Origin of the sequence: Dactylosporangium aurantiacum, from assembly GCF_000716715.1 — a bacterium.
GTDB lineage: Bacteria > Actinomycetota > Actinomycetes > Mycobacteriales > Micromonosporaceae > Dactylosporangium > Dactylosporangium aurantiacum.
In genome coordinates this window covers 54,870-110,700 of sequence record NZ_JNYJ01000005.1, presented here as the reverse complement: position 1 = coordinate 110,700, position 55,831 = coordinate 54,870, and the positions used below count along the sequence as shown (strand labels likewise).

Annotated in this window: 59 protein-coding genes (2 of these 59 only partly in view); 13 read left to right on the top strand and 46 right to left on the bottom strand. The window is 72.9% G+C overall.

The window, feature by feature from the left end; genetic code table 11:
* Positions 1 to 1,188 carry the 5' portion of an aspartate--tRNA(Asn) ligase gene (gene aspS / locus OP18_RS06650; RefSeq protein WP_033357850.1) on the bottom strand. 51 nt of this gene lie to the left of the window's left edge, so only the first 1,188 of its 1,239 coding nucleotides appear in the window; its start codon is at positions 1,186 to 1,188; its stop codon lies beyond the left edge, outside the window.
* A 217-nt stretch (positions 1,189 to 1,405) separates the two neighbouring features.
* Between aspS and OP18_RS06645 the strand changes: the two genes are divergently transcribed.
* Positions 1,406 to 2,437, top strand: coding sequence for a YihY/virulence factor BrkB family protein (locus tag OP18_RS06645; RefSeq protein WP_052386312.1), 1,032 nt, complete (start codon positions 1,406 to 1,408; stop codon positions 2,435 to 2,437).
* A 509-nt stretch (positions 2,438 to 2,946) separates the two neighbouring features.
* Here the strand turns inward: OP18_RS06645 and OP18_RS06640 are convergent.
* Together OP18_RS06640 and OP18_RS06635 are read right to left on the bottom strand one after the other, a co-directional pair.
* Positions 2,947 to 3,654, bottom strand: a complete 708-nt coding sequence (locus OP18_RS06640; RefSeq protein ID WP_033357849.1) for a DUF2786 domain-containing protein — start codon at positions 3,652 to 3,654, stop codon at positions 2,947 to 2,949.
* A 134-nt stretch (positions 3,655 to 3,788) separates the two neighbouring features.
* Entirely contained in the window at positions 3,789 to 5,369 is a 1,581-nt protein-coding gene (locus OP18_RS06635; protein ID WP_211273462.1) for a Rieske 2Fe-2S domain-containing protein, read from the bottom strand.
* 133 nt (positions 5,370 to 5,502) lie between these two features.
* Here OP18_RS06635 and OP18_RS06630 point away from each other — a divergent pair, with 133 nt between their 5' ends.
* Positions 5,503 to 5,721, top strand: a complete 219-nt coding sequence (locus OP18_RS06630) for a DUF2631 domain-containing protein (protein WP_052386311.1) — start codon at positions 5,503 to 5,505, stop codon at positions 5,719 to 5,721.
* Between the two features lie 71 nt (positions 5,722 to 5,792).
* Here the strand turns inward: OP18_RS06630 and OP18_RS06625 are convergent, their stop codons facing one another.
* The 8 genes from OP18_RS06625 to OP18_RS06590 form a co-directional block, all read right to left on the bottom strand.
* Complete coding sequence (locus OP18_RS06625) at positions 5,793 to 6,815, bottom strand: DivIVA domain-containing protein (RefSeq protein WP_033357846.1); 1,023 nt, start codon at positions 6,813 to 6,815, stop codon at positions 5,793 to 5,795.
* Positions 6,812 to 8,002: a dual-specificity RNA methyltransferase RlmN gene (gene rlmN, locus OP18_RS06620; protein WP_052386310.1), complete on the bottom strand. Its 1,191-nt coding sequence runs from the start codon at positions 8,000 to 8,002 to the stop codon at positions 6,812 to 6,814. Before rlmN ends, OP18_RS06625 begins: the two co-directional genes overlap by 4 nt.
* A gap of 59 nt (positions 8,003 to 8,061) precedes the next feature.
* Positions 8,062 to 9,036 (bottom strand): phosphatidate cytidylyltransferase, encoded by a 975-nt coding sequence (locus OP18_RS06615; RefSeq protein ID WP_052386309.1) that lies wholly within the window; start codon positions 9,034 to 9,036, stop codon positions 8,062 to 8,064.
* 62 nt (positions 9,037 to 9,098) lie between these two features.
* A complete protein-coding gene (gene frr, locus OP18_RS06610) occupies positions 9,099 to 9,656 on the bottom strand; it encodes a ribosome recycling factor (protein ID WP_033357845.1) in 558 nt (185 codons plus the stop codon).
* Positions 9,653 to 10,444, bottom strand: a complete 792-nt coding sequence (gene pyrH, locus OP18_RS06605; protein WP_052386308.1) for a UMP kinase — start codon at positions 10,442 to 10,444, stop codon at positions 9,653 to 9,655. The genes frr and pyrH overlap by 4 nt, the downstream gene beginning before the upstream one ends.
* 100 nt (positions 10,445 to 10,544) lie before the next feature.
* Positions 10,545 to 11,372 (bottom strand): translation elongation factor Ts, encoded by an 828-nt coding sequence (tsf, locus tag OP18_RS06600; RefSeq protein ID WP_033357844.1) that lies wholly within the window; start codon positions 11,370 to 11,372, stop codon positions 10,545 to 10,547.
* A 27-nt stretch (positions 11,373 to 11,399) separates the two neighbouring features.
* Positions 11,400 to 12,224, bottom strand: coding sequence for a 30S ribosomal protein S2 (rpsB, locus tag OP18_RS06595; protein WP_033357843.1), 825 nt, complete (start codon positions 12,222 to 12,224; stop codon positions 11,400 to 11,402).
* A 541-nt stretch (positions 12,225 to 12,765) separates the two neighbouring features.
* Positions 12,766 to 13,758, bottom strand: a complete 993-nt coding sequence (locus OP18_RS06590) for a hypothetical protein (protein WP_033357842.1) — start codon at positions 13,756 to 13,758, stop codon at positions 12,766 to 12,768.
* 88 nt (positions 13,759 to 13,846) lie between these two features.
* On the opposite strand from OP18_RS06590, the gene OP18_RS06585 reads away from it, so the two are divergent.
* Complete coding sequence (locus OP18_RS06585; RefSeq protein ID WP_081970443.1) at positions 13,847 to 15,025, top strand: pyridoxal phosphate-dependent aminotransferase; 1,179 nt, start codon at positions 13,847 to 13,849, stop codon at positions 15,023 to 15,025.
* Positions 15,026 to 15,197: 172 nt separating this feature from the next.
* On the opposite strand, the gene dprA is transcribed toward OP18_RS06585, so the two are convergent.
* The 4 genes from dprA to OP18_RS62460 form a co-directional block, all read right to left on the bottom strand.
* Positions 15,198 to 16,400 (bottom strand): DNA-processing protein DprA, encoded by a 1,203-nt coding sequence (gene dprA / locus OP18_RS06580; RefSeq protein WP_033357840.1) that lies wholly within the window; start codon positions 16,398 to 16,400, stop codon positions 15,198 to 15,200.
* Entirely contained in the window at positions 16,397 to 17,911 is a 1,515-nt protein-coding gene (locus OP18_RS06575; RefSeq protein WP_033357839.1) for a YifB family Mg chelatase-like AAA ATPase, read from the bottom strand. The genes dprA and OP18_RS06575 overlap by 4 nt, the downstream gene beginning before the upstream one ends.
* A complete protein-coding gene (locus OP18_RS06570; protein ID WP_033357838.1) occupies positions 17,911 to 18,270 on the bottom strand; it encodes a YraN family protein in 360 nt (119 codons plus the stop codon). The genes OP18_RS06575 and OP18_RS06570 overlap by 1 nt, the downstream gene beginning before the upstream one ends.
* An 86-nt stretch (positions 18,271 to 18,356) precedes the next feature.
* Positions 18,357 to 19,265: a bifunctional helix-turn-helix transcriptional regulator/GNAT family N-acetyltransferase gene (locus tag OP18_RS62460; protein ID WP_156089326.1), complete on the bottom strand. Its 909-nt coding sequence runs from the start codon at positions 19,263 to 19,265 to the stop codon at positions 18,357 to 18,359.
* Positions 19,266 to 19,372: 107 nt separating this feature from the next.
* On the opposite strand from OP18_RS62460, the gene OP18_RS06560 reads away from it, so the two are divergent.
* The 4 genes from OP18_RS06560 to OP18_RS06545 are packed head-to-tail and all read left to right on the top strand — an operon-like array spanning position 19,373 to position 22,143.
* Positions 19,373 to 19,645, top strand: a complete 273-nt coding sequence (locus OP18_RS06560; protein ID WP_033357837.1) for an ACT domain-containing protein — start codon at positions 19,373 to 19,375, stop codon at positions 19,643 to 19,645.
* A gap of 3 nt (positions 19,646 to 19,648) precedes the next feature.
* Positions 19,649 to 19,996, top strand: coding sequence for a hypothetical protein (locus OP18_RS06555; RefSeq protein ID WP_033357836.1), 348 nt, complete (start codon positions 19,649 to 19,651; stop codon positions 19,994 to 19,996).
* Positions 19,997 to 20,043: 47 nt separating this feature from the next.
* Entirely contained in the window at positions 20,044 to 20,931 is an 888-nt protein-coding gene (locus tag OP18_RS06550; RefSeq protein ID WP_052386306.1) for a tyrosine recombinase XerC, read from the top strand.
* Positions 20,932 to 20,982: 51 nt separating this feature from the next.
* On the top strand, positions 20,983 to 22,143 hold the full coding sequence (locus OP18_RS06545; RefSeq protein WP_052386305.1) for an aminotransferase class V-fold PLP-dependent enzyme: 1,161 nt from the start codon (positions 20,983 to 20,985) through the stop codon (positions 22,141 to 22,143).
* Between the two features lie 658 nt (positions 22,144 to 22,801).
* Here the strand turns inward: OP18_RS06545 and OP18_RS54835 are convergent.
* Entirely contained in the window at positions 22,802 to 23,281 is a 480-nt protein-coding gene (locus tag OP18_RS54835) for a murein hydrolase activator EnvC family protein (RefSeq protein WP_313900952.1), read from the bottom strand.
* Between the two features lie 129 nt (positions 23,282 to 23,410).
* Between OP18_RS54835 and OP18_RS56840 the strand changes: the two genes are divergently transcribed.
* Positions 23,411 to 24,010: a hypothetical protein gene (locus OP18_RS56840; protein WP_033357833.1), complete on the top strand. Its 600-nt coding sequence runs from the start codon at positions 23,411 to 23,413 to the stop codon at positions 24,008 to 24,010.
* A gap of 81 nt (positions 24,011 to 24,091) precedes the next feature.
* Positions 24,092 to 24,268, top strand: coding sequence for a hypothetical protein (locus tag OP18_RS56835; RefSeq protein ID WP_156089325.1), 177 nt, complete (start codon positions 24,092 to 24,094; stop codon positions 24,266 to 24,268).
* 31 nt (positions 24,269 to 24,299) lie between these two features.
* Here the strand turns inward: OP18_RS56835 and OP18_RS06530 are convergent, their stop codons facing one another.
* The 19 genes from OP18_RS06530 to ftsY all read right to left on the bottom strand — a co-directional run bounded on the left by OP18_RS06530 (position 24,300) and on the right by ftsY (position 41,095).
* On the bottom strand, positions 24,300 to 24,620 hold the full coding sequence (locus OP18_RS06530; protein WP_033357832.1) for a DUF2469 domain-containing protein: 321 nt from the start codon (positions 24,618 to 24,620) through the stop codon (positions 24,300 to 24,302).
* Positions 24,617 to 25,363, bottom strand: coding sequence for a ribonuclease HII (locus OP18_RS06525; protein WP_033357831.1), 747 nt, complete (start codon positions 25,361 to 25,363; stop codon positions 24,617 to 24,619). Before OP18_RS06525 ends, OP18_RS06530 begins: the two co-directional genes overlap by 4 nt.
* The gene (locus tag OP18_RS06520) at positions 25,363 to 25,821 is read right to left on the bottom strand and encodes an NUDIX hydrolase (RefSeq protein ID WP_033357830.1); all 459 of its coding nucleotides are present in this window, start codon (positions 25,819 to 25,821) and stop codon (positions 25,363 to 25,365) included. The genes OP18_RS06525 and OP18_RS06520 overlap by 1 nt, the downstream gene beginning before the upstream one ends.
* Positions 25,822 to 25,840: 19 nt before the next feature.
* On the bottom strand, positions 25,841 to 26,485 hold the full coding sequence (gene lepB / locus OP18_RS06515) for a signal peptidase I (RefSeq protein WP_033357829.1): 645 nt from the start codon (positions 26,483 to 26,485) through the stop codon (positions 25,841 to 25,843).
* Between the two features lie 21 nt (positions 26,486 to 26,506).
* Positions 26,507 to 27,319 (bottom strand): signal peptidase I, encoded by an 813-nt coding sequence (lepB, locus tag OP18_RS60345; RefSeq protein ID WP_081970439.1) that lies wholly within the window; start codon positions 27,317 to 27,319, stop codon positions 26,507 to 26,509.
* Between the two features lie 906 nt (positions 27,320 to 28,225).
* Complete coding sequence (rplS, locus tag OP18_RS06505; protein WP_033357828.1) at positions 28,226 to 28,582, bottom strand: 50S ribosomal protein L19; 357 nt, start codon at positions 28,580 to 28,582, stop codon at positions 28,226 to 28,228.
* Between the two features lie 96 nt (positions 28,583 to 28,678).
* Entirely contained in the window at positions 28,679 to 29,395 is a 717-nt protein-coding gene (gene trmD / locus OP18_RS06500) for a tRNA (guanosine(37)-N1)-methyltransferase TrmD (RefSeq protein WP_052386304.1), read from the bottom strand.
* The gene (gene rimM, locus OP18_RS06495; RefSeq protein ID WP_033357827.1) at positions 29,392 to 29,943 is read right to left on the bottom strand and encodes a ribosome maturation factor RimM; all 552 of its coding nucleotides are present in this window, start codon (positions 29,941 to 29,943) and stop codon (positions 29,392 to 29,394) included. Before rimM ends, trmD begins: the two co-directional genes overlap by 4 nt.
* A 3-nt stretch (positions 29,944 to 29,946) precedes the next feature.
* Positions 29,947 to 30,204: an RNA-binding protein gene (locus OP18_RS06490; RefSeq protein ID WP_033357826.1), complete on the bottom strand. Its 258-nt coding sequence runs from the start codon at positions 30,202 to 30,204 to the stop codon at positions 29,947 to 29,949.
* Complete coding sequence (gene rpsP / locus OP18_RS06485; protein WP_033357825.1) at positions 30,179 to 30,643, bottom strand: 30S ribosomal protein S16; 465 nt, start codon at positions 30,641 to 30,643, stop codon at positions 30,179 to 30,181. The genes OP18_RS06490 and rpsP overlap by 26 nt, the downstream gene beginning before the upstream one ends.
* Before the next feature lie 180 nt (positions 30,644 to 30,823).
* A complete protein-coding gene (locus OP18_RS06480; protein WP_033357824.1) occupies positions 30,824 to 31,474 on the bottom strand; it encodes a ribonuclease FAU-1 family protein in 651 nt (216 codons plus the stop codon).
* 2 nt (positions 31,475 to 31,476) lie between these two features.
* Positions 31,477 to 32,127: a ribonuclease FAU-1 family protein gene (locus OP18_RS06475; protein WP_033357823.1), complete on the bottom strand. Its 651-nt coding sequence runs from the start codon at positions 32,125 to 32,127 to the stop codon at positions 31,477 to 31,479.
* A 7-nt stretch (positions 32,128 to 32,134) separates the two neighbouring features.
* On the bottom strand, positions 32,135 to 33,229 hold the full coding sequence (locus OP18_RS06470; protein WP_033357822.1) for an amidohydrolase family protein: 1,095 nt from the start codon (positions 33,227 to 33,229) through the stop codon (positions 32,135 to 32,137).
* Entirely contained in the window at positions 33,213 to 34,751 is a 1,539-nt protein-coding gene (ffh, locus tag OP18_RS06465; protein ID WP_033357821.1) for a signal recognition particle protein, read from the bottom strand. Before ffh ends, OP18_RS06470 begins: the two co-directional genes overlap by 17 nt.
* Before the next feature lie 58 nt (positions 34,752 to 34,809).
* Entirely contained in the window at positions 34,810 to 37,065 is a 2,256-nt protein-coding gene (locus OP18_RS06460; protein ID WP_033357820.1) for a [protein-PII] uridylyltransferase, read from the bottom strand.
* A 33-nt stretch (positions 37,066 to 37,098) separates the two neighbouring features.
* Positions 37,099 to 37,437, bottom strand: a complete 339-nt coding sequence (locus OP18_RS06455) for a P-II family nitrogen regulator (protein WP_033358035.1) — start codon at positions 37,435 to 37,437, stop codon at positions 37,099 to 37,101.
* Between the two features lie 27 nt (positions 37,438 to 37,464).
* Positions 37,465 to 38,856, bottom strand: coding sequence for an ammonium transporter (locus OP18_RS06450; protein ID WP_033357819.1), 1,392 nt, complete (start codon positions 38,854 to 38,856; stop codon positions 37,465 to 37,467).
* 174 nt (positions 38,857 to 39,030) lie between these two features.
* On the bottom strand, positions 39,031 to 39,819 hold the full coding sequence (locus OP18_RS06445) for a phosphotransferase enzyme family protein (protein WP_033357818.1): 789 nt from the start codon (positions 39,817 to 39,819) through the stop codon (positions 39,031 to 39,033).
* A 79-nt stretch (positions 39,820 to 39,898) separates the two neighbouring features.
* On the bottom strand, positions 39,899 to 41,095 hold the full coding sequence (gene ftsY / locus OP18_RS06440; RefSeq protein ID WP_033357817.1) for a signal recognition particle-docking protein FtsY: 1,197 nt from the start codon (positions 41,093 to 41,095) through the stop codon (positions 39,899 to 39,901).
* A 106-nt stretch (positions 41,096 to 41,201) separates the two neighbouring features.
* On the opposite strand from ftsY, the gene OP18_RS06435 reads away from it, so the two are divergent.
* Positions 41,202 to 42,866 (top strand): alkaline phosphatase D family protein, encoded by a 1,665-nt coding sequence (locus OP18_RS06435; protein WP_052386303.1) that lies wholly within the window; start codon positions 41,202 to 41,204, stop codon positions 42,864 to 42,866.
* 6 nt (positions 42,867 to 42,872) lie between these two features.
* Here OP18_RS06435 and OP18_RS06430 read toward each other — a convergent pair whose 3' ends face one another.
* Both OP18_RS06430 and OP18_RS06425 read right to left on the bottom strand, forming a co-directional pair.
* Positions 42,873 to 43,295 carry an NUDIX hydrolase gene (locus OP18_RS06430; RefSeq protein WP_033357816.1) on the bottom strand — a complete coding sequence of 141 codons (423 nt, stop codon included), beginning with the start codon at positions 43,293 to 43,295 and terminating at the stop codon, positions 42,873 to 42,875.
* A 29-nt stretch (positions 43,296 to 43,324) separates the two neighbouring features.
* On the bottom strand, positions 43,325 to 44,716 hold the full coding sequence (locus tag OP18_RS06425; RefSeq protein ID WP_033357815.1) for an aldehyde dehydrogenase family protein: 1,392 nt from the start codon (positions 44,714 to 44,716) through the stop codon (positions 43,325 to 43,327).
* Between the two features lie 183 nt (positions 44,717 to 44,899).
* On the opposite strand from OP18_RS06425, the gene OP18_RS06420 reads away from it, so the two are divergent.
* Entirely contained in the window at positions 44,900 to 45,382 is a 483-nt protein-coding gene (locus OP18_RS06420) for a glutathione peroxidase (RefSeq protein WP_033357814.1), read from the top strand.
* Here the strand turns inward: OP18_RS06420 and OP18_RS06415 are convergent.
* The 3 genes from OP18_RS06415 to OP18_RS06405 all read right to left on the bottom strand — a co-directional run bounded on the left by OP18_RS06415 (position 45,371) and on the right by OP18_RS06405 (position 50,057).
* Positions 45,371 to 45,973 (bottom strand): HAD-IA family hydrolase, encoded by a 603-nt coding sequence (locus OP18_RS06415; RefSeq protein WP_033357813.1) that lies wholly within the window; start codon positions 45,971 to 45,973, stop codon positions 45,371 to 45,373. The genes OP18_RS06420 and OP18_RS06415 overlap by 12 nt on opposite strands.
* Positions 45,970 to 49,542: a chromosome segregation protein SMC gene (gene smc, locus OP18_RS06410; protein ID WP_033357812.1), complete on the bottom strand. Its 3,573-nt coding sequence runs from the start codon at positions 49,540 to 49,542 to the stop codon at positions 45,970 to 45,972. The genes OP18_RS06415 and smc overlap by 4 nt, the downstream gene beginning before the upstream one ends.
* A gap of 320 nt (positions 49,543 to 49,862) precedes the next feature.
* Positions 49,863 to 50,057, bottom strand: coding sequence for a hypothetical protein (locus OP18_RS06405; protein ID WP_033357811.1), 195 nt, complete (start codon positions 50,055 to 50,057; stop codon positions 49,863 to 49,865).
* Between the two features lie 293 nt (positions 50,058 to 50,350).
* Here OP18_RS06405 and OP18_RS06400 point away from each other — a divergent pair, with 293 nt between their 5' ends.
* Together OP18_RS06400 and OP18_RS52090 are read left to right on the top strand one after the other, a co-directional pair.
* On the top strand, positions 50,351 to 51,007 hold the full coding sequence (locus OP18_RS06400) for a CAP domain-containing protein (RefSeq protein ID WP_081970435.1): 657 nt from the start codon (positions 50,351 to 50,353) through the stop codon (positions 51,005 to 51,007).
* Positions 51,008 to 51,033: 26 nt separating this feature from the next.
* Complete coding sequence (locus OP18_RS52090) at positions 51,034 to 51,813, top strand: spherulation-specific family 4 protein (protein ID WP_052386301.1); 780 nt, start codon at positions 51,034 to 51,036, stop codon at positions 51,811 to 51,813.
* Here the strand turns inward: OP18_RS52090 and mutM are convergent.
* The 6 genes in view from mutM to OP18_RS06360 are tightly spaced (at most 50 nt apart) and all read right to left on the bottom strand, a layout consistent with a single transcriptional unit that may run on beyond the window.
* Positions 51,737 to 52,603 (bottom strand): bifunctional DNA-formamidopyrimidine glycosylase/DNA-(apurinic or apyrimidinic site) lyase, encoded by an 867-nt coding sequence (gene mutM / locus OP18_RS06385; RefSeq protein ID WP_033357810.1) that lies wholly within the window; start codon positions 52,601 to 52,603, stop codon positions 51,737 to 51,739. The genes OP18_RS52090 and mutM overlap by 77 nt on opposite strands.
* 16 nt (positions 52,604 to 52,619) lie before the next feature.
* A complete protein-coding gene (locus OP18_RS61760) occupies positions 52,620 to 53,840 on the bottom strand; it encodes a mannosyltransferase family protein (protein WP_033357809.1) in 1,221 nt (406 codons plus the stop codon).
* On the bottom strand, positions 53,824 to 54,498 hold the full coding sequence (gene rnc, locus OP18_RS06375; RefSeq protein ID WP_081970474.1) for a ribonuclease III: 675 nt from the start codon (positions 54,496 to 54,498) through the stop codon (positions 53,824 to 53,826). The genes OP18_RS61760 and rnc overlap by 17 nt, the downstream gene beginning before the upstream one ends.
* Before the next feature lie 50 nt (positions 54,499 to 54,548).
* Positions 54,549 to 55,580, bottom strand: a complete 1,032-nt coding sequence (locus OP18_RS06370) for a phosphate acyltransferase (RefSeq protein WP_052386299.1) — start codon at positions 55,578 to 55,580, stop codon at positions 54,549 to 54,551.
* Positions 55,581 to 55,593: 13 nt separating this feature from the next.
* Positions 55,594 to 55,767: a 50S ribosomal protein L32 gene (gene rpmF / locus OP18_RS06365; RefSeq protein ID WP_033357807.1), complete on the bottom strand. Its 174-nt coding sequence runs from the start codon at positions 55,765 to 55,767 to the stop codon at positions 55,594 to 55,596.
* Positions 55,768 to 55,772: 5 nt separating this feature from the next.
* Positions 55,773 to 55,831 carry the 3' end of a YceD family protein gene (locus OP18_RS06360; RefSeq protein WP_033357806.1) on the bottom strand. It continues 505 nt past the right edge of the window, so the window shows 59 of its 564 coding nt (coding positions 506-564); its start codon lies beyond the right edge, outside the window; its stop codon occupies positions 55,773 to 55,775.

Genomic DNA, 55,831 nt, shown 5'->3' with positions numbered 1-55,831 from the left:
GTTCGCCGCGCCGGTCACCCGGGCCACGAACCGCTCCAGCCCGATCGCGAACCCGCCGTGCGGGGGCATGCCGTGCCGGAACGCCTCCAGGTACGTCCGCAGCGGCCCGGCGTCCATGCCCCGCTCGGCGAGCGCGGCCAGGTAGTCGGCGTACCGGTGCAGGCGCTGCCCGCCGGTGACCAGCTCCACGCCCCGGAACAGCAGGTCGAACGAGTTCGACCAGCGCGGCTCGTCCGGCTGCGGGTGCGTGTAGAAGGGGCGCTTGCGCATCGGGTACCCCTCGACGTACACGAAGTCCGAGCCGTGCTCCCGCGCCGCCCACTCCCCCAGCGCGCGCTCGTGCTCCGGGGCCAGGTCGGGCTCGTCCTCGGGCGCGCCGGCCAGCCGCAGCGCGTCGCGGAAGTGCAGCACCGGTACGTCCACCGGCAGGTCGACCCGGTAGCCGAACGGCCGCACCGCCGCCACCATCGCCCGCACCACCTCGGTGAGCACGGCCATGACGTCGCGGTGGTCCCGCACGAAGCCGAGCTCCGCGTCCAGCGACGTGTAGGTCGCCAGGTGCCGCGACGTGTCGTGCGGCTCGGCGCGGAAGACGGGGCCGACCTCGTACACCCGCTCGAACACCCCGACCATCGTCTGCTTGTAGAACTGCGGCGACTGCGCGAGATACGCCGGACCGCCGAAGTAGTCCAGCCGGAACACGTTGGCGCCGCTCTCCGTCGCCGTGCCCACGATCTTGGGGGTGAACACCTCGGTGAACCCCTGCCGGTCCAGCGCCGCCCGGAACGCGCCGACCGCGGCCGCCGACGCCGCGAACACCTGCCGGCGCGCCGGGTGCCGCAGCGTCACCGCCGCGTGGTCGAGCAGTGCCGGCAGCGACGCCTTGAGCTCGGGCCGGAACAGCTCCACCGGCGGCGGCTCGGCCGGCCCGAGCAGCGTGAACACCGGGTCGACCAGCTCCGCCCCGCCGGGCGCGGCGGCGTTGGCGACCACCCGCCCGGTGACCTCGACGACCTGCTCCTCACCCGGCGGCTCCGGCTCCCGGCACACCACCTGCAGCAGCCCGGCGCGGTCGCGCACGACCACGAACGCGACGCTGGAAAGGATCCGCCGCCGATGGACCCAGCCGGCGACCGTGACGGTCTCGCCGACGTGGTGCGGCAGCTGGTCGGAAAGAATGCGATGCATGGCACCTCCTGAGGGACTCCGCTCCCCGGAGGTGTGGGCGATGGGGCCGGTCGCGGTGCCACCACACCTTCGCCACGACACGCCGCCGTGACCTCGACGCATCGGCTCCGCGGCCGCGCCGCCGTGCGCTTGTCAGGCGCCGGCACGTCCGCATCGTCACCGTGCCCCTCGATGGTAGGCAAGTTTTCCGTTTCGCCGCGACGGGAATTCAACCGCTGTGAGCAGCACCCGGCAGGTCCCCGAGACGCGCCTCATGGCCCGCGACGACCTCTCCGCCGACGACGCCTGGCACGCGCTGCGCCGGCACGGCGGCTGGTGCCTGCTGCGCGACGCCTTCCTGCGCTTCCGGTACGGCGACGGCTTCAGCCACTCGCGCGCCCTCGGCCTGCAGCTGTGCCTGGCGATCGTGCCGTTCCTCATCGCCCTCACCGGTCTGGTCAGCAAGCTCGGTGTCGCCGAGGGCGGTGAGGTGGTCGCCGACACCGTCCTCGCCCTCACCCCCGGCGCCAGTGACCAGCTCGTCCACGACCTGCTCGCCGACACCGAACGCACCGAGGACATCGGCGAGTTCGCCCTCACCGCCGGTCTGCTCACCGGGCTCCTCGCCCTCACCACCGCGATGGCCCAGATCGAACGCGGCGCCAACCGCATCTACGGCGTCGAACGCGACCGTCCCGCCCACATCAAGTACGGCCGCGCCGTCCTGCTCGCCGCCGGCGCCGGCCTGCCCGCCCTCACCGGCTTCCTCATGCTCGTCGCCGGCGGCGACCTGGGCCGCTCGGTCCGCGCCCACTACCCACCGTGGGGCGGCGTCTTCGACACCGTCTGGCAGGTCCTGCGCTGGCCCGTCAGCCTCGCCCTGGTCATCACCGCGGTCGGCGCGATCTTCCACTACGCCCCCCGCCGCCGCCAGCCGGCCTTCTCCTGGCTCCTCTTCGGCGCCGCCCTGTCCACCCTCCTGTGGTGGCTGATCAGCGCCCTGCTCGCCGTGTACGTCAGCAGCAGCGACGCCTTCGGTGCCACGTACGGCGCCCTGACCGGCATCATGGCCCTGCTGCTGTGGGCCAACCTGACGGGCGTCGCCCTGTTCTTCGGCATCGCCTTCGGCGCCCAGCTGGAGGCCCTGCGCGTCGGCGTCCCCGAACCGGTCGTCGCCGACCAGTGGGTCCCCGTCGACGAACAGCTCGACCGCGAACCGGACACCGACCCCCAGGCCTTCGCCCACGAGCAGCTCAACTCCCCCCGCTGACGCCCGCCGCCCCCGACCGGGCACACCGACAGGAGCCAGCGGGTCCGCGCAAGGGCCGGCGGGTCTGCGCAAGGAGCCAGCGGGTCCGCGCAAGGGTCACGCGGGATCCCCAGCCCTGCACATGGCAGGGTGACACCGGGCCGGCACGTTCCCAGCCGGCGCCGGCGGCCCAGCCTGACAACGGCCGCCCGGGATCCCCAGCCCTGCACATGGCAGGGTGACGCCGGGCCGGCACGTTCCCAGCCGGCGCTGGCGGCCCGGCCTGACGACGGCTGCCCAGCGCAGACGGCCCAGCCCGACAACGGCCGCCCAGCGCACGACGGCCCAGCGCGCGACGGCCCGGCACGTGACACCCGGCGGTGACGGCCCGGCGCGCCACACCCAGGCACGCGACGCCCAGCGCTTGACGCCCGGGGTGTAGCGGCACACCACGTGACGGCCCGACACGTGACACGCCCCCGGCTTCGGCGGCGGGCCGGCGGGTCAGCCGGACAGCGCCGGCCCGCGGGTCAGCCGGGTAACGGCTGGCGGGCGGCCGTCGGCACCCGGGGGCTGCCGAGGTCGGCGCGCTGCCCCGCCGCGTTGCCCGCGTCGAAGCCACCGCCGGTCAGGCGTCGCGGGCGGGCGGTGCGCAGGTCCGGATACTGCTCGTCGACCGCCACGTCGACGGCCCGGCCGCGGTCGGCCAGGACCAGGGCCATGCCGGGCTGGTCGGGGGTGGCGGCGCGGCTGCGGCGGTCGGCCTCGGCGAAGCGGTGGGCGACCGCCGAGCTGAAGCCGATCAGCCACGACCGGCGCCAGGCGGCGACCTGCTCGCCCGGCGGGACGGGCTCGGTGAGCACCCCGCGGGCGGCCTGGACGAGCAGCGACGCGAAGAGCAGCTCGACGCCGGCCACGTCGGACTCGAAGCCGAACAGGTGCATGGAGATGCGCAGGCCGTCGCGCGTACGGTGCTGCAGCCGCACCGACCGGCACCGCAGCGACGTGGCGACGACGTGCAGGAGGTGGGCCTTCTCGCGCAGATACGGCGGCTGGAGCTCGACCAGCCGGTTGCCGACGGCCTGCGGGCGCTCACCCTCGGTGGCCGCGAGCAGGGCCTGGTCGATGCCGTACTTGCCGATGAGCTCCGCGGCCTTGGCGGTGAGCGCCTCGGCCTCCTCACGGGTGCACGCCGGGTCCTCCGCCTTGGCGAGCAGCTTCCGCACCTTCTCCAACACGAACGAAGGCTACCGCCCAGCTACGACACTTTCGCGCGCCCCGACCGGAGCACGCGGAACCGCCGCGCGCGAACGCGCGGAACCGCCGCGCGCGAACGCGCGGAACCGCCGCGCGCGAACGCGCGGAACCGCCGCTAGGAAGCCGGAGCCGCGGCCGGCGGTGCGGCCGGCGCCGCCTCTCCCGCGCCCGCGGGGCGGGAGCGCAGCTCGTGGCCCACGCTGGTGAGGCAGCGGCCGCTGGGCAGGTCGAACTTCCAGCCGTGCAGCTGGCAGGTCAGCGTGTTGCCCTCGATGACACCGAAGCGGGTCAGGTCGGCCTTGAGGTGCGGGCAGCGGCGCTGGGTGATCCAGTCGCCCAGCTTGATGTCCTCGGCGTCGGGCTTCTGCTCGGCGAACCAGCCCTCGGCGTACTGCAGCCGCTCCTCCGACAGGCACTTGAAGAACGAGTAGACGAACTCGTTGTACTGCCCGATGCGGGTGGCGGTGAAGCGGCACGACAGGAACAGCGAGTTGACCCAGTCGACCTCCTCGATGAACAGGAGGTGCTCGATGAGCGCACGCTCGGTGCGGAAGCGGTAGCGGACCTTCTCGTCGGCGTACGGGCGGACCTGCTTGCCGGGGAAGTCCACGACGATCGACTCGACGGAGGTGCCGTCGTAGCCGACGAGGTCGAAGCGGACCGGGCCGCCGACGCCCTTCGCCAGGTACACCGACTCGTCCAGCAGCGGCTCGATGCGCGCCTTCATCTCCTTGAGGACATCGACCTCGGGGTGGCGCCAGGACGCCTTGGCCGCCTCGATCACGGGGCGCTTGCGCTCCCGCATCTCCTCCAGGTGCTCGCGCTTGTGCGCGAAGAACTCCTCGACGTCGACCGGGTGGGTCGTCTCGGCCGAGTCCGTGGTGAGGGTCATCACCGAACCGGGCAGCAGGACGGTGGAGTTGGTGCCGCCGTACTTGGCGTACTCCTGCTGGAACACCCACTGGTCGGGGAAGATGTTGCCCTCGTCGCCGAAGATGTCGTTGAACTGCCACAGGTCGTCGTCGAGGAAGCACGGCGGGCCGGCGATGGGCACCACGTGCGAGGCCTTGAGGTCGTCGATGTACCGGAACGTCCGGTCGAACTGGCGGTCCCGCTTCTGCTTGCCGAACGCCGTCTTCGCCGCCTGCGGCAGGTCGTAGACCATCGGGTACCAGATGGCGCCGGAGAACTGCAGCAGGTGCGCGTGCACGTGACCGAGCGCGGCGTACGTGGTGAGGTCCGTCGGGCGGGCGTCGTTCTGGTTGAGGATGCGCACGCCGTCGTACTCGACCCACAGCGAGGAGTCACCGATCGGGCCGTCGGTCGGTGAGGTCAGCGCCTGGATCATGATCTTCAGGCCGCCGTCGAGCTCGTGGACGTGGTCGCTCTTGGTCTCCAGGAACCTGGTGAAGCCGAGCGCCTCCAGCTCGTCGCGCATCTCCGAGGTGGGGAACTCCGGCAGCAGCACGGTCGCCTTCTTGGACACGAAGCGCTTGAGGTGCTCGGCGTCGAAGTGGTCCCGGTGCAGGTGCGACACGTAGAGGTAGTCGCAGTCGCCGAGGGTCTCCCAGTCGAGCAGGGAGTTGTCGGGGAACGGGAACCACGACGCGAAGTACGCCGGGTTGACCCACGGGTCGCACAGGATGCTGCCGGCGTCGGTGTCGATGCGCAGGCTGGCGTGTCCGGTCCCGGTGATCCGCACCGCGTTCCTCCCTTGAAGCCACAAAGAGCGTGCCGCACCGACGCTACCCGACCGACCCGCAACCGTCGGTCCGGGTGCCGCATGCCAGACTTTGTCGCGAAGCACACCTGCAGCGAAAGGACGCGCCGTGGCCGAGCACGAGCCCGTGACCTCTCCCGACCAGCTCAAGCCGGGGCACCCGCGGGCGGCCCGCATCGGTGCCGCCGTCACCGCGCTGCTCATCCTGAGCATGATCGTCGGCAACCACCAGGGCCGGGTCGAGGACATCTGGCTGATCGCGAGCGCCGGTGTCCTGGTGCTGGTGCTGGTCGCCGACTGGGTGCTGCGCCGCAACGGCCTGCGGTAGCAGCAGGCGCGGTCGTACACACGCGAAAGGCGCACCGGACAGCTCCGGTGCGCCTTTTCGTCGGCTCCGCGTCAGCGGCGCCGGATCACGATGTCGCGGACCTCTTTGAGGGCGGCGTCGACCTCCGCCTCGAAGTAGCCGCCGGGCACGAGGTTGAAGTGGGACGGGTCGAGGTCACCGTCGGTGAGCGGGCCGCCACGGCCGGACAGTGACGCCATGACGCCCTCGAACAGCCGGTCGACCTGCGCGCGGTCGTAGCCGCTGCCGAAGCGGCGCAGCTGGAACGTGCGACGGAGCTGGTCGATGCGGGCGACCTCGGTCGACTGGTGCTGCACCGGCGGCGGAGGCGGCGGGCCACCGTACGAGTCGCCGTACGGGTCCCGGTCAGGGCCGCCGCCGTACGGGTCGCGGTCGGGCGCACCACCGTACGTGGCCGGCTCGGGCCGGTCGCGGTCCATGCGGATCTCGGCGGTCATGTCGGCGCGCGGCTGGCGCGGCGCCTCGTAGCCCCGGTCGTCGTCGAACGCGCCACCGTAGGTGGGCTCGTCATACCGGCCGTAGTTCTGGTCGCGGGGCGGCGGGCCGGCGGGGGCGGGCGCGGGCCGCGGCGGCAGGGGCGGCGGCGCCATCGGCGGCGGACCCATCGGCGGCGGACCCATCCGCTCGGGCTGCATCCGCTCCATCGGCGGCGGACCCATGCGCTCCGGCTGCATCCGCTCCATCGGCGGCGGACCCATCCGCTCGGGCTGCATGCGCTCCATGGGCGGCGGGCCCATGCGCTCGGGCATCCGCTCCGGCGCCATGCGCACCTCGCCGCTGCGGGAGTCCAGCGCCCGGCCGAAGCCACCGCCGCCGCGCTCCTCCAGCTCGGCCAGCTGGCGCTCCACCCGGTCGAGGTGCAGGTCGACCTGCCATTCGTCGTAGCCGCCGAAGCGCACGCGGAAGACCACGTCGTGGACCTCCTGTGCGCTCACCGGCGCGCCCATCGGGTCACCGGAGAGGGTGGCCTCGACCCGGTCGAGGAACGAGTCGACCTCGTCGACCTTGTATCCTCGCCGCAGCGCACGGCGCCGGAACCGCTGACCCTGACTCACTGTGTCTCCTCGTTCGCTCGCCGTGCTAGCAAGCCTGTTTCACGCTCTCCCACCTTGCCACCGTTCGAGGCGGCAAGCTGCCCGCAGGCCCCGTCGATCTCTCGGCCACGGGTGTCACGCACCGTGGTCGCGACACCGGCGGCCCGCAGGCGCCGGACGAACTCTCGCTCCACCGGCTTAGGACTAGCGTCCCACTTACTGCCGGGTGTCGGATTGAGCGGGATGAGATTGACATGCGCGAGACGGCCGGACAAGAGCCGACCGAGCAAATCGGCCCGCCACGGGTGGTCGTTCACATCCCGGATCATTGCGTACTCAATGGACACGCGCCGACCAGTGCGAGCCGCATACTCCCACGCGGCATCAAGCACTTCGGCGACCTTCCAGCGTTGGTTGACCGGCACGAGCGTGTCGCGCAGATCATCATCGGGTGCGTGCAACGACAGCGCAAGCGTCACCGACAGCCCCTCCTGCGTCAACCGCCGCATGGCCGGCACCAGTCCGACGGTGGACACCGTGATGTGCCGCTGGGACAGCCCGAGCCCTTCGGGCGCGGGATCGGTGAGCCGGCGGACCGCGGCGACGACCCGGTTGTAGTTGGCCAGGGGCTCGCCCATGCCCATGAACACGACCCGCGACAGCCGGTCGGGGCTGCCGGGCAGGACCCCGCGGGCGGCCAGCCCGGCGAACCAGACGACCTGGTCGACGATCTCCGCCGTGGACAGGTTGCGGGTCAGGCCGGCCTGGCCGGTGGCGCAGAACGGACACGCCATCCCGCAGCCCGCCTGGCTCGACACGCACACCGTCACCCGGTCTGGATATCCCATGAGGACGCTCTCGACGAGGGCGCCGTCGTGAAGGCGCCACAACGTCTTGCGGGTGGCTCCGTCGTCGGTGGCCATCTCCCGCACCGGATGCAACAGCTTCGGCAGGAGCGCGGTGGTGATCGCGTCGCGACTGCGCGCGGGAAGATCCGTCATGCCGTCGGGGTCGCGGATGAGACGGCCGAAGTAGTGCGCCGACACCTGCCCGGCCCGGAACGCCTGCTCGCCCAGCTCGGCGACGGCGGCACGACGCCCGGCGAGATCGAGGTCGGCCAGGTGCCGTGGTGGCATGGTCGCACGGCGGCCGTCACTGGTCGTGCCGGTCGCGGTGGATGACAGGTTCAAAACGGGGAGCTGTGTCATGACGTCTTCAAGTGTCCCATGCCGAGTCGCGTGATCTTCAGTACCGCTGGCCAAGGGCACTAGGACGGGGGTACCAGGAACGCCAGGACGGCATATGCGGTCGGCAGGGCGAGCAGGACCGAGTCGAGCCGGTCCATGAGCCCGCCGTGACCGGGCAGCAGGTTGCTCATGTCCTTGACGCCCAGGTCCCGCTTGATCAGCGACTCGCCCAGGTCGCCGAGCACCGAGGCGATCGACACGGCGATGCCGAAGATCGCGCCGTGCCACCAGACGGCGCCGGACAGCAGCAGCGGCAGCGCCACCGCGCTCCCGGCGCCCGTCCACACGATCGACCCGGCGAAGCCCTCCCACGACTTGGCCGGGCTGACCGACGGCGCCATCGGGTGCTTGCCAAGAAAGACACCTGTCGCATATCCGCCTGTGTCGGACAGCACGACGGCGAGGATCGTCACCAGGACGCGGACCGCGCCGTCGGACACGCCCTTGCCAGGGTGCGCGAGCAGGGCCGCGAACGCGCCGAGGAACGGCACGTACACCGCGATCAGCGCACCGGCGGTGACGTCGCGCTGATAGTCGCGGGCGCCGCCGGCGAAGCGCCACACGAGCATCACCAGCAGCGTCGCGAGCAGGCCGAGGGGCAGGACGTCGGCGCCGCCGAACCAGGCCAGCACCACCATGCACGGCCCGCCGGCGAGCAGCGGGACCAGCGGCGGGCGGGCCTTGTGCACGCCGACGGCCCGGGCCATCTCCCAGATGCCGACGATGACGGCGGCCACGACCAGGGCGAGGAACGCCGGGATCCACACGAAGAGCGACGCGAGCACCGCACCGCCGAGGGCGACACCGACACCGATGGCGGCCGGCAGGTTGCGCCCGGCGCCCTTGCGCTTGGGCTGGGCGGCCGGCGGCTGCGCGGCGGACCGCCCGGTCTCCGTCGCCGGCTGCGGCCCGGTTGCCGATGGCTGCGGCTCTTGTACCGGCGGCTGCGCGGCTCCGGCCGGGTGCGGCTCGTCCGGCTGCTGTTCTTTTGGCATAGACGCCTCGGGCGCGGCATCAGCGTGCCGCGCCCTGGTCGAAGGGTTACCGGGGGCCGTCATCAGACCTCGAGGAGCTCTGATTCCTTGTGCTTGAGCAGCTCGTCGATCTGGGCGACGAACCTGTGCGTCAGGTCGTCGAGCTCCTTCTCGCCGCGGCGCCCGTCGTCCTCACCCGCCTCGCCGTCCTTGACGATGCGGTCGAGCTCCTCCTTGGCCTTGCGGCGCACGTTGCGCACGGCGACGCGCGCGTCCTCGGCCTTCTGCCTGGCGATCTTGATCATCTCGCGGCGGCGTTCCTCGGTCATCTGCGGCAGGTTGATCCGGATCTGGGTACCCTCGTTGTTCGGGTTGACCCCCAGGTCCGAGTCGCGGATGGCCCGCTCCATGGCGCCGATCACGCTCGCGTCGTACGGCTTGATGATCGCCATACGCGGCTCCGGGATGGCGATCGACGACATCTGCGGCAGCGGGGTGGGCGTGCCGTAGTAGTCGACCATCACCTTGCCGAACATCGCGGGGGTGGCTCGGCCGGTCCGGATGACCGCGAACTCCTCCTTGGCGTGCTCGATCGCGCGCTCCATCTTCTCTTCGGCCTCGAAGAGTGCTTCTTCGATCACGTGGTCTTTCCTCCTCGATCCGGGATGGGCTCGGCGGTGATGAGCGTGCCGATCCTCTCACCACTCAACGCGCGAGCCACGCTGTCCTCCCCCTCGGCGCCGAAGACGAGCATCGGCAGCGCGTTTTCCTGGCAGAGGCTGAACGCGGTCTGGTCGACGACCCGCAGGCCCTGCAGCAGGGCCTCGGCGAAGGTCAGGCTGTCGAGCTTGCGCGCCGTCGGGTCGGTGCGCGGGTCGGCCGTGTACACGCCGTCGACACCGTTCTTGCTCATCAGGACCGTGTGGGCGTGGATCTCCAGCGCGCGCTGCACGGCGACGGTGTCGGTCGAGAAGTACGGCATGCCGGCCCCGGCGCCGAAGATCACGACCCGCCCCTTCTCCATGTGACGGATCGCCCGGCGCGGGATGTACGGCTCGGCGACCTGCGCCATGCTGATCGCGCTCTGCACCCGCGTGTCGATGCCTTCCTTCTCCAGGAAGTCCTGCAGCGCGAGGCAGTTCATGACGGTGCCGAGCATGCCCATGTAGTCGGCGCGGGAGCGGTCCATGCCCGCGCGGGACAGTTCCGCGCCGCGGAAGAAGTTGCCGCCGCCGACGACCACGGCGACCTGGACGCCGCGGCGGACCACGGTCGCGATCTGGGTGGCCATGTGCCGCACCACGGTCGGGTCGACACCGACCGCGCCGCCGCCGAACACCTCACCGGAGAGCTTGAGCACGACGCGCCGTACCCCGATCGGGGCCGGCGTCAGTGCCTGCCTTGCCGCTTCCACAGCGGTGTGCGTCATCTGGGCAACCTCTCCGTGTCCGTTCTGCCGCTGAAAGGGGATATGACGAGGGGGTCCCGGCCTCCAGTGTGGATTCCGTGACCCCCTCCGCGCCCTGCTATCAGGCCTGGCCGACCTCGAAGTGGACGAACCGCGTCACCTCGATGCCGGCTTCGGCCAGCACCTGCTTGACGGTCTTCTTGTTGTCGCTGACCGACGGCTGCTCGACGAGGACGAAGTCCTTGAAGAAGCCGTTGACCCGGCCCTCGATGATCTTCGGCAGGGCGCCCTCCGGCTTGCCCTCCTCGCGAGCGGTCTGCTCGGCGATGCGGCGCTCCGACTCGACCACGTCCGCCGGGACGGCGTCACGGGTCAGGTACTTCGGCCGCATGGCCGCGATCTGCATCGCGACGCCACGGGCGTCGGCGACGGCGGCCTCGTCGTCCTTGCCGCTGAACTCGACCGCGACGCCGACCTGCGGCGGCAGGTCCGGGCTCTTGCGGTGCATGTAGATCGCCACCGGCGAGCCCAGCACCGCGAGGCGGTTGACGACGAGCTTCTCGCCGATGCGCGCCGACTCGGTCTGGATCAGCTCGGCCACCGTGCTGTCACCGAGCTTCGAGCCCAGCAGGGCCTCGACGTCGGCCGGCTTCGTCTCGTCGATGTGCTTGGCCAGCTTCTGGCCCAGCTCGACGAACGCCTCGTTCTTGGCGACGAAGTCGGTCTCGCAGTTGATCTCGACCAGACCCGAGCCGTAGTGCGCGACGAGGCCGTTGGCGGTGGTGCGGCCGGCACGCTTGCCGACGTCCTTCGCGCCCTTGATACGCAGCAGCTCAACGGCCTTGTCGAAGTCGCCCTCGGCCTCCTCGAGCGCCTTCTTGCAGTCCATCATGCCGGAGCCGGTCAGATCGCGGAGTCGCTTGACGTCCGCGGCGGTGAAGTTGGACATGACTCTCTCTCGCTTGAGTTCGCGCTGTCAGGCCTGGGTGGGTTCGGCGGCGGGAGCGGCGTCGTCGGGCTTGGCACCCTCGAGCAGCTCACGCTCCCACTCGGCGAGCGGCTCGTCGCCGGCCACGACGCCCGGCTCGGGCTTCTGGTCGGCGCGGGTGGCACGGCCCGACCGGGCGATGAGACCGTCCGCGACCGCGTCGGCGACCACGCGGGTCAGCAGCGCGGCGGAGCGGATGGCGTCGTCGTTGCCCGGGATCGGGAAGTCGACCTCGTCGGGGTCGCAGTTGGTGTCGAGCACCGCGATGACCGGGATGCCCAGCTTGCGGGCCTCGTCAACCGCGATGTGCTCCTTCTTGGTGTCGATCACCCAGATCGCCGAAGGGAGCTTCTGCATGTCGCGCAGACCACCGAGCGTGCGGCTCAGCTTGGTCTGCTCGCGCGACAGCTGCAGCGTCTCCTTCTTGGTGTAGCCCTGCGCGGTGCCGGTGAGGTCGAGGGACTCGAGCTCCTTCATCCGCTGCAGCCGCTTGTAGACGGTCTGGAAGTTGGTCAGCATGCCACCCAGCCAGCGGTGGTTGACATACGGCTGACCGACACGCGTCGCCTGCTCGGCGATCGCCTCCTGCGCCTGCTTCTTGGTGCCCACGAACAGCACCGAGCCGCCCTCGGCGACGGTGTTGCGGATGAAGTCGTAGGCCTTGTCGATGTAGTCCAGCGTCTGGCGCAGGTCGATGATGTAGATGCCGTTGCGCTCGGTGAAGATGAAGCGCTTCATCTTCGGGTTCCAACGGCGGGTCTGGTGCCCGAAGTGCACGCCGCTTTCCAGCAGCTGGCGCATGGTCACAGCCATGTTCGCGGGATCCTTTCGATCCTGGTTGACACGGCGGCCCGGTCGGTCCGCCGTCCTGGCGCCCGGTCGTCGGCCGTCTCACCCGAGTCAGCACGGGGCTGTGGATCGGGACCAGGGCGGCCGCCGCCCTGTTTCTCTCGCCCGGCGCGAGAAAGCGGCGGGCTGCGGGAGGGCGCGCGAGGTCGACCGTGCGTGCACGGTCGCCGTTCGGAAGTGTACGCGCAGCGGCGGCCGACTCACGAATCCGCCCCCGGATGCCGCTTTTCGGGGCAGGCCCGGCCGCCCTTTGCGGTGGTTTCCAGGACAAAGCGCTCACGGAGCGGGTGGCCCTCGCATCACGGAGCGTCGATCCGTGCGCGTGCCGCGGTCCCGCACGGAGCACGTGCCGCGGTGCCGTGCGGATGGCGTGCCACGATGCCGTGCGGACGGACCGCTCGCCGACCGGCCCGGGCCGATCCGACGGCCGGTCCGGAACGGCCAGGGTGGGCGCCGCGTGGACGTGCCGGCGCTCCCCCGGCCGGTCAGGCCGACCCTCGGACGGTCAGGTGGACAGCGCCGCCGCGACGAACAGCACGACGGCGATCGGCAGGTACGCCAGCGGCGTGCGCGCCCAGGCCCGCGCGCCGGCCGCGGCACCCGCCGCGCCGCCGATCAGGCCGTACAGGCCGAGGGCGAACATCGGCAGGCCCAGGATCATGAAGATGCTCGCGAGGGTGCCCGCCGCCTCGATCTTGTCGGCGGTCACCGCGGTCAGGAACAGCCGCAGCACCGGCAGCTCGAACACGACCGTGAGCACCACCAGCGCGACGGCCAGGCCCGGGCGCTTCGAGCGGTACACGGCGCCACCCGGCTCGGCGGCCGCCGCCGGTGGCGGCACCGCGGCGGTCAGGGCGGTCGGCGCGGCGAACGCGTTCTGGTGACCCGGCTGACCCGCCTGCCCCAACGACCCCGCCTGCGCCAGCGGGCTCGCCGCGCCCAGCGGGCTCGCCGCGCCCAGCGGGCTCGCCGCGCCCAGCGGGCTCGACTGCTGACCGAAGCTCGCCGGCGGCGTCGGCACCGTCACCGCGGCGGGCGCCACCGGCGGGGCGGCGGCAGCGCCCGGCGCCCCACCCGACACGGGCCGCTGCAGCGCGCTGCGGTCGATCGCCTCGGAACGCCGGGACCGGGACACCGACTCGACGTCGCCGATCTCCGGCCCGGCGCCGGGCGCGGCCTGCAGCGAGCCGCTGAACACGCCGCTCGGGCTGTCGCCGTACGACAACGGGTCGCCGCCGTAGCCGCGGGACGCGCCGCGCGGCTCGGGGACCCGGTAGCCGTCGTCGTACTCGCGGTCGTCGGCGTACCGCGTCGGCGTGTACCCGCGGTCGTCCCCGTAGCCCCGCTCGTCGCGACGGTCGTCCAGGCGGTCGTCGAGGCGGTCGTCCCGCCGGTCGTCACGGCGGTCGTCACGGCCGCGATCGTCATATCCACGGTCGTCCGGGTACCAGCGGGGTTCCGCATCCGGGTCCGGGGCGTAGTTCCGGCGTCCATCCACGGTCCGTCACGGTAGGCGCTCCGGATGATCCTCGCCACTCCACGATCCTGGGAGAACCTGACAGTGACCCGCGTCGCATACTCGGTGGGTGACTGACGCCACCCGTGATCAACTCGTCGCCCGGATGCGCCCCTTCGGCACGACCATCTTCGCGGAGATGTCGGCACTCGCGGTGCGGACCGGCTCGGTCAACCTCGGCCAGGGCTTCCCGGACACCGACGGCCCCGCCGCCATGCTCGACGCGGCCGCCGCGGCGATCCACGGCGGACGCAACCAGTACCCGCCGGGCCCCGGCGTCCCCGAGCTGCGCGCCGCGGTCTCCGCGCACCAGAAGGCCTTCTGGGGTCTGGACTACGACCCCGACGGCGAGATCATCGTCACGGCCGGCGCCACCGAGGCGATCGCGGCCAGCATCCTCGCCCTGTGCGAGGCCGGCGACGAGGTCGTGTGCTTCGAGCCCTACTACGACTCCTACGCCGCCTCGATCGCCCTCGCCGGCGCCGTGCGCCGCCCGGTGACCCTGCGTGCGCACGCCGGCGGCTACGGCTTCGACCCGGCCGAGCTGCGCGCCGCCTTCGGCCCGCGGACCCGGCTGGTGCTGCTCAACTCTCCGCACAACCCGACCGGCAAGGTCTTCACCCCCGACGAGCTGGCCCAGATCGCCGCCCTCTGCGAGGAGTTCGACGCGGTCGCCGTCACCGACGAGGTCTACGAGCACCTCGTCTTCACCGACGCCGACGCCCCGCACATGCCGATCGCGTCGCTGCCGGGCATGCGGGCCCGCACGCTGCAGATCTCCTCGGCCGGCAAGACCTTCTCCTGCACCGGCTGGAAGATCGGCTGGATCTGCGGCCCCCGCGACCTGGTCTCCGCCGCGCTGCGGGTCAAGCAGTTCCTCACCTTCGTCAACGCGGGCCCGCTCCAGCCCGCGGTGGCCGTCGCCCTGGACTCCCCGCCGTCCTACTACGAAGCCTTCCGAGACGACCTGCAGCGCAAGCGCGACCGGCTGTGCGAGGGCCTGACCGCGGCCGGCTTCGCGGTCCTGCGCTCGGAGGGCACCTACTTCGTCACCGCCGACATCACCCCGCTCGGCGGCACCGACGGCGTCGACTTCTGCCTGGCCCTGCCGGAGCGCTGCGGCGTGGTCGCGGTGCCCACCCAGGTCTTCTACGACGACGCGACCGCCGGCCGGCACATCGTGCGGTTCGCCTTCTGCAAGCGCGACGAGGTCATCGAGGAAGCGATCACCCGCCTCGCCCGCCTCTGACCCACCGCCGACACCCGTCACGGCCGGCGCCCCTCACCGCCGCCGACACCCGTCACGGCCGGCGCCCCTCACCGCCGCCGACACCCGTCACGGCCGGCGCCCCTCACCGCCGCCGGCGCCCATCACGGCCGGCGCCCCTCACCGCCGCCGGCGCCCGTGACGGCCGGCGCCGTCACGGCCGGGTCCGCGGGGCGAGGCGGTAGCCGCCGTCGGCGCTGACGACGAACCCGTGCTGCTCCAGCACCGGCAGGCTGCGCCGGGCATCGCGCCCCGCCACCCCGGCGACTGCGGCGATCTCCTCCGCCGTGCGGACCGCCCGCGGCGCCACCGCGTCGAGGACCCTGGCCTGGGTCGCGTCGAGGACGTCCTCGGGCCGCTCCTCGCCGTGGATGGGCTCGGCGAGCTCACCGACGTGGCCGACCTCCTCCACGATCTCCTCGACCCGGGTGACCAGCACCGTGCCGGGGGTGCGCAGCTCGACGTGGCAGCCGACCGACATCGCCGAGGTCACCGGGCCGGGCACGACCATGGCGGAGCGCTCCAGCCGGCGGGCGTAGCTCAGCGTGTTGCGGGCGCCGCTGCGGGAACCGGCCTCGACCATCACGGTGCCCCGGGTCGCCGCCGCGATGACCCTGTTGCGGGTCAGGAACCTGGTCCTGTGCGGCCGCGTCCCCGGCGGCCACTCGGTGATGAGCAGCCCCTCCTCGGCGATCCGCTCGAACACCGCCGAGTTGGACACCGGATAGACCTGGTCGATGCCGCAGGCCAGGACGGCGCAGGTCACGCCCCCGGCGGCGAGGGCGCCCCGGTGCGCGGTGACGTCGACGCCGAGCGCGCCGCCGGACACGACCGTCCACCCGCGCTCCGCCAGCCCGAACGCGAACTCCGAGGCGACGAACTGCCCGTAGCCCGTCACGGCGCGCGCCCCGACCACCGACACGGACCGCTCCAGGACCTCGTCGAGGCGGACCGGGCCGCGCAGCCACAGGCACAGCGGCGGGTCGGTGTCGCGGCGCAGCGCGTCGCCGTCCCGGCTGACCCGGGTGAGGTCGTCGAGCGCGGCGGGCCACTCGTCGTCGGCGGCCGTGACGATCCGGGCGCCGAGCTCGCCCGCCCGTTGCGTCATCGCGGCGGCGAGGGTGTCGGCGACGTGCGCGGTCCAGGCGTCGGCCGAGCCGGTCCGCGGGCCCAGGCCGGCCGCGTCGAGCCGGGCCTGGACGGCGCCGGCGAGCGGCTCGCCGACCCCGACGCCGTGCAACGCCATGGTCAGCGCCTCCGGCGCGCTTTCGCGGCGCACCAGCAGGCCGAGCTCCCGGCTGCCGGGCTCGACCAGGTGGGCCAGCGCCAGCCGCGCGGCCCGGTCGGTGGTGCTCATCGCCCTCTCCTTGATCGCATCTCGAGTGCCTCGTAGACGTCGTCGAGGCCCGGTCGGTCGCGGCCGTCGAGGTCGGCGACGGTCCACGCGACCCTGGTCATGCGGTCCAGCCCGCGCGCGGACAGCTGGCCGCGGTCCATCGCGGTGGACAGCGGCCGCAGCACGGTGCGGGGCAGCCGGAACCGCCCGGCGCGCAGGACGGCGGCCGGGACCTCCCCGTTGGACCGGGCGTGCGGCGCCCACCGGGCCGCCGCCGCCTGCCTGGCCCGCCCGACCCGCACCGCCACCGTCGCCGACGGCTCGGCCGGCTCGGCGTCGAACAGCGCCGCCGACCGCACCGCCACGACGTCGACCTGCAGGTCCACCCGGTCCAGCAGCGGCCCGGAGAGCCGGGACCGGTACCGGATGCGCACCCCCGGCGGGCACTGGCACATCGCGTCGCCGCCGGGCCTGGCGCAGGGGCACGGGTTCGCGGCGAGGACGAGCTGGGCGTTGGCCGGGTAGACCGTCTCGCCGTGGACGCGGCGCAGCCGCACCTCGCCGTGCTCCAGCGGCTCGCGCAGCGCGTTGAGCGCGCTGGCGGCGAACTCGGCGCACTCGTCGAGGAACAGCACGCCGCGGTGGGCCAGGCTGATCGCGCCGGGCTTGGCGATGCCGGAGCCACCGCCGACCAGGGCGGCGATCGAGGCGGTGTGGTGCGGCGCCTGCAGCGGCGCCCGGCGGATCAGGCCGGCGCCCGGCGGCAGCTCACCGGCGACCGAGTGCAGCGCCGTCACCTCGATCGCCTCCTCCTCGGTCAGCTCGGGCAGGATGCCGGGCAGCCGCTGGGCGAGCATCGTCTTGCCGGCGCCGGGCGGGCCGAACATCGCCAGGTGGTGCCGGCCCGCCGCGGCGAGCTCGACGGCCCGGCGGCCGCGCTCCTGGCCGAGGACGTCGGCGAGGTCGGCCGGGGCGGCCTGCGCCGGTGGGGTCCCGGGCGGCGGGTCGAGCAGCGCCTCGGTGCCGTGCACGAACCCGATGATCCGGCCGAGGCAGTCGGCGGCGCGGACCCGGATGTCGGGCACCAGCCGGGCCTCCTCGACGTTGCCGGGCGGGACGACGACGAGACCGGCGCCGGCCCGGCTCGCCGCGAGCACGGCCGGCAGGACGCCGCGGACGGGCCGCAGGGTGCCGTCCAGGCCGAGCTCGCCGAGGACGACGGCGTCGACCAGCAGCCCGGTCGGCAGGTTGGCACCCGCGGCGAGGACGGCGAGGGCCATGGCGGTGTCGAAGCCGGAGCCGTGCTTGCGCACGTGTGCCGGCAGCAGGTTGACGGTGATGCGCTGCTGGGGCCAGACGGCCCCGGAGTTGTGCACGGCGGCCCGGATGCGGTCGCGGGCCTCGGTGAGCGCGGCGTCGGGCAGGCCGGACACGACGAGGCTCGGCAGGCCGGGCGCGACGTCGGCCTCGACGACGATCACCTGCCCGACGACGCCCTGCAGGGCGACCGAGCGGATCTGCGCGTAGCCCATCAGAACGCCCCACGCAGGTGCTCGACGCCGACGGTGCCGCCGCCGAGCAGGATGCTCACCACGTCGAAGCGGACCTGCGGGTGCCGCCCGCCGGCGTGCTCGGCCAGCCACCGGGCGGCCAGCCGGCGCAGCCGGACGGCCTTGCGCGCATCGACCGCCTCCGCCGGCGCCCCGAACCTGCCGCCGCGGCGGGTCTTGACCTCGACGAACACCAGCAGCGGCCCGTCGCGGGCGACCACGTCGAGCTCGCCGGACGGGCAGCGCCAGTTGCGGTCGAGCACGACGAGGCCGCGGGCGATGAGGTGCCGCACGGCGAGGCGCTCGCCGAAGCGGCCCACGATCTGGTTCGTGTTGGTCATGCCGGGCAGCCTGCCGCGATCCGCCGGGCGGCGGGTGGCGTCGGCGGCGGATCTGTGGACAACTGGCCGCTTGTGGATAACCCGGGTCAGGCCAGTGACAACCGCCACTGCTCCTCGACCACGTCGACCCCGTACACCGACGCCGGCGTCGCGCTCTCCAGCTCGAACCCGGCCTGCTCGTAGAGGCGCCGCGCGGCGGTCAGCACGTCGTGCGTGTACAGGACCATCTCGCGGTACCCCACCCGCTTCGCGAACCGCACGCACTCCTGCACCAGGGCCCGGCCGACCCCCGCGCCCCGCGCCGACGGCTCGACGAACAGCAGCCTGAGCTTGGCCACCCCGTCGCCGGCGGCCACGCAGAAGATCGAACCGACCGGCGTGCCGTCGATCTCCGCGATCCAGCCCGCTTCGGTACGCGGGTCGTGCGCCGTCGCGTAGTCGGCCACGATCCGGGCGACGAGCGCTTCGAACGTGGCGTCGAGCCCGTACTCGGCGGCGTAGAGCGCGCCGTGGCGCTGCACGACCCAGCCGAGGTCGCCGGGCAGCGGCTGGCGCAGCACGACGGTGCGGGGCGCCGGTACACCGTCGAACACGGACCGGATCGTGGTCATCGCCGCGACCAGGCGCCGCCGGTCGACCTCCCCGACGCCGGTCAGCAGCCCGGCGATCTGCGCCTCCGAGCGGGCGTCCAGCGCCGCGAACGCCTCCCGCCCGGCCGGGGTCAGCTCGATCCGGCGGCGGCGGGCGTCCGCGGCGGAGCGGGACCGCGCGACGAGCCCGTCGGCCTCCAGCCGTCCCAGGATCCGGCTCAGGTACCCGGCGTCGATGTCCAGCACTCTGCGCAGCTCGGCCGTGTCGTGCGCCCGGTCGACGGCCAGCTCGTACAGCACCCGCACCTCGGCCAGCGAGTACGCCGAGTCGAGCAGTCCGGCCCGCAGCGCGCCGATCAGGTTCGTGTAGTAGCGGTTGAACTCCCGTACCGCTGCGATAGTCATAGTTGACAGAGTCAACGGTTCTTCTGACGAAGTCAACGACTCACCCCGAAAGCGCACCGACGTGGCGTCGTAACTGCGGGGAAACGCTGCGTCGCCAGGCTTGCCGCATGTCGTTGCGTCACGTGATCGTGCAACTCCCGGACCGGCCCGGCTCCCTCGGACAGGTCACCACGCTGCTCGGCCGGCTCGGCGTGGACATCTGGCAGATGCGGGTGCTGAGCCGCGACGGCACGGTCGCCACCGACGAGTTCACCGTCAGCGTCCCCGGCGTCGTGATCGACCGCTCGCTGCCCGGCCTGCTCGAAGAGATCCAAGGGGTGCGAGTCCTCGAAATGTGGTCCGTCGATACCGCCGCAGAGATAGCGGGCGCTATCGTGTAGGGCATGACCGCTCCCGCCGACAAGCTCGTGGAGCTGCTCGAGACGCTCCCCGCCACCACCCGCCAGGAGATCACCGCCTGGCTCCTCGACCGCGGCGCGCCGTCGCAGGCCAGCAGCGGCAGCCTGCTCGCGGCGGCCGTCGAGCTGCGCACCGGGGCCCTGACCGGCGCGCACAGCGCCCTCGGCGGCGTCCTGCCGGCGGGTGAGGAGAGCCAGCTGGTCACGTTCCGCCTGCCCGCGGAGCGGCACGCCGAGCTGCGCGCCTGGTGCTCCGAGCACGGGTTCACCATGGCGGCGGTGGTCCGTGGCCTGATCGAGCGTTTCCTCGAAGAGCAGTTGCGCCGCAAGTGACGGCGGCGGATGGCGTACGAGCGACGCATGAGCAACTGCCCGAGCCCATGCGCGCGGCGGTCGACGACTTCGCCAGGCACCTCGCCGCGGAGCGCAACCGGTCGGCGCACACCGTGCGCGCCTACGTCGGCGACGTCGTCTCCCTGCTCGCGCACGCGACCCGCGCCGGCGTCGCCGCGCCCGGCGACCTGACGCTCGCGGTGCTGCGCGGCTGGCTCGCCCGCCGCCGGGCCGCCGGCGCCGCCCGCACCAGCCTGGCCAGGCACGCCGCGGCGGCGAGGACGTTCACCGGCTGGGCGCACCGCGAAGGGCTCCTCGCCACCGACCCGGGCCAGCGCCTCGCCAGCCCGAAGGCGCACCGTGACCTGCCGACCGTGCTGCGTGCCGACCAGGCCGAGACCCTGGTGACGGCGCCGGCCGGCCGCGACGACGCCGTCGGCCTGCGCGACCGGCTGGTCCTGGAGCTGCTGTACGCGACCGGCATCCGCGTCAGCGAGCTCTGCGGCCTCGACCTCGGTGACGTCGACCGGATGCGGCGCGTCGTGCGGGTCGTCGGCAAGGGCGACAAGGAACGCGCGGTGCCCTACGGGCTGCCCGCCGAGCAGGCGCTCGCCGCGTGGCTGCGGCACGGCCGGCCGGCCCTCGCCGGACCCGCCAGCGGTGCCGCGCTGCTGCTCGGCGCCCGGGGCGGCCGGTTGCAGCCCACCGCGGCCCGCCGCCTCGTCGACGGCCACGCCCGCGCCGCCGGCCTGCCCCACACCTCCCCGCACGACCTGCGCCACTCCGCCGCGACCCACCTGCTGGAGGGCGGCGCCGACCTGCGCTCGGTGCAGGAGCTGCTGGGGCACACCTCGCTGTCCAGCACCCAGATCTACACACACGTCTCGATCGAGCGGCTGCGGTCGGCGTACGAGCAGGCCCACCCCCGCGCATGACTGCGCGCAACGCGGCCCGGCGCCGCCGACCCGGACATTAAGATCGTGGATGTGTCCGCACCGGAGCCGATTCCCGGCGCGCGCCTGCTGTTCTCCAACGACGCGGCGGTCGCGCAGTTCAACCACGGCTCGTTCGGCATGGTGCCGATCTCGGTGCAGCGCACCCAGCAGCGGCTGCGCGACGAGATGGAGGCCAACCCGCCCCGCTTCTTCAGCGTCGGGCTGGAGGAGCGCATCGCGCACGTGCGCCGGCACCTCGCCACGTTCGTCGGCGCCGACCCCGACGGCTCCGCCCTGATCGAGAACGCCACCACGGGCACCGCGACGGTCCTGGCCGGCCTCGACCTCTCCGCGGGCGACGAGATCGTCACCACCGATCACGGGTACGGCGCCGTCGACCTCGCCGTCGACGAATGCTGCCGCCGGACCGGCGCGCGGCGGCGGGTGGCCCAGGTGCCGCTCGCCCCGGACGACGACACCGCCGTCGCCGCGGTCCTGGACGCCGTCACCGGCCGGACCCGCCTGCTGATCGTCGACCACATCACCTCGCCGACCGCGCGGCTGCTGCCGGTCCGCCGGATCGTCGAGGCGGTCCGCGCCCGGGCCGGCGAGCGGGTCGCGATCCTCGTCGACGCGGCGCACGCGCCGGGCCTGCTGCACGAGCCGGCGGCCGGTGTCGGCGCCGACTTCTGGGTCGGCAACTTCCACAAGTGGGCCTACACCCCCCGCGGCACGGCGCTGCTCTCGGTGGCGCCCCGCTGGCGTTCCCGGATCAGGCCGCTGGTCGTGTCGTGGAGCCAGCCCGCCGGCTTCCCCGGCAACCTGGAGTGGGTCGGCGCCCGGGACTACACGCCCTGGCTGGCCGCGCCCGCGGGCCTGTTCGTCCTGCGGTCCCTGGGCGCGGATGCGGTACGCCGGCACAACGCCGCGCTCGCCGCGCACGGCCAGGCGCTGCTCGCGGCCGCTCTGGGTGTGACCGTGCCCGCCCACACGGGGCTGCCGATGACCGTCGTGCCGTTGCCGCCCGGCGCGGCGGACGACCCTTCCGCGGCCGCCGCCCTGCGCCGCCGGATCTCGGACGAGCTCACCACCGAGGTCGGCCTCAACGCCTGGCGCGGCAAGGGCTACCTGCGGTTGTCGGCGCAGGTGTACAACCGTGCCGAGGACTTCCAGCGCCTCGTGGACGGCCTGCCGAAGCTGCTGCGGCGCTGAGGGGAAAGTGTCGTACCCCGGGGGTAGGTTGCTGGGCATGACGGGGATTGAGCTTGCGGTGGGTGAGGACGTTTCGGCGAGCGGCACCGCGGTGAGCCGGCCGGCACCGTAGGAAGGCCGGCGCCGACGGGGCTGGGCTGAGGGCGGGCCGCCGCTCGGGGCACGATCCGGCGGTGAGGCCTCCGGGCGGTGCTCTGGCTGTCCTGGCGGTCGGCCGCCCGCACGCGGCGGCGTCGCTGGGCATGACACGGCGGTGTCACTGCGGGAGCGGGCGGGAACCGGGGCACGCGATCCCGGCACGCGATCCCGGCACGCGATCCCGGCACGCGATCCCTGCGAAGCGTCGTGAACGCGGCCACTCGGAACGCAACCCGGAGCGCGGGCTGCCACGAGCCCGGCCGCTCCCGCGGAGCGGAGTGCCGTGAGCCCTGCCGCTTCCCGGCGCAGCCCGGAGCGCCGCGTGCCATGAGCGCGGCCATCCTCACGGTGCGGAGTGCGGTGAGCCCGGCAGCGCAGAGTGCCGTGAGCCCGGCAGCGCAGAGTGCGGTGAGCCCGGCAGCGCAGAGTGCGGTGAGCCCGGCAGCGCGGAGTGCCGTGAGGGTGAGCCGCAGCGCAGCGGAGCACCTACGCGACCGGTCGACGGCACCGCCGAACAGGATCACCACGGGAGGAGGCGGACCTGGCCTCGGCGGAGCAGGGTCAGCGGGTCGAGGTACACGTCCCCGGCGCGCAGGCCCCAGTGCAGGCAGGCGGACTCGGGGCAGCCGGCGTGTCCCGCCCGCAGCGTGCCGAGCGGCGTGCCCGCCGACACCACCGTGCCGGCCGGGATGACGGCGTCCACGGGCTCGTACGTGGTGCGCAGGCCACCCGGGTGCGACACGCTCACCACCGGCCGCCCGGCGACCATGCCGGCGAAGGCGACCACGCCCGGCCCGGCGCTGCGCACCATCGTGCCGGGTGTGCCGAGCAGGTCCGCCCCGCGGTGGCCGGCCTTGTACGGGTCCGGCGGTGGCTCGAACCGCCGGGTCACGGCCACCGGCGGCGCCAGCGGCCAGCGGAAGGTCCCCGGGGCCCGCTCGAAGGCCGGCGGGCCGCGGAACACCACCGGGCCGCCGAGCGGCGCGACACGAGCCCCCACCGATCCGGCTGGAGCACCCAGGCGGACCACGCCAGGAACGACACCCAGGCGGACCACGCCAGGAACGACACCCAGGCGGATCACGCCAGGAATGACACCTGGGCGGACCACGCCACGGACGACACCCAGGTGAACCATGCCGGGAACGGCACCCACGCGAGCCACGCCAGGGACAGCAACCAGGCGAACCGTCCAGGAAACCAGGCGACCAGGCTCACCGACACAGCGAACAGCGCCAGGGACGAAGCCACTGATACCGGCGACGAAGCCACCAGCACCGGCGACGAAGCGAACATCACCCGGAACGACCCGACCCGGACCGCGGGCAACGCGATCAGCCCCGGAGACAACGCAGACAGCACCGGCGGCGCCGCGGACGGAAACAGCGATCACGCCAAGAGGGTCAGCGACAACGCCAGCAGGGACAGCGACGACAGGGACAGCGACGACAGGGACAGCGACGACAGGGACAGCGACGACAGCGTCAGCGACGACAGCGTCAGCGACGACAAGGTCAGCGACGACAGCGTCAGCGACGACAGGGACGCGGACGACGCCGACCCGATCGGGGGCGGCGCTGGCCTCCGGAGGCCCCGCAGCCGCCGCCGTGAGCAGGCGCGCGAGCGTCGACCGCTCAGCCAGCGCGGGCGCGACAGCCGGACCAGCGAACGAGAGCGCTACCAGTACAAGAGCGAACAGGCGCATCGGCATGCGGCGGAGCTTCGCTGAGCGCCGCCCTCACCGGCAACCGGCCGGCGGCCAGGCTGTGGACAGCGTGGGGCTTGTGGACGGGCGTGCGAAGATCGGCGGATGAACGGCGTGCGGGCGGTGCTGGTGACGGCCGGGATCATCCTCGTGGGGATGGTCGCGTGGTGGTTGGTGAAGCTGCTCTTCGGGCTGGCGTTCTACCTGATCTTCGGCCTGATCGTGATCGCCGGCGGCTACTACCTGTACCAGAAGGCGACACGGCCGACCCGGCGCCGGTAGGAAGGCGCCGAGCCGGCCGGGGACGCGGCTGTCAGCCGCCGAAGCCGTTGTCGGGCAGGGAGATGTCGGGCTTCTCCAGCTCTTCGACGTTGACGTCCTTGAAGGTCATCACCCGCACGTTCTTCACGAACCGGGCGGGACGGTACATGTCCCAGACCCAGGCGTCGTGCATCTCGACCTCGAAGTAGACCTCGCCGTCGGAGTTGCGCACGTGCAGGTCGACCTGGTTGGCCAGGTAGAACCGGCGCTCGGTCTCCACCACGTAGGAGAACTGGCGGACGATGTCGCGATACTCCCGGTAGAGCTGGAGCTCCATCTCGGTTTCGTACTTCTCGAGATCTTCGGCGCTCATCGCGGTCCGCCTTCCATAGCCACATTGTCGCCCACTTGCGCCGGCACCGTCGCGGCCTCGCCGGGCGCCACGCCGACGTTACCGCGCCTTGGCCTCCGCTGCCCCACCGCCGCCACGTTCGCGTAGGAGAAACGGTGCTCGGCGCACGGGCCGTGGGCCACGAGCGCCGCCTGGTGCACCGGCGTGCAATAGCCTTTGTGCTCGTCGAAGCCGTATTGCGGGTGCTCGGTGTGCAGCGCCCGCATGATCCGGTCACGGGTGACCTTCGCCACCACGCTCGCCGCGGCCACACAGGCCGCCACCTGGTCGCCCTTCCACACGGCGAGGCCGGGGGCGCCGAGGCCGTCGACGCGGAAGCCGTCGGTCAGGGCGTAGTCGGGGCGCTCGGCCAGGCCGGCGAAGGCGCGGCGCATGCCGGCGAGGTTGGACACGTGCAGGCCGCGGCGGTCGATCTCGCCCGGCGGGATGACCACCACCGACCAGGCGGTGGCGCGGGCGACGACCTCGTCGTAGATCCGCTCCCGGGCCGCGGCGGTGAGCAGCTTCGAGTCGTTGAGCTCCTCGATCTCGCCGCGCCGGCCCTGCGGCAGGATGACCGCGGCGACCACGAGCGGCCCGGCGCAGGCGCCCCGGCCGGCCTCGTCGGCGCCGCCGACCCGCTCGAAGCCACGCCGCTGTAGCGCCCGCTCCAGGGCCCACAGGCCGGCGGCGCGGTGCACGACGGTGCGCGGTGGGGCCAGCATCAGACCACCGCCCGCAGCAGGTCGGGCAGGTCCGGCGGGTAGAAGCGGTCCTCGGTGGTCTCCAGCGCCGCGGCGGACCACCAGCGGGCCTCGTCGATGCAGCCCTGCTCCACGTCGTTGAGCCGCGACAGGTCGATCTGCGTGCCGGCGGCCCGCGCGACGAAGAACGACTGCTCCTGGGAGTACCAGTGGCCGTCGAAGGGGAACGACACGGTGTCGGTGCGGACCGGGCCGACCATCTCGTCGGCGCGGAAGCGCAGGCCCGTCTCCTCGAACGCCTCGCGGACCGCGGCCTCGAGCAGGGTCTCCCCCGGCTCCAGGCCGCCGCCGACGGTGAACCAGTAGGTGTGTTCGGGGCGCGCGGGGTCCCAGCCGTGCAGCATCAGCACGCGGCCGTCCGGGTCGAGCAGGAGCACCCGCGCGGCCCGGCGGTCGATGTGTCCCCCGTCGTGGGTCATACGACGAGACTACGACGTCTCACTTCGCTGTCGGCGCCGGCACCTTGTCGAAGGTTTCGGGCACACTGAGCCATTTCGCCCTGGAGAACGGCCAGAACACCACGAACGCCCTGCCCACCACGTCGTCCTCGGAAATGGTGGCCTGCATGGGGTCCTTGTTGTGGCGCAGGAAGTTGTACCGGGAGTCGCCGGATCTCGACCGGTGGTCCCCCATCACCCACAGCCGGCCCGCCGGGACGGTGACGTCGAACTGCTCCTCGCTGGGGAGGTCCTGCAGCCCGCTCTCGTCGGCGTAGATGTAGGTCTCGTCGAGGGCCTTGCCGTTGACCGTGATGCGCTGCTTGTCGTCGCAGCAGACCACGTGGTCGCCGCCAGTGGCGATGACCCGCTTGATGAAGTCCTCCTCGGACGGGTCGTTGCGCCACGAGTCGGGGGCCTCGAAGACGATGACCTCGCCCCGGTGCGGGGACCGGAAGTCGTAGACGAGCTTGTTGACGAGCACTCGGTCGCGGATGAGGAGGGTGTTCTCCATCGACTCGGAGGGGATGTAGAACGTCTGCAGGACGAAGGCCCGGACCACGACAGCGACGATGATCGCCACGCCCAGCAGCACGGGCAACTCGCGCCAGAACGTGTTGGGGCGCTTGGTCTGCTCGTCAATCACGCCCTGAAGGGTACGTGCTCGTCACCATCGGCGACGCCTCAACCGCTCCTGACGCGCCGAACGGGTCGAAACCGTGAGAGAAACCGCGAGTGGGGCAAGTACCATATCGGGCACCAAAGGTAATTCGGGCGCCTTGGTCACTCTAGGGCCCGCCGGCCCCGCCGCACCCTTCGGCACGTTCTTGAATGTGTCGGGCACCGGCAGCCAGTCCCATCGCCCGCTCGGCCACAGGATGACGAAGGCCCGGCCGATGACGTTCTCGATCGGCACCTGGCCCTGGCACCGGGAGTCCTGCGACACGCCCCGGTGGTCGCCCATCACGAACATCTGCCCGGGCTCGACCTTGATCGGGCCGAACCGGCGCGCGGTGCACTGCTTCGGGTTGGGTGTGGCGTCCAGGGGCGAGTCCTCGTAGACGTACGCCGACTCGTCCAGCGGGTACCCGTTGACGAAGACCCGGCCCTGCACGTCGCAGCAGGACACGGTGTCGCCGGGCAGGCCGATGACCCGCTTGATGAAGTCCTTCTCGCCGGGCTGGCTGAACCCGACCAGGTCGCCGACGGTGCGGCCGAGCTCGGCGAAGAACCCGGCGTCCTTGTCGACCTGGTTCTCCGGCGCCCAGTTGGCCGGGCCCTCGAACACGACGACCTCGCCCCGCTGGGGCTCGCGGATGTCGTACAGCACCTTGTTGACCAGCACCCGGTCGCCGACGAGGAGGGTCTCCTCCATCGAGCCCGACGGGATGAAGAACGCCTGCACCAGGAACGTACGGATGAGCACCGCCAGGCAGAACGCGACGATCAGCAGCAGCGGCAGCTCCTGCCACAGCGGCATGTTCTTGCGCTTCTTGCGGACCTTGCTGCGCCAGGAGCTGGCGCTGTCGTCGTCGTAGGCGCCGCGGGTCCGGGCCGACGCGCCACGGCCGCGGTCGTAGCCGCGCTCGCCGGTGCGGCGCCCGTCGTGGTCGCCGCGCTCGTCGTAGCCCCGCGCGTCATAGCCGCGCTCGTCATAGCCGCGGGCGTCGTAGCCGCGCTCGTCATACCCCCGGGCGTTGTAGCCCTGGGCGTCGTACCCGCGGTCGTCGTAGCCCCGGTCGTCGTAGCCGCGGCGGTTGTAGCCCCGCGTGTCGTAGCCGCGCTCGTCATAGCCGCGGGCGTCGTAGCCCCGGTCGTCATAGCCCCGGTCGTCGAAGGCGCGGTCGCGCACGACCGGCGGCTCGTCGCGGTCCCAGCGGCCCCGGCCGCGCTCGCGCCCGGCGTCCCAGCCGGCGTCACGGCCACCGTACGGGTCGTCCCACGACCGGCCGGACTGCGACCAGTCGCCCCGGTCGTCCCCACGGTGCGGGCCCCGGTCGTCGCCGCGATGCGGGCCCCGGTCGTCGCCACGGTGGGCGGCGCGGGCGTCGCCGCGGCCCCAGGCGTCGAACGTCGGCTGGCTCTCCTGCCGTCCGCCGCCCGGCTGCCCCCAGTAGTCGTGGTCGGGGTAGGTGTTGCCGCCGAAACTGAGCTGCCCACGCTCCCCGCCCTCCTGGTCGAGGGGGCGGCGCCGTGGGGGTATGTCATCGCCGCGATCGTCGTAACCATCGCGGCCATAGTCGCTTGCCATCGGCGTCAGCCTAGAGGCACAAGACCAAATTGGGGAGCCCGGCACCGGTTGACCGGAAAGCGAGCTTTCAGGTGAACGACGACGAGGAGGACCCGTGCCCGGGCCCTCCTCGAAGGAAGTCGATCAGGGTGCGGCTCAGCCGACCTTGGTCTCGCGCTTCTCCTTGATCTTGGCCTTCTTGCCCCGGAGGTCGCGCAGGTAGTAGAGCTTGGCCCGGCGCACGTCACCGCGGGTCACGACCTCGATGCGGTCGACGGCGGGGCTGTTGACCGGGTAGGTGCGCTCGACACCGACGCCGAAGCTCACCTTCCGGACCGAGAAGGTCTCCCGCAGGCCGTCACCCTGGCGACGGATCACGACGCCCTGGAAGACCTGGACCCGGGACCGGTTGCCCTCGACGACCCGCGCGTGCACCTTGATGGTGTCGCCGGCGCGGAAGCTCGGGATATCGGTCCGCTGCGACATTGCGTCGAGCGCGTCCAGCGTGTTCATCGCGGCAGTTCCTCGTCACTCAAGGCACGCCCGATCCATGGCGCGCGGATGTCAGATGATCAAGAGGTGCGCAGGCGTCGGCCCGCAGCAACCCCACTACTTTGCCACATCGACACCCGGAACCTGAAATCCGGCCCCCGCGAGAAGGTCCGGGCGGCGCTCGGCGGTGCGGCGGAGCCCTTCCTCGCGCCGCCAGCGGGCGATCTTGCCGTGGTCGCCGGAGCGCAGCACGTCGGGCACGTCCAGGCCGCGCCAGGTCGGCGGTTTCGTGTACATCGGCGCCTCCAGCAGCCCGGCCGCGTGCGACTCCTCCACGAGGGAGTCGGCGTTGCCGAGCACGCCGGGCAGGAGCCGGGTGACCGCCTCCAGGACGACCAGCACGGCGACCTCGCCGCCGAAGAGCACGTAGTCGCCGAGCGAGACCTCGCTCACCCGCATCCTGGTCGCGGCGTGCTCGATCACCCGCTGGTCGATGCCCTCGTAACGCCCGCAGGCGAAGAGCAGGTGCGGGTCGTCGGCCAGGGACCGGGCCGCGGCCTGGGTGAAGGGCGCGCCCGCGGGCGAGGGCACCACCAGGTGGGTGTCGGGGCCCGCCAGCTCGTCGAGGGCCTGGCCCCACGGCTCGGGGCGCATGACCATGCCGGGACCGCCGCCGTAGGGCGTGTCGTCGACGGTGCGGTGCACGTCGTGGGTCCAGCGGCGCAGGTCGTGCACGGCCAGCTGGAGGATCCCGGCGCCGCGGGCCTTGCCGATCAGCGACAGGTCCAGCGGGGCGAGGTAGTCCGGGAAGATCGTGACGACGTCGACCCTCATAGGTCGAACAGGCCTTCCGGCGGGGTGATGACGATCCGGCCGCCGGGCACGTCGACCTCGGGGACGATCTCGCGGACGAACGGCACCAGGCCGGTGCGGCCGTCGGTGAGCCGCACGACCAGCAGGTCGTGCGCGGGCGCGTGGTCGATGCGCAGCAGCTCGCCGACCTTCTCCCCGGCCGCGTCCACGATGGCGAGGCCGACGAGGTCGTGGTCGTTGAACTCGTCGGGATCCGTCGGGGCCGGGATGGTGGCGCTGTCGACGCAGAGCAGCACGCCGCGCATGTCCTCGGCGAGGTTGCGGTCGTAGATGCCCTCGAAGACGACGAGGAGCCGGCCCTGGTGCGGGCGGACCGACTCGACGGTGACGGTCGCCGGCGGGCGCCAGGCACCGGCCGGGACCTTCTGCAGATGCCGGACCGCCGTCGAGTCGGTCACCAGGACCGACCCGACGGCGAAACGATCTGCCGGATCATCGGTGCGGACGTCAACCACGACCTCGCCGCGGATGCCGTGCGCCCGAAATATCTGACCGACGACGAGGAGCATGGATCAGTACGCGTCGACGATCTCGACGCGGACGCCGCGACCGCCGATCGACGTGATCACCTGGCGCAGCGCCTTCGCGGTGCGACCACCGCGGCCGATCACCGTGCCGAGATCCTCCGGGTTGACGCGGACCTCGAGGCGCTGACCGCGACGGGAGTCGACCATGCGGACGCGGACGTCGTCGGGGTTGTCGACGATGCCCTTGACCAGGTGCTCCAGCGCGGGGCGCAGCACGTCAGGCCTCCGTGCCGGCGCCGGCACCGGTCTGCTCCTCAGCCTGCGCGGCCGGGGCCTCGGCCGCGGCCTCCTTCTTCTTCGGCTCGGCGGCCTTCTTCGCCTTCGGCGCCTCGGCGAGACCGGCGGCGGCCTGCGCCTCGGCCTCGTAGGTGGCGCGGCGGTCGGGCGCGACGGCCCGGACCTTCAGCGGCTCGGCCGGCGCGGGCAGACCCTTGAACTTCTGCCAGTCACCGGTCTTGGAGAGGATCGCCTGCACGGCCTCGCTCGGCTGGGCGCCGACCGACAGCCAGTGCTGCACGCGCTCGGAGTTGACCTCGATGCGCGAGGGCTCCTCCTTCGGGTGGTAGAGCCCGACGAACTCGATCGCCCGACCGTCACGCTTGGTGCGTGCGTCGGCGACGACGATGCGGTACTGCGGGTTGCGGATCTTGCCCATCCGCAGGAGCCGGATCTTGACGGCCACTTGGTTGCTCGCTCCTGGATCTGTGTGGAAGCCGAGCGAACGTCCGGACACCGTGGGGATTGGCGCCTTCGGCTGCTCTGATGGAAAGGACCCGACGCCGGGTTAGAGGGCTCGACGCGAAACCTGATACCAGCCATCCATTGTGCCAGACCCACTACCGACCGCAAAAACGGATGGCGGTCATCGGGCCGGCGGCCGATCCCAGCCGGGCTCCAGCGACGGCAGCGTCCAGTGCGCGGGTGGGGTGAAGTCGGTCCACGTGCCGTCGAACGGGAACATGCCCGCCTCGATCTCCGTGACCACCCGCTCGCCCTCGGCGCGCACGGTGGCCTCGTCGGGGACCCAGTAGTGCTCCGGCAGGGCGAGGCGCTCCAGGAACTCCTCCTCGTCCTTCCAGCGCCACGAGCGGTCCGGGGCCACCACGATGTCGAGGTCCCAGTCGGTGACGTCGACGCCGCTGGTGCCGCCCTCGTCGCTCCAGCGCACCGCGGGCAGCTCGAGGTTGACGTACCAGTTGGTGAAGCGCCCCTCGTCGTCGTGGAACCACCAGACCGAGTGCGCGGGGTCGCCGGGCCGGTGCAGCTTGAGCACGCCGGGCCCGTTCCAGGTGCCCTCCTTGAGCGCGGTGCCCCGGGTCACGAACTCGGCGAACGGCATCGTGCGCATGCCGAACCCGTCGCCGGAGACCTCGTTGACGACCGGCGTGCCCCGCGCGATCCACACCAGCAGACCGCGCTCGTCGTCGGAGACGACCCTGGCCGGGCGGACCCAGCCGAGCCTGCCCCGCCGCACGTTGCGGTGCATGATGACCTGCCCGGGCGTGAACCTCACGCTCAACGGCGCTCCCTCGGTCGGTCCCAGCCCTCGACGACGGGCGGCGGGACGCTCCAGCCGGCCGGCGGGCGGAAGTCGGTCCAGGTGCCGTCGAACGGCCACGCGCCGGCCTCGATCGCCGGCACGATCCGCCGCCCCTGCTCCCAGACCGCCTCGGCGTCGTCGACCCAGTAGTGCTCGGGGAAGGCGAGGCGCTCGGTGAACTCGTCCTCGTCCTTCCAGTCCCAGCGGCGGTCCGGCCACACCCAGATGTCCAGGTCCTGGTCGGTCAGGTCGACCCCGGCCACGTCGCCGTCGTCCCAGGTGACCGACGGCTCCTCCAGGTTGACGTACCACGCCCGGAAGCGGCCGGCCGGGTCGAACAGCCACCACACCGAGTACGCGGCGCCGCGCGGGTTGAACTTCAGGATGTCGGGCCCCCGGTACACATCCTGGATGATCTTCTTCGGCGTCTCCACCCATTCGGCGAAGGTCATGTCGCGCGGACCCCGGCCGTCGACGGTGACCTCGCGGACGAGCGGGCTGCCGGTCGTCATCCACAGGCGCGTGCCGAGCTCGTCGTCGGCGACGACCCGGGCGAGCGGGGCCCAGACGAGCGTCTCGCGGGCGAAGTGCCGGTGCAGGATCACCCGTCCGGGACTCAGCGCCACCCGTCGATCATAGGACGACCCGCCCCCTGAGAACGATCCTCCGGGGCCGCAGCAGCTCGGTCAGATCGTGGCGTGGATCACCGTCGTAGACGACAAGGTCGGCGAGCCCGCCCTCGACCAGGCCGGGGAAGCCGAGCCACGCCCTGGCGCCCCACGAGCCGGCCCGCAGCACGTCCTCGGCCGGGATGCCGGCCTCCCGGTGCAGCAGCAGCATCTCCTCGGCGGCCAGTCCGTGCGCGATGCCGCCGCCGGCGTCGCTGCCCACGTAGATCGGCACGCCGGCCTCGTGCGCCTGCCGCACCACCGACGGGAAGCGGTCGCGCAGGGCGAGCATGTGCCGGGCATAGGTGGGGAACTTCGCCTCCGCCGCCGAGGCGATCCCGCCGAACGTGGCAATGTTGATCATGGTCGGCACGAGGGCGGTGCCCCGCCGCGCCATCTCGGCGATGTCGTCCTCGGACAGCCCGGTGCCGTGCTCGACCGAGTCGACGCCGGCGCGCACGAGCGCGGCCACGGACTCCTCGGCGAACGTGTGCACCGCCACCCGGGCCCCGGCGGCGTGCGCGGCGGCCACGGCGCCGGCCATCGACTCCAGGTCCCAGGCCGGGGCGAGGTCGCCGACGCCCCGGTCGATCCAGTCGCCGACAAGCTTCACCCAGCCGTTGCCGAGCCCGGCCTGCCGGGTGACCTCCTCGGCGAGCGACGCGGCGCCGACCTCGACGCCGATGTCGCGCAGGTAGCGCTTCGGCGGGGCGACGTGCCGCCCGGCCCGCGCCAGCCGGGGCACGTCCGGGTCGTCGTCGAGCATCGCGTACGGGATCGGCGAACCGGCGTCCCGGATCGCGAGCACCCCGGCGTCACGGTCGACGAGCGCCAGGCCGCGGGCCGCCTCGACCCCGGCGGAGGGGTGACCGCCGGGCGCGATGCCCAGGTGGCAGTGCGCGTCGACCAGCCCCGGCAGGACGAACCCGCCGGCGGCGACGGTCTCGGCGCCGGGCACCGGCTCGAACGTCACCCGGTCGCCGACCAGCCACAGGTCGCGGCTGGTGTCGTCGGGCAGCAGCACGCCCCGGACGTGCAGCGCGTCAGGCGTCCTTGTCACGCTTCTGCAGCTTCGAGAAGTCGAGCTTCGGCAGCTTGAAGCCGGCGGGCAGGCCGGCCGCGTTGGGGTCCATGGCCGCCGGGTCGAACCCGGGCGGCAGCTGCGGCATGCCGCCGCCGATCCGGGGCTGCCGCACGCCGCCGCCACCGCCGCCCTTGCCGCCCTTGCGCTTGTTCTTCGGCGACTTGGTGGCCTTGCGGCGCATGCCGGGCATGCCCATCATGCCGCCCATCTGCTTCATCATCTTCTGCGCGTCGGCGAAGCGGTTGAGCAGCTGGTTGACGTCGGTGACGGTGACGCCGGAGCCGTTGGCGATGCGGACCCGGCGGGACGCGTTGAGGATCTTGGGGTTGGTGCGCTCGCCCGGGGTCATCGAGCGGATGATCGCGGTGACCTTGTCGAAGTGCTTGTCGTCGATCTCGGCCAGCTGGTCCTTCATCTGGCCCATGCCGGGCATCATCGCCAGGACGTTGGCGATCGGGCCCATCCGCCGCACCGCCTGCAGCTGCTCGAGGAAGTCCTCCAGGGTGAACGTCTCGCCGCCCATGATCTTGGCGGCCATCCGCTCCTTCTGGTCGTCCTCGAAGGCCGCCTCGGCCTGCTCGATGAGGGTGAGGACGTCACCCATGCCGAGGATGCGCGAGGCCATCCGGTCGGGGTGGAAGACGTCGAAGTCCTCGAGCTTCTCACCGGTCGACGCGAACATGATCGGCTGGCCGGTGACGTGGCGCACCGACAGCGCGGCACCACCGCGGGCGTCGCCGTCGAGCTTGGACAGCACCACGCCGGTGATGCCGACGCCGTCGCGGAACGCCTGGGCGGTGCTGACCGCGTCCTGACCGATCATCGCGTCGATGACGAAGATGACCTCGTCCGGGTCGACGGCGTCGCGGATGTCGGCGGCCTGCTGCATCATCTCGGCGTCGATGCCCAGGCGGCCGGCGGTGTCGACGATGACGATGTCGCGCATCTGGCGCTTGGCGTGCTCGATCGACTCGCGGGCGACGCTGACCGGGTCGCCGACGCCGTTGCCGGGCTGCGGCGCGTAGACCTCGACGCCGGCCCGGCCGCCGAGGACCTGCAGCTGGTTGACGGCGTTGGGGCGCTGGAGGTCACAGGCGACCAGCAGCGGCTGGTGCCCCTGCCCCTTGAGCCACCGGGCGAGCTTGCCGGCCAGGGTGGTCTTACCGGAGCCCTGCAGGCCGGCGAGCATGATCACGGTCGGCGGGGTCTTGGCGAACTGCAGCCGGCGGGCCTCGCCGCCCAGGGTCGCGACCAGCTCCTCGTGCACGATCTTGATGACCTGCTGGGCCGGGTTGAGGGCCTTGGACACCTCGGCGCCGCGGGCGCGCTCCTTGAGCCGGCTGATGAAGTCCTTCACGACCGGCAGGGCGACATCGGCCTCGAGCAGCGCGAGGCGGATCTCCCGGGCGGTCGCGTCGATGTCCGCGTCGGTGAGCCTGCCCTTGCTCTTCAGCTTCGAGAAGATGCCGGAGAGCCGGTCACTGAGGGTGTCAAACACGACGAATCCGTCCTCGAGGTAGGCGCTGCTGCAAAGGGTAACCGACGCCAGGCGGTCGCTAGGTGGGCGTCGCCGCCAGCAGCACGGCGTCCTGGACCCTGGCGCGGTCGTCCTCGGACAGCTCACCGGCCAGGTAGAAGGCGTCGACCACCTCGCCGCCGAGGGTCGAGATCCGCGCGGAGCGCACGTCGGCGCCCACGTCCTCCAGCGTCCGCGCCACCCGGAAGAGCAGCCCGGGGGTGTCGGAGGCGCGCAGCTCCAGGACCGTGGCGGCGGTCGCGGCGCTGGCCGGCTGCCACACGACCCGCGGCGGCACGGCGCTGCGGTGCCTGGCGGAGCGCTCCCGGGCGGCCAGGCGCTCGGCGACGGGCAGCTCGCCGAGCACGGCGCGGCGCAGGTCACTGGCGATCGCCTCGCGGTCGATCTCGCCGCCGTAGCGGGGCTGGACCGCGCACACCATCCTGGCCAGGCCGCCGGAGCTGACCGTGTCGGCGGTGACCACGTCCAGCCGGTGCAGCGACAGGCAGCCGGCGACCGCGGCGAGCAGCCCCCGCCGGTCCTGGGCGGTCACGGACACGGCGTCGGTCTCGACGAGCACCGCCGGCAGCTTCTCCGGCTCGGGCAGCGCCGCGGCCGGCGACGGCGGCGGGGCGACCACGCCGGTGTCCAGGGCCCGGTCGACGTGCCGCACCAGCTCGGCGATCAGCCGGCCCTTCCAGTCCGACCAGGCGCCGGGGCCGGTCGCGGCGGCGTCGGCGCGGGCGAGGGCGTGCAGCACGGCGAGGGTCGAGGCGTCACCGACGGCGGCGGCGACGGTGCCGATGGTGCGCGGGTCGCTGAGGTCGCGGCGGGTCGCCGTGTCCGGCAGCAGCAGGTGCAGCCGGACGACCTTCTCGACCAGGGCGACGTCGGCGGCGGGCAGGCCGAGCCGGGACGCGATGTCGGCGGCGATCGGCGCGCCGACCGTGCTGTGGTCGCCGGGCAGTCCCTTGCCGACGTCGTGCAGCAGCCCGCAGAGCACCAGCAGGTCCGGGCGGTCGACGTCGCGGGACAGCTTCGCCGCGTGGCGGGCCGTCTCGACCAGGTGCCGGTCGACGGTGAACAGGTGCACCGGGCTGTGCTGCGGCAGGCTGCGGACCCGGGCCCACTCCGGCAGCCAGTTCACCACCAGCCCGTACCGGTCGCAGGCCTCCCAGATGGAGATCATCGCCGGGCCGCTGCCCAGCAGCGTCAGCAGGGCGTCGCGGGCGGGCGCCGGCCACGGCTGCGGCATCGGCGCGGCGAACCCGCCGAGCCACTCCAGGGTCGCGTGGGCGATCGGCAGCTCGGCGCGGGCCGCGGCGGCGGCGACCCGCAGCGGCAGCGTCGGGTCGGGGCGCGGGGTCACGGCGGCCCGGGCGAGGACGACCTCCCCGTGCTGCTCGACGACGTCGCGGGCGAGCGGCCGGCGCTCGGTGTGCCCGCGCGTGCCGGGCGAGGACCAGCGCTCCACCGCCCGCCAGGCGTCGTCGCTGGCGTAGGCGATGGTGCGGGCCGCCTCGGCGATGCGCCGCAGCACCTCGTCGCGGTCGCCGAGGTCGAGCAGCTCGGCGACCTCGTCGCGGTCCTGCGCGAGGAGCCGGTCGACCCGGCGGCCGCGCACGGCGTGCAGGGCGTCGCGGACGTCGAGCAGGGTGCGGTACGCGCCGCGCACCGGCGGGCGGGGGCCGTCGGCCACGCCGGCGAAGCCGATGCCGCGCAGCACGCCCACGTCGCGCAGGCCGCCGCGGGACTCCTTGACGTCGCCCTCGAGCAGGAAGGCCAGCTCGCCGTGGGCCGCCCAGCGGGCCTGGGTGAGCGCGCGCAGCGCGGGCAGCAGGTGCCGCGCCTCGCGCCGCCACTGCGCCACGGCGGCGGTGTGCAGCCCGGCGAGCAGGGCGCCGTCGCCGGCGACCAGCCGGGCGTCGAGCAGGCCGAGGGCGACCTTGAGGTCCTCCCGGGCCAGCGCGAGGGCCTGCTCGGGGCTGCGGGTCGAGTGGTCGAGGGCGTACCTGGCGTCCCAGATCTGGTACCACATCCGGGTGCCGAGCTCGTCGGCCGCGGCCTCGGCGCCGGGCTCCCCGCTGTGCAGCAGGACCAGGTCGAGGTCGCTGCGCGGGGCGCACTCGCGCCGGCCGAGCCCGCCGACGGCGACGAGCGCCAGGCCGTCGGTGCCGCCCCCGGCCTCGGCGTAGACCTTGGACAGCCAGCCGTCCAGGGCCGCGGAGCGCTCGGCACGCGCGTCGGCGCCCGCCCCGGTGGAAAGGACCGGAGCGGGCGCCGACGGTTGCGTCATGTGCTCAGTATTCAGGGAGTGATCAGCGCTCGACTACAGGGCGTCGAGGCCGCGCTCGCCGGTGCGGACCCGGATGACCTCGTCGACCGAGGTGACCCACACCTTGCCGTCACCGATCTTGCCGGTGCGGGCGGCGGTGACGATGGCGTCGACGACCTTCTCGAAGTCCAGCTCGTCGGTGACGATCTCGACCCGGATCTTCGGGACGAACTCCACCGTGTACTCGGCGCCACGGTAGACCTCGGTGTGCCCCTTCTGACGCCCGTATCCCTGGACCTCGCTCACGGTCAGGCCGGCCACACCGAGTGCGTGCAGCGCCTCCTTCACCGCGTCGAGCTGATACGGCTTGATGACCGCGGTCACCAGCTTCATGCCCATTCCCTCCGTCATCCCTCGACGCTAACCGGCAACTGATTCCGACGCCGGGGCTTGCGCCGCCGGGGCCGCTGATGCACTTCCACCGATCCCGGCCAGTGCGAAGGCACCGGCCGACGCGCCACCGCCACCCGCGGTGTGCAGGTCGTAACCGCTCTCCGCGTGCTCGGCGATGTCGATGCCCTCGACCTCCGCCTCCGCGCTGACCCGGAAGCCGATCGTCTTCTCGATGATGAAGGCGAGAACGAAGGCCACCGCGAACGAGTAGACCGTCACGATAGCGCTCGCACCGGCCTGCGCGCCGAGCTGTGCCGCACCGCCGCCGAAGAACAGGCCGTCCTTGGCGCCGACGACGTCGGTGATCGCCGCGTTGAGGTCCGAGTTGGCGAAGAAGCCGAGCGCCAGGGAGCCCAGCCAGCCGCCGACGAAGTGGACGCCCACCACGTCGAGCGAGTCGTCGAAGCCGAAGCGGTACTTGAGGCTCACCGCGAGGGCGCAGACGATACCGGCGACCAGGCCCAGGATGACCGCCGCCCACGAGTCGATGAAGCCACAGGCGGGGGTGATGGCGACCAGGCCGGCGATGGCGCCGGACGAGGCGCCGACCAGGGTCGGCTTCCGGTCGCGGATCCACTCGACGATGACCCAGCCGAGGACGGCCGCGGCGGTGGCGACCTGGGTGTTGACGAACGCCAGACCGGTCACGCCGTCGACGGTGAGCTCCGAGCCGGCGTTGAAGCCGAACCAGCCGAACCACAGCAGACCGGCGCCGAGGGCGACGAACGGCACGTTGTGCGGCTTCATGCTCTCCCGCGGCCAGCCGATGCGCTTGCCCAGGACGAGTGCCACGCCGAGCGCTGCCGCACCGGCGTTGATGTGGACCGCGGTGCCACCGGCGAAGTCGAGCGGGTGAAGCTTCTGGAAGATCCAGCCGCCGCCCCACACGTTGTGGGCGACCGGGAAGTAGACCAGGGTGGCCCAGCCGAACGCGAAGAGCAGCCAGCCGGCGAACTTGGCCCGGTCGGCGATCGCGCCGCTGATCAGGGCGACCGTGATGACGGCGAACGTCATCTGGAACACCATGAACACGTAGGTCGGGATGCCGATACCGCTCGGGTTCTCGTCGGTCGCGCCCCAGAACAGGTCCGTGTAGGTCTTCGAGCCGAGGTAGTCGCCGAGGTTACCGATGAAGCCGCCCGCGCTGTCGGTGCCGAACGACGCGGAGAAGCCGTAGAACAGCCAGAGAATGCTGACGAGCCCGATCGTCGAGAAGCTCATCATCATCATGTTGAGGACGCCCTTGGAACGGTTCAGGCCACCGTAGAACAGTGCCAGACCCGGCGTCATGAGCAGCACGAGCGCTGTCGAAACCAGCAACCAAGCGGTGTTGCCGGTATCGATGGTCGCTTCAGGCACGCTGGCCTCCTAGTAGTCGAGATCCTCCCTCCCGACCTTCGAGGCAGCGTTGCCCTCCAGCCGGTTGCGCGAGAGCTTCCAGGGCCCACGTTTCGCGCACCGGCGCTGAGCGGTTTCTAAGGCGTCACGTCATGTTTCCAGCGTGTGAAGAAAGACTCACACGTCGGACGTTCCCTATCGAAGGGCGTATTCGAGCGTGTGCCGTTCATAGTCGATGAGCCGCAGGTCACGGACCGGACGACGCAAATGCCCCTTGTGCACGATCCGTACGAACGCGGGGTCGCCGGCGGCCGCCATGCGTCGAATTCCCTCGATGTGGTCGACGATGCGTTTCCTGATCACCCGCACCAGGCGGTGCCGGTCGCGCGGGGTCAGCCCGTAGGCGTCGGCGAACATCCGCAGCCGCCGCGGCCGGTTCGGCCGCTTCCAGCCGAGCGTGTAGGAGTCGCGGTCGGAGAACAGCGGCACCCAGGTCCACGCGGCGTACGCGACGTCGTAGATCCTGGCGCCCGGCGAGGCGAGGTCGAAGTCGATCAGCGACAACGTCCCGTCGGGCCGCCAGATCACGTTGTGGGGGGCCGCGTCGTGGTGGCAGATCACCTCGGTGTCCGGCGGCGGCGGGCCGAAGGAGCGCCACACCGCGTTGGGCGGCGGGCGGAACCCGGCCTGCGCGTCGTGGAACATCCGCAGCATCGTCGCCACGGTGACCATCGCCTCGTCGGTCACCCAGTGCGGGGCGAGCGGATAGCCGCCCGACTCGCCCTCCAGGTAGGACAGGACCTCGCGGCCCCGCTCGTCGATGCCGAACGCCCGTGGCGCGCCGGTGAACCCGACATACTCCAGGTGCCGCAGCAGCGCATGCACCGCCGGCGTCCAGGGACCGGCGTTGCGGCGCACGGTGTCTCCCGAGCGCACCACGACGGAGGTGTTTCCGCCGTGGAGGGGGATCTCCTGCTGCGTCACGTGTCGTCCTTCGTAAGCTCCGTCGGCCGAGCAGACCTACGTACCCGATCCAGTTACCGTGCCAAGCTACCGTCCGAGGTTACGCGTCCGTGCCAACGAGTGCGTCGACGAACTGTCGGGCATCGAACGGCGCGAGGTCGTCGGGGCCCTCGCCGAGGCCGACCAGCTTCACCGGGATGCCCAGTTTGCGCTGGACGGCGATGACGATCCCGCCCTTGGCGGTGCCGTCGAGCTTGGTGAGCACCACGCCCGTGACGTCGACCACCTCGGTGAAGACCCGGGCCTGCTCCAGGCCGTTCTGGCCGGTGGTGGCGTCCAGGATCAGCAGGGTCTCGTCCACCGGGCCGTGCTTCTCCACGACCCGCTTGACCTTGCCCAGCTCGTCCATCAGGCCGACCTTGTTCTGCAGCCGGCCCGCGGTGTCGATCAGCACGGTGTCCACACCGGCTTCGATACCCCGTTTGACCGCGTCGAACGCCACGGACGCCGGATCCGCGCCCTCCGGACCGCGGACCACCTCGGCACCCACCCGGCCGCCCCAGGTCGCCAGCTGCTCGGCGGCGGCCGCCCGGAACGTGTCGGCGGCGCCCATGACCACCGTGTGGCCGTCGGCGATCAGCACCCGGGCGATCTTGCCGCAGGTGGTCGTCTTGCCGGCGCCGTTGACCCCGACGACCAGCAGCACACCCGGACGCCCGTCGCGCTGGGTCGCGGCGAGGCTGCGGTCAAGCTGCGGCTCGAGTGCGGTGACCAGCTCGTCGGCGAGCATGCCACGCAGCTCGGAGGCGGTCGCCGTGCCGTGCACGCGGGCCCGCTCCCGCAGCTTGCCGACGATCTCGGTGGTCGCCGCGACGCCGACGTCGGCGCCGATCAGGGTCTCCTCGATCTCGTCCCAGGTGTCGTCGTCGAGCTTGTCGCGCGACAGCAGGGCGAGCAGGCCCTTGCCGAACACGTTCTGCGAGCGTGACAGGCGGGCCCGCAGCCGCACCAGCCGCCCGGCGGTCGGCTCCGGCGTCTCGAGCTGCGGCACCTCGACCGGCGGGGCCTCCACCACCGGCGGCGCCTCGACCACGGGCGGCGGCGCCTCCACCACCGGTGGGGCCTCCACCACCGGCGGGGCGGGCGGCGCCTGCGTCGTCGGAGCCGGTGGCACCTGCTTCTTGGGGGGCGCCGGCGGGAGGGTCGGTGGTTTGCGGAAACGGGGCGCTACCAGCGCGAGGGTCGCCCCGATCACCACGACGAGCAGCACCAGGCCGAAGACGATGTACGACTCCATGGCAGGAATCCTCCCAGACGACGCGCGCCGGGGCCTGCGGTGGCGCCAGGTCCGCCCACGCAGGATCATCTTCAGTGCACCCCCTAGCGTCCTGGAGGTCCATGACATGCCGGAGGACGACTCGTCCCGGTCCCTTGACGAGGACCGCGGCCCACTGCTGCTCGGCCCGGTCCTGCGCCGCGTGGAGGGCGACCGCGCAACGATCTGGGTCGAGACGTCGCACCCGGCGACGGTCGAGGTCGACGCCGCCCCCGCGGGCGGATCGGCCCGCACCTTCACCGTCCACGGGCACCACTACGCCCTGGTCGTGGTCTCGGGGCTGCCGCAGGACGCCGTCACGCCGTACCGGGTGAGGATCGACGGCGACGAGGTCTGGCCGCTGCCCGGCGACACCTCGCCACCCTCCGCCATCCGCACGAGACCGCCGGGCGCGCCGGTCCGGCTGATCTTCGGCTCCTGCCGGGAGTCGAGCCCGCTCAGCGTGACCCGCTTCCCACCCGACGCGCTGGACGCCTACGCGGGCCGGCTCATCGACTCGATCAACGCCGACGCCCCCACCGAGTGGCCGGACATGCTCGTGCTGCTCGGCGACCAGGTGTACGCCGACGAGACCCCCGAGAAGATCCAGAAGTGGCTGGGCCGCCGCAAGCGCCGCGCGGACGCGCCGAAGAAGCAGGTCGTGGACTTCCACGAGTACACGAAGCTGTACCTCGACTCGTGGGGCGACCCCGAGATCCGCTGGCTGCTGTCGACCGTGCCCAGCGTGATGATCTTCGACGACCACGAGATCATCGACGACTGGAACACCTCGGACCGCTGGCGGGCCCAGATGCAGGCGCTGTCGTGGTGGGAGGAGCGCATCCGGGCCGGCCTGTCCTCCTACTGGGTCTACCAGCACCTGGGCAACATCGCCCCCAGCGCGCTGGACGACGACCGGGTGTGGGCCGCCGTGCGGGCCGCCGCCGACGACGCCACCGAGGTCCTCGACGCGTTCGGCACCAGCGCCGACCACGAGCCGACCGCGTACCGGTGGAGCTACACGATCGACATCGACCGCACCCGCCTGGTCGTCGTCGACAACCGTGCCGCCCGCCGGCTGGAGCGCGGCCACCGGGCGATGCTGCAGGAGTCGGAGTGGAAGTGGTTCACCGAGCAGCTGCCCGGCGACTACGACCACCTGCTGATCGGCTCCTCGCTGCCGTGGCTGCTGCCGCCGGCCATCCACCACCTGGAGGCGGCCACCGAGCGGCTGGCCGAGTCGCACCGCGACTGGGTCTCGAAGTTCGGCGAGAAGCTGCGCCAGGCGGTCGACCTGGAGCACTGGGCGGCGTTCAAGCGCTCGTTCGACGCGCTCACCGAGCTGCTCAGCCGGGTCGGCGCCGGGCAGGGCGGCGTCTCACCGCCGCCGGCGTCGATCAGCGTGCTCTCCGGTGACGTGCATCACTCCTACGCCGCCCGTGCCGTCCTCGGCCCGGAGGTGGTCAGCCCGGTGCACCAGCTGACCTGCTCGCCGGTGCACAACGACATGCCGCGGTACATCCGCCCGGCGATGAAGTTCGGCTGGAACGCGCCGGCCGCGAAGCTCACGCGCGCCCTGGCCCGCTCCGTCGGCCTGCCCAGCCCGCCGGTGCGCTGGGACAAGACGGCCGACCCGTACTTCGGCAACGCCGTCGGCGTGCTGCTGCTCGACGGCCGCTCCGCCCACGTGATGATCGAGGGGACCCGGCCCGACAAGACCCTCGGCCAGGTGGCGTCGCTGCGGCTGACGTGACCGGCGTCAGGCCGGACGGACGCCGGGCACGGTCGCCGGCGCCCCGTCCAGCTCCGTCCACGTCCACAGCGTCGCCACCCTGGCCCGCCCGGTGAGATAGGCCACAGCCGGCTCTCTGATCGGCGCGAACCACATCCGTCCCAGCCGCTCGACGGCCTCGGTCAGGTGCACCCACTCCCCCGAGCCGTCGTGCGCCCCGACCCCGGTCACCTCGAAGCCGAGCATCGCGTAGTCGTCGCCGGCGGCGCGGTACCGGGCGACCCACAGCAGCCGCTCGGCGGTCACGCCCGCGTAGCCGGCCTCCCGGGCCACCTTCGCCAGCAGCGGCGTGCCGTCCTCGACCGCCCCGCCGGGCAGGGCGTCGCCGTCGCCGACCAGCAGCACGTCCTTGCCGCGCCGCACGACCGCCCCGACCGCCAGGTGCTCCACGTCGCCAATCTAGCCGCGCGGCTGCCGGGTCATCGGAAGTCCTCCATGACGACCACGGTCTTCTGCCGGGTGAGGCCCAGGACCGTGTCGTGGACGCCCTCGCGGTGGCCGCCGGTGTCCGTGGTGCCGCCGGAGGGCAGGTGCCCCGCGCGCAGCGCCGTCGAGCCGTTGACGACGACCCCGCCGACGTCCAGGCCGCGGGCGATGCCCAGGGCGCGGGAGACGTCCCGGGTGAAGACGGCGGCGTGCGCCCGGTACGGCGACGCATTGACGAGCCGGACCGCCTCGTCCAGGTCGTCGAAGCGGGCGACGGGCGCCACCGGCCCGAAGACCTCCTCGGCGAGGGCGGGACTGCCGGCGGGCACGCCGACCAGGACGGTCGGGTCCACGAAGGCGCGGTTGCGGATCCCGCCGGCGGCGAGCCTGGCCCCGTCGGCCACCAGCGTCCGCACGGCGTCGAGGACCCGGCCGGCGGCCTCCTCGGCGATGAGCGGGCCGACGTCGGTCGACTCCAGCAGCTGGTCGCCGACGGACAGCTTCCCGGTCCACGCGACCAGCGCGTCGACGAACGCGTCGCGGGCGGCCGCCTGGACGTACACCCGCTGCACCGCACGGCTGGTCTGGCCGTTGCCGCGGGTGAACCGGCCGAGGACGACGGCGCGGGCAGCCTCCTCGACGTCGGCGTCGGCGCAGACGATCAGCGCGTCGTCGCCGCCGGGCTCCAGGTGGACCCGCTTGAGCGTGCCGGCGGCGCGACGGGCGATCTCCCGGCCGGCGGCGGTGCTGCCGCTCAGCGTCACCGCGGCGACGCCGGGCAGCTCGGCGAGCCGCCGCGACACCTCGGCGCCGCCGATGACGACCTGGTGCGCGTACCGTGGCACGCCGGCCTGCTCGACCAGCTCGGCGATGCGCAGCACGGCGAGGGGGCAGCGGGCCGGGGGCTGCGCCACGACCGCGTTGCCGGCGGCGAGGGCGGCGGCGGCCCGCTGCGCGTGTTGCTCCACGGGGTGGTTGAACGGCACGAGCGCGGCGACGACGCCGAGCGGCTCGTGGACCGTCACGGCGCGGTGCCGCTGCGGCCCGGGCACCCCGTCCAGGGGGATCCGCCGGCCGAAGAGCCTGGTCGCCTCCCCCGCGGCGGCGCGGAAGATGCGCACCGCGGCGTCGACCTCGGCGCGGGTCCGCTGGATCGGCGTGCCGTTCTCGGCGGCGAGGAGCCGGGCCAGGCCGTCGCGCTCGGCCTCGATCAGGCCGGCGACGCGGCGCAGCAGGTCGGCGCGCTCCTGCGCGGGGGTCGCGACCATCGCCCGCTGCCCCCGCAGGGCCCACTCGACGGTCGCGGCGACCGCTGCGGCGCCGGTCGTGGGCACCTCCCCGAGCACTTCGGCGGTGCCGGGGTTGCGCACGGTGACAACGGCCATGATGGCTGGGCTCTCCTCGGGAGACGGCGGTCGCGGGCGCGTGCCGCGCAGGGCAGGTCCGCCGGCGCCGTCCGGCGAGGATGGGGCCAGGACCGCGGTGAGTGAGGGTGGGCTCACCGATATCGGCATTTGTTAATCTACCGAACGAACCCCCCAAGTCAAGCGCGGCCTACGATCAAGGGCATGAGCATCTACGACGTCAAGATCGCCGATCTGCAGGGCGATCCGTTGGACCTCGGCCGGTTCCGCGGCCACCCCGTGCTGGTCGTCAACGTGGCCTCCCGGTGCGGGTTGACCCCGCAGTACGCCGAGCTGGAGGCGCTGCAGAAGGAGTACGGCGACCGCGGCCTCACCGTGCTCGGCGTGCCGTGCAACCAGTTCGCCGGCCAGGAGCCGGGCTCGGCGGAGGAGATCGCCGAGTTCTGCAGCACCACGTACGGTGTCACCTTCCCGATGACCGAGAAGGTCGAGGTGAACGGCGACGGCCGGCACCCGCTCTACCAGGAGCTCGTGGACACCCCGGACGCCGAGGGGCACACCGGCGACATCCGGTGGAACTTCGAGAAGTTCCTCGTCGCCGCCGACGGCTCGGTCGCGGCCCGCTTCTCGCCCCGGGTCACGCCGAAGTCCGACGAGGTCGTGCGGGCGATCGAGTCAGCCCTGTAGGCCGAGGGCCTTCCGCGCGTAGGCGAGGTCGTCGCCGGGCGTGTAGCGGTAGGCCGACAGGCCTGCCGCTCGCGCGGCGCGGATGTTGCGGTCGGTGTCGTCGACGAAGAGGCACTGCTTCGGGTGCGCGCCGACCAGGGCGCAGGCGGCCCGGAAGAAGCCGGGTGCGGGCTTGTGCACGCCGATCTCCGAGGAGTTGGCGACCGCGTCGAACTGGGCGCTCAGGCCGTGCAGGGCCAGGACGTCGGCGAGGTCGTCCATGGAGTTGGTGGCCAGGCCGACCTTCATGCCGGCCGCGCGGACGTCCTTCACGAACCGCAGCACCTCCGGCACGATCTCGCCCTTGTACGCGTCCCACTCCAGCACGACGGCCTCGTCGACGCGCAGCGCCCCGGCGATCGAGGCGAGCCACTCGTCGCGCTTGACCTGGCCGATGATCGCGGGCAGCTGCCGGTCCCATTCGAGGCCGGCGGCGAGGATCGCGCCGGGCTCCAGGCCGTGCCGGGTCTCGACGGCGGCCGCGACGGTGGGGTCGTGCCGCCGCAGCACCCCGTCGAAGTCGATGAGCAGGGCGGTCGGGCGAGGGGTCATGCCGCTTCTTCCGTGCGCAGGCGCTGTGAGATGACCTCGGTCACGCCCTGGCGCATGGTGACGCCGTACAGGGCGTCGGCGACCTCCATCGTGCGCTTCTGGTGCGTGATGATGATCAGCTGGCTCTTCTCGCGGAGCTGCTCGAAGAGCGTGATCAGCCGGCCGAGGTTGACGTCGTCGAGGGCCGCCTCGACCTCGTCCATGATGTAGAACGGCGAGGGGCGGGCCCGGAAGATCGCGCACAGCAGCGCGACCGCGGTCAGCGACCGCTCGCCGCCGGACAGCAGCGACAACCGCTTGATCTTCTTGCCGGGCGGGCGGGCCTCGACCTCGATGCCGGTGGTGAGCATGTCCTCGGGGTCGGTGAGCACCAGGCGGCCCTCGCCGCCGGGGAAGAGCACCGCGAAGACCTGCTCGAACTCCCGCGCCGTGTCGTGGTAGGCGCTGGTGAAGACCTCGAGGATCCGGTCGTCGACGTCCTTGACCACGGTGAGCAGGTCGCGGCGGGTCGCCTTGAGGTCCTCGAGCTGGTCGGAGAGGAACTTGTAGCGCTCCTCCATCGCCGCGAACTCCTCCAGGGCGAGCGGGTTGACCTTGCCGAGGAGGTTGAGCTCGCGCTCGGCCTTGGCGGCCCGCTTCTCCTGGGTGGCCCGGTCGAACGGCACCGGCTCGGGCGCGGGCCGGCCGTCGGCCTCGGCGGCGGCGAGCTCCGGCGCGGTCGGCGGCACGTCCAGGTGCGGACCGTACTCGGCGACGAGGGTGTCGGCGTCCAGGCCGAACTCCTCGGCGGAGCGGGCCTCCAGCTGCTCGATGCGCATCCGCTGCTCGGCGCGGGCGACCTCGTCGCGGTGCACGGCGTTGGTGAGCCGGTCCAGCTCGGCGGTGAGCTGCTTCGCCCGGCCACGGACCTCGGTGAGTGTCGTCTCCCGCTCCGCGCGGGTCTCGGCGAGCACGTCGCGGGTCTCCTGGGCCTCGGCGATCGAGTCGGCGAGGTGCTCCAGCGCGAGCTGCGCGGCCGACGCGACGGTCTCGGCGACCTTCGCGCCGCGGGCCCTTGTGGCCTTGCGCGCGGCGGCCCGCTCGCGGGCGGCGCGCTCCGCCGCCGCCTGGCGCAGCAGCGCGTCGGCCCGGCCGGCGAGGGCGCCGACCCGCTCCTCGGCGGTGCGGACCGCGAGGCGGACCTCCATCTCCTGCTGGCGGGCGACGGGCACCTCGGCGGCGAGGTCGTCGCGCTCCATCGTCGAGGGGTCCTCGTCGATGGGCGTCTCCTCGGCGAGGGCGAGCCGCTCCTCCAGCTCGGCGAGGCTGGCCACGCCGGACTCGCGGACCGCCTCGGCCTTCGCCTTGGCCGCGGCGTGCCGCTCGACCTCGGCCTTCGCCGACTTCGCCGCGGCGCCGAACTCGGCGAGGCGCCGGGCGGCCGCGTTGCGCTGGCTGTCGGCCTCCTTCTTCGCCGCGGCGGCCTCGGCGACCTGCTGCTTGGCGCCGGTGGCCGCGTGCCGGGCCAGGGCGAGCAGCTCCCGGGCCTCGGCGACGCGCCGCTCGGCGTCGACCTTCTGCTGGCGGGCCTCCTCCACGGCGGCCTGCACCTCGATGTAGCTGTGCTGCTTGCCCGACCCGCCGGCGGCGGCGTACGCGCCGAGGACGTCGCCCTCGGGGGTCACCGCGCGCAGGTTGGGCGCGTAGGAGACGATCCGCTTCGCGACGGCGAGGTCCGGCGCGAACACCACGTCGCCGATCGCCCGCTCCAGCGCGGGGCGCAGCTCGTCGGGGGCGCGGACCAGGTCCAGGGCCCAGGCGGCGCCCGGCGGCAGCGGCACCCGCTCGACCGGCGGCGCCGAGTGGGTCGGCGCGGACGCGATCAGCAGCGCGGCCCGGCCGGCGTCGTCCTGCTTGAGCATCTCCACGGAGGCGGTGGCGCCGTCGATGTTGGCGACCGCGACGGCGTCGGCGAGGGCGCCGAGCGCGGCGGCGAGCGCCGCCTCGTGCCCGGCCTGCACCGACAGCAGCGCCGCGACGCTGCCGAGCATGCCCGGGATCCGGTCGGCGCGGGCGAGCAGCGTGCCGGCGCCGTCCTTGCGGCGCAGGCCCGTGGCGAGGGCCTCCTCGCGGGCCTTCCACTGCGCGGCGTCCTTCTCGGCCGCGCGCTCGGCGTCGCTGTGCTGCCGGACCTCGTTGTTGATCGCGTCGAGCTCGCGGGTCGCCTCCTGGTGGCGGATCTCCAGGTCGGCATTGGCGTGGTCGGCGACGCTCGCCCCGGCGCTGGCCTCCTCGTAGAGCGCCTGCGCGTGCTCGGCCCGGGTCTCGGCCTCGGCGAGCTGCACCGACAGCCGCTCGATCTCGTCGGCGGCGGCGGTCGCCCGGCTGCGGGCGGACTCGACCTGGCCGGTGAGCTTCGCCAGGCCCTCGCGCCGGTCGGCGATGGCCTTGTGCGCCGCGACGATCGCCTTCTCCGCGAACGCGAGGCGCCGCTCCAGGTCCTGGCGCCGCTCGACGGCCTCGGCGAGCCGCTCCTGGCTGGCCTCCAGGGCCGCGCGCAGCTCGTCCTCCTGCTCGCGGACCTTCTCCGCCTCGGCGGTCAGCTGGTCGGGATCGCGGCCGGGGCGCTCGTCGACCGGGGCGGCCGACAGGTTGCGGTGCCGCTCCGCGGCGAGCTGGTGCAGCGAGCGGTAGCGCTCCTGCAGCGTGGAGAGCTGAAACCAGGTCTCCTGCGCCTCGGCGAGCACCGGCGCGTCGGCGGCGTGCTCGGCCTCCAGCGTCGCGAGCCGCTCGTTGATCGACTCGACCTCCGCCTCGACCTCCTCGCGGCGGGCCCGCAGCGCGGTCTCGTCGGCGATCTCCCGGTCGAGCGTGGTGCGCAGCGTGGCGAGGTCGTCGGCGAGCAGCCGCAGGCGGGCGTCGCGCAGGTCCGCCTGGATGCCGGCGGCCCGGCGGGCCACCTCGGCCTGCCGGCCGAGCGGCTTGAGCTGGCGGCGCAGCTCGGTGGTGAGGTCACCGAGGCGGTTTAGGTTGGCCGCCATCGCGTCGAGCTTGCGGATCGCCTTCTCTTTGCGCTTGCGGTGCTTCAGGACGCCGGCGGCCTCCTCGATGAACGAGCGGCGGTCCTCCGGCCGGGCGTGCAGCACGCCGTCGAGGCGGCCCTGGCCGACGATCACGTGCATCTCGCGGCCGATGCCGGAGTCGGACAGCAGCTCCTGGATGTCGAGCAGGCGGCATTGGTTGCCGTTGATCTCGTACTCGCTCTCGCCGGAGCGGAACATCCGGCGGGTGATCGACACCTCAGTGTAGTCGATCGGCAGCGCACCGTCGGTGTTGTCGATGGTGAGGGTCACCTCGGCGCGGCCCAGCGGGGCCCGGCCGGCGGTCCCGGCGAAGATGACGTCCTCCATCTTGCCACCGCGCAGCGCCTTCGCGCCCTGCTCGCCCAGCACCCAGGAGATCGCGTCGACCACGTTGGACTTGCCCGAGCCGTTGGGCCCGACGACGCAGGTGATGCCCGGCTCGAGACGCAGCGTGGTAGCGGACGCGAAGGACTTGAAGCCCTTGACCGTCAAGCTCTTGAGATGCACGGATCTCCACGGGTCGAGGTGGGTGCGTACCGGGCAGACTACCGCCCGGCAGGATACCCAATTCGGCAGTGCCGCACACCATAATGCGCGTGTCGGTCCCCATGGAATTGCAGGCCAACACCATTCGCAACCATTGTCGACGCTGCGTCGTTACGTGACTGCGCGCCGCTGACAGATCACGATGACCGATTGTTCACCGGACATGACTGCGCGCCGATACCCGAAGGTGGTCGGCGCGCGGGTTTGCTATTCAGTTCTGCGTAGGCTCCAGTGCAGAACGCCGGATCCGCCGACGTCCTTGCTGGTGCGATGGCCTTGGGTCAGGCCATCGCCGGCTCGACGAGCCGGACCAGGTGATCCGTCTCGGCGGCCGCCGCTGCGAGCCGGTCATTCTCGGCGCGCAGCCGGACGACCTCGAACTCGAGCGCCCGAACCTTGGCACGCAGTTGGGTGACCTCGTCGACGAGGCGCCGATCGGGCGCGCCGCCTACGTGGCCGAAGAGGGCCTTAGCCATATCGTCTCCTTGATAAGCGCAGCCGGTCGGATTCCGGCAAACGCGCGCCCAGCACCCGCGACCGAAGCACTAGGGCATGATTGGGCGCGACTGGCGACCCCTCTATGTTCAGCCCGGGCGGCGACTTAGTCAAGCCAACCGGCACGCCAAACGTCCTGGCCAGGGTGTTCTCACTCACCCGGGTGCGTGATCACACCTGCGTAGCCGATCGTGGCAGTGTGCCACCGGTTGCCCGCAAGCGCCACTGCAAAGTAGCGTCGTGCCGGAGAAATTCTGACCCCGAGGAGATCCGGATGACGGCGCCGCAGCCTGGCTTGGTCGCCCGGCTCGGAGGACCCACCGGCGTTGCCGCGATCGCCACGGCGGTTCTCATCCTCTTCGGCATCGGCGCGGTGATCGTGCCCGCGCTGTTCGACGGCGCCGACCGGCCCTCCGCCGCGGCCGCCGCGGCCGAGCCGGCACCCGCCGGGGCACCGGCGGGCGCCGAGCCCACCGAGACCGCCTCCAGCGCCGCCCCGCCGAGCGCCGCGGCCACCAGCGCCCGGCCCACCCCCACCGTCACCGCCAGCTTCAACGCCGGCTACGAGGACCGGGTGGTGCAGCTGGTCAACAGCGAGCGCCGCAAGGCGCGGTGCGAGGCGCTGCGCATGCACCCGCAGCTGCGGGCCGCCGCCAGGTCGCACAGCGCCGACATGCTCGCGCACGACTTCACCCGGTCCGAGGGCAGCGACGGCAGCTCCCCCGAGGACCGGGCCGGCAAGGCCGGTTACCGCGGCTTCGCCGGCGAGCTGGTCGCCAAGGGCGGCGACGCCGGCGACGTCGTCAAGAGCTGGCTGCGCGACAAGAGCGACCGCGAGATCCTGCTGGACTGCGCCACCAGGTCGATCGGTGTCGGCGCCGCCATGCGCGGCCGGACGCCCTACTGGACCGTGGACACCGGCCGTGCTTGAGGGGGCCCAGCATCGTTAGTCCGGTCGTGGACCGGGTTCCGACGCTCCTGCCACTGCGGGCGCATCCCCTCGCCCGGCCACACGCATGGGAGATCGTCGCGGGACACGGTGCCGCGTTCACCGTCGTCATCGACGTCGCGGGCGGGCCCGGCAGCGGGCGCGACCCGGCGTACACGGCCGCCATGAGCCGGCTCGCCGCCGCCGGGGTGCGGCTGCTCGGCTACGTCGACGTCGACCTGTCCACCCGGCCGGTCGAGCAGATCCGCGCCGACGTGTACCGGTGGGCCGGCTACCCGGTGCGCGGCATCTTCCTCGACCGGGTGCCGGTCAGCCCGCACTCGATCGGCCCGGTCGCCATCGCCGCCCGGCTCGCCCAGCGCGCCGACCTGCCCGACGTGGTGCTCAACCCGGGCTGCCCGCCGGACCAGACGTACCGCGACCTGGGCCTGCCGATCTGCGTCTTCGACGGCAGCTGGCGCGACTACCGCCGGTGGAGCGGGGCGGGCGCGCTGCCCGGCGACGGCCACCTGGTGCACGCGGTGCCGCCGTGGGAGCTCGACGAGGCGGCCCGGCTGCAGGTCGCGCGGGGTGCGGGCTTCGGCATGGTGACCGACCTCGGCGCCCCCGACCCCTACTGCGACCTGCCGGCCTGGTGCGGTCAGGTGCCCGGCCTCGCCGAGCTCAACCCGCCGACGCCGCTGCCGCGCCGGCCCCGGCCGCACCGGTTGGTCAACGCGGGATCCGGGCTGCCGGGATCCGCGGCCGCGGCTGGCAGCGCGGGCAGGAGTAGGACGACCGGTTCATGAACGCCTCGCGGCGGATCGGGCTGCCGCAACGGTTGCACGGCTCGCCCTCGCGGCCGTAGGCGTTGAGCGAGCGGTCGAAGTAGCCGCTCTCGCCGTTGACGTTGACGTACAGCGCGTCGAAGCTGGTCCCGCCCTGCCCGATCGCCTCGTTGAGCACGTCGCGGACGTGCCCGAGCAGCCGCCGCACCAGCGGGCGGGACAGCTGGTCGGTCGGGCGGGCGCCGTGCAGTTTCGCCCGCCACAGCGCCTCGTCGGCGTAGATGTTGCCGACGCCGGAGATCAGCGTCTGGTCGAGCAGCGCCCGCTTGACCTCGGTGCGCCGGCGGCGCATGTTCTCCACGAACGCGTCGTCGGAGAACGCCGGGTCGACCGGGTCGAGCGCGATGTGCGTCAGCTCGGCCGGCAGGACCGCGCCGCCGGTGGACACCGCCAGCCCGCCGAACGTGCGCTGGTCGACGAAGCGCAGCTCGGGGCCGTCGTCGTCGAACGTGAAGCGGACCCGCAGGTGCGTCTCGGCGGGCGCCTCGACCGGCTGCATGAGCAGCTGGCCGGACATGCCGAGGTGGCCGACGAGGGCGTCCTCGTCGTCCAGCGGCAGCCACAGGTACTTGCCGCGGCGCTGGACGGCGCCGACGAGGCGGCCGGCGAGGACGTCGGCGAAGTGCACGGCGCCGGGCAGGTGGCGGCGGATCGCCCGCGGGTGCAGCACCTCGACGGTGGCGATGCGCCGGCCGGAGACCCACTTGTCGAGGCCGCGGCGGACGGTCTCGACCTCGGGAAGCTCAGGCATCGGTCTCCAATGGGGGTCAGATCGCGTAGTGCCAGACGGTGATCAGGTAGGAGCCGTACCACAGCCCGAACGCCGCACAGCCTGACAACACTAGCGCCGCCGTGCGGGGCCTGGCCCGTCCGATGGCGATCGCCGGCGGGACGAGGATCAGCAGCACCGGCACGAGCAGCCGCGGCTTGGAGTGGTAGTAGCCGCCCTGGCCCAGCACCAGCACGAGCGCGATCAGGCCGTACACCTGCAGCGGGACCCACACCTTCTTCGCCACGGCCACGGCGGCCAGCACGACGACGCCGATGACCATCCAGGCGACGCTGACCTGGATCCAGCCCTCGCCGGTGCGCAGCGCGTCGCGGACGAACTTGAACGTGGACGTGCCGTAGTCGAACGTGGTGCCCCAGCCGGCCGTCTGGATGTCGAACCAGGCGCCGAGGTCGCCGACGCGCAGGCCGACCCAGAGCAGGTAGCCGGGGACGCCGGCGAGCGCGACGGCGGCGGCGGCGATCGGCTGCCAGGCCGGGACGCGCCGGCCGGCCCCGCCCGGGTCCTCGGTGTCGTCAGTGTCGTCGGTGGCGTCGGTGGCGTCGGTGGCGGTACGGGCGGCGCGCCGGCTGCGGTGCACGGCCATCGCGGCGGCGACCGCGAGCGCGAGCGCGGCGGCGGCACCCGTCGGCCGGGACAGCGCCGCGCCGAGGCCGAAGACGCCGGCGAAGAGCCAGTCGTCGCGGTGCGCGAAGAGGAACATGCCGGCGACCATCGCGACGAACAGCGCCTCGGAGTACGCCATCGACAGCGCCATCGACATCGGCTGGGTGCAGAACAGCGTGGTGAGCGCCAGGCCGACCCGCTCGTCGTAGAGGCGGGTGCCGAGCGCGCAGATCAGCACCGCGGCGAACGCGCCGGCGACCCACGCGACCGTGATCGCCGCGGTGCCGACCTCCAGGCCGGTCGCCAGGTGCACGACGCGCACCAGCATCGGGTAGCCGGGGAAGAACGCCAGCCCGTTGCCGGTCAGCTGGCCCTCGGCGGTGTAGCTGTACCCGGCCGGGTACCCCTCCTCGGCGAGCCGGACGAAGTGGCCGCCGTCCCAGGCCAGCAGCCGGCTGCGGACCTCATCGTTGTCGGCCATCCACCAGACGAGCGCCAGCTGGAGCAGGCGGCTCAGGGCGTACACCGCCAGCGGCAGGGCCCACAGCAGCTGCGTGCCCCGGCGGTGGGCCACCTCAGTTACCGTGGTCATCGTCACCCTTCGGGGTCTCCGGCGGCCGCGCGGACAGCTCGCGCCAGGCGGCCTCGGCGGCGCGCTGCTCGGCCTCCTTCTTGCTGCCGCCCTGCGCACCGCCGTACCGGCGCTTGGCCACGATCACCCAGGCGGTGAACCGCTTGGCGTGGTCGGGGCCCTCCTCGTCGATGCGGTACTCGGGCACGCCGAGCCCCCGGCCGGCGGTGAGCTCCTGCAGGCTGGTCTTCCAGTCGAGCCCGGCGCCGCGCAGGGCGGCCTCGGCCATCAGCTCGTCGAACAGCTTGTGGATCACCGCGGCGGCGGTGTCCAGCCCGTACTGCAGGTAGATCGCGCCGATGAGCGCCTCGAGCGTGTCGGCGAGGATGCTCGCCTTGTTGCGGCCGCCGGTCGCCTCCTCGCCCTTGCCGAGCAGCAGGTAGGGGCCGATGCCCTCGGGGCCGAGGCGCCGGGCGACGTCGGCGAGGGCGCGCATGTTGACCACGCTCGCGCGCAGCTTCGCCAGCTGGCCCTCGGCGAGGTCGGGGTGGTTGCGGAACAGCGCGGTGGTGATCACCACGCCGAGCACGGCGTCGCCGAGGAACTCCAGCCGCTCGTTGGTGGGCAGGCCGCCGTTCTCGTAGGCGTACGAGCGGTGGGTCAGTGCACGCCGGAGCATGTCGGGGTCGAACTGCACCTCGAAGGCGGACTCGAGTGGGGTCGGATTCGTCACGAGCGCTCTCCCAATGCGTCACGGATGGTGAGGCCGCCGGCCGAGGAGAGTTCGGTCAGCAGGTCGTCGGCGAGCCCGGCGACGGCGGGGATCACCCGCTCGCGGTGCAGGCGCGCGGCGAGGGCGATGCCGGAGGCGATGTCGGGGCCGTCGGCGGAGCCGTGGCAGACCACGACGGTGCCGGCGACGCCGAGCAGGGCGGCCCCCCGGGCCGGTCTGGCGCCCTCGGCGAGCGCGGGGCGCCCCGTGGCTCCCTCGATGCCCTTGAGCAGGATGTTGCCGGTGAAACCGTCGGTGACGACCACGTCGGCCGGGCCGCCGAGCGGCACGTCGTGGCCCTCGACGAGGCCGATGTACCGCCCACCGGCGGGCAGCGCGGTGTCCGACAGCGCGACGGCGACGGCCCGGCGCAGCCGGTCGCCCTTGCCGGGCTCGCTGCCGATGGACAGCAGGCCGACGCGGGGGTCGGCGACGCCGAGCGCGGCGGCGGCGTACGCGGCGCCGAGGACGGCGTGCTGCACCAGCTCCAGCATGGTGCCGTCGATCGTCACGCCGACGTCGAGCAGCAGCACCGGGCCGTGCGCGGTGGGCACGTGCGCGGCGAGCCCGGGTCGGCGCACGCCGGGGAGCCGGCCCAGGACGTGCGCGGAGGCGGCGACGGCGGCGCCGCTGGAGCCCGCGGAGACCATCGCGTCGGCGCGGCCGGCGTAGACCGCCTCGGCGGCGGCCCGCACGGTCGACTCCCGCCGGACATGGCGCATCGGGGCGTCGCCCATGCCGACGGTGCGGTCGACCACGCTGACACTGACGCGCTCGCGGTCTCCGACCGCGAGCGCGCCAAGGACCTCGTCGGCCGACTCGCGCGGCCCTACGAGGAGCAGATGCAGGTCTGGATCGGCGCTGCACGCGCGCAGAGCGCCGTCAACCACGACGGCGGGAGCACTGTCCCCGCCGAGGAGGTCGACGGCGATCCGCGCGGTGCCGGACGGGGGCTGCCCGCCGTGCGGCGACCGGTCGGATCGCGTCACCCGGATCCGGAAATCAGACCTCGATGACCTGACGGCCGTTGTACGTGCCGCAGACCGAGCAGGCAGCGTGCGGCAGCTTCGGAGAGCGGCACTGCGGGCACGGCTGCGTCTGCACCGCGACGGCTTTCCACTGGCTCCGGCGCGACCGGGTGTTGCTGCGCGACATCTTCCGCTTGGGAACGGCCACGGGTCTTACTCCTCTGAGTGCTTGATCTGGGTCAGGGCGGCCCAGCGCGGGTCGAGCTGCTCGT

Bases quoted from the DNA above. Each gene is read 5' to 3' on its own strand.
- rlmN (WP_052386310.1), bottom strand. From the start codon at position 8,002: ATGACACAGCTCCCCGTTTTGAACCTGTCATCCACCGCGACCGGCACG.
- OP18_RS06615 (WP_052386309.1), bottom strand. From the start codon at position 9,036: ATGCCAAAAGAACAGCAGCCGGACGAGCCGCACCCGGCCGGAGCCGCG.
- pyrH (WP_052386308.1), bottom strand. From the start codon at position 10,444: ATGACGCACACCGCTGTGGAAGCGGCAAGGCAGGCACTGACGCCGGCC.
- tsf (WP_033357844.1), bottom strand. From the start codon at position 11,372: ATGTCCAACTTCACCGCCGCGGACGTCAAGCGACTCCGCGATCTGACC.
- rpsB (WP_033357843.1), bottom strand. From the start codon at position 12,224: ATGGCTGTGACCATGCGCCAGCTGCTGGAAAGCGGCGTGCACTTCGGG.
- dprA (WP_033357840.1), bottom strand. From the start codon at position 16,400: ATGAGCACCACCGACCGGGCCGCGCGGCTGGCGCTGGCCCACCTGGTC.
- OP18_RS06575 (WP_033357839.1), bottom strand. From the start codon at position 17,911: ATGGGCTACGCGCAGATCCGCTCGGTCGCCCTGCAGGGCGTCGTCGGG.
- OP18_RS06570 (WP_033357838.1), bottom strand. From the start codon at position 18,270: ATGACCAACACGAACCAGATCGTGGGCCGCTTCGGCGAGCGCCTCGCC.
- OP18_RS62460 (WP_156089326.1), bottom strand. From the start codon at position 19,265: ATGACTATCGCAGCGGTACGGGAGTTCAACCGCTACTACACGAACCTG.
- OP18_RS06560 (WP_033357837.1), top strand. From the start codon at position 19,373: ATGTCGTTGCGTCACGTGATCGTGCAACTCCCGGACCGGCCCGGCTCC.
- OP18_RS06555 (WP_033357836.1), top strand. From the start codon at position 19,649: ATGACCGCTCCCGCCGACAAGCTCGTGGAGCTGCTCGAGACGCTCCCC.
- OP18_RS06550 (WP_052386306.1), top strand. From the start codon at position 20,044: ATGCGCGCGGCGGTCGACGACTTCGCCAGGCACCTCGCCGCGGAGCGC.
- OP18_RS56835 (WP_156089325.1), top strand. From the start codon at position 24,092: ATGAACGGCGTGCGGGCGGTGCTGGTGACGGCCGGGATCATCCTCGTG.
- OP18_RS06530 (WP_033357832.1), bottom strand. From the start codon at position 24,620: ATGAGCGCCGAAGATCTCGAGAAGTACGAAACCGAGATGGAGCTCCAG.
- OP18_RS06525 (WP_033357831.1), bottom strand. From the start codon at position 25,363: ATGCTGGCCCCACCGCGCACCGTCGTGCACCGCGCCGCCGGCCTGTGG.
- OP18_RS06520 (WP_033357830.1), bottom strand. From the start codon at position 25,821: ATGACCCACGACGGGGGACACATCGACCGCCGGGCCGCGCGGGTGCTC.
- lepB (WP_081970439.1), bottom strand. From the start codon at position 27,319: ATGCCGCTGTGGCAGGAGCTGCCGCTGCTGCTGATCGTCGCGTTCTGC.
- rplS (WP_033357828.1), bottom strand. From the start codon at position 28,582: ATGAACACGCTGGACGCGCTCGACGCAATGTCGCAGCGGACCGATATC.
- trmD (WP_052386304.1), bottom strand. From the start codon at position 29,395: ATGAGGGTCGACGTCGTCACGATCTTCCCGGACTACCTCGCCCCGCTG.
- rimM (WP_033357827.1), bottom strand. From the start codon at position 29,943: ATGCTCCTCGTCGTCGGTCAGATATTTCGGGCGCACGGCATCCGCGGC.
- OP18_RS06460 (WP_033357820.1), bottom strand. From the start codon at position 37,065: ATGACGCAACCGTCGGCGCCCGCTCCGGTCCTTTCCACCGGGGCGGGC.
- OP18_RS06455 (WP_033358035.1), bottom strand. From the start codon at position 37,437: ATGAAGCTGGTGACCGCGGTCATCAAGCCGTATCAGCTCGACGCGGTG.
- ftsY (WP_033357817.1), bottom strand. From the start codon at position 41,095: ATGGAGTCGTACATCGTCTTCGGCCTGGTGCTGCTCGTCGTGGTGATC.
- OP18_RS06435 (WP_052386303.1), top strand. From the start codon at position 41,202: ATGCCGGAGGACGACTCGTCCCGGTCCCTTGACGAGGACCGCGGCCCA.
- OP18_RS06425 (WP_033357815.1), bottom strand. From the start codon at position 44,716: ATGGCCGTTGTCACCGTGCGCAACCCCGGCACCGCCGAAGTGCTCGGG.
- OP18_RS06420 (WP_033357814.1), top strand. From the start codon at position 44,900: ATGAGCATCTACGACGTCAAGATCGCCGATCTGCAGGGCGATCCGTTG.
- OP18_RS06415 (WP_033357813.1), bottom strand. From the start codon at position 45,973: ATGACCCCTCGCCCGACCGCCCTGCTCATCGACTTCGACGGGGTGCTG.
- OP18_RS06405 (WP_033357811.1), bottom strand. From the start codon at position 50,057: ATGGCTAAGGCCCTCTTCGGCCACGTAGGCGGCGCGCCCGATCGGCGC.
- OP18_RS06400 (WP_081970435.1), top strand. From the start codon at position 50,351: ATGACGGCGCCGCAGCCTGGCTTGGTCGCCCGGCTCGGAGGACCCACC.
- mutM (WP_033357810.1), bottom strand. From the start codon at position 52,603: ATGCCTGAGCTTCCCGAGGTCGAGACCGTCCGCCGCGGCCTCGACAAG.
- OP18_RS61760 (WP_033357809.1), bottom strand. From the start codon at position 53,840: ATGACCACGGTAACTGAGGTGGCCCACCGCCGGGGCACGCAGCTGCTG.
- rnc (WP_081970474.1), bottom strand. From the start codon at position 54,498: ATGCTCCGGCGTGCACTGACCCACCGCTCGTACGCCTACGAGAACGGC.